This window comes from Vibrio sp. Vb0598 (genome assembly GCF_033338935.1).
Classification (GTDB): Bacteria; Pseudomonadota; Gammaproteobacteria; order Enterobacterales; family Vibrionaceae; genus Vibrio; species Vibrio alginolyticus.
Genome location: NZ_JAWOTP010000004.1, coordinates 1 through 57,318, shown reverse-complemented (window position 1 = coordinate 57,318; position 57,318 = coordinate 1). Strand labels below are relative to the sequence as shown.

Here is a 57,318-nt window from a genome sequence, read left to right as displayed (position 1 = left end):
AAAAACTATAAATATGAAATTATCATTAAAACAAAAGCTTATAGGCGCAAGCCTTTCTGCTGTTGTTGTGATGGCAACAGCACTTACTTGGTTGTCGGCTGGTCAATTATTTGATCAGACTCGTTCAGGTGTCTATTCACGTGCGCAAAGTCTTAGTACTACTGCGTCAGAGGGAATTTCTGATTGGGTCAATATCCGTAAAGATATTGCCACTGCGTTCAACGATTACTCGACCGAGCAAGACGTTGTTCCTTTCCTACAACAAGCTCGCAAGGCTGGTGGCTTCGATGACATCTTCCTTGGTACACCAAACGGTGATATGTACCGCTCTCATCCGGAGCGTAACCGTGCTGATTATGACCCTCGCACACGTCCTTGGTACAAGGATGCTGATGCCGCAGGTAAGCAAATCATCACAGCCGCATATCAAGACGCAATCACGAATGCACTACTTGTGACCATTGCTGAGCCAGTAATGAAAAATGGTCAGTTTGTTGGTGTTGTTGGTGCGGACGTACTGATCGATCAGCTTATCAGCGATGTGATTAACTTAGATGCAGGTGAAAACGCGCATGCGATGCTAATCGACATGAATGAAGGCACCTTCTTAGCGCATCCAGATAAAAGCTTGACGCTTAAGCCTATCACCAGTGTTCTAAAAGATTTTTCAGAAGAGGCAATTGAGCGCGCCGCCGATGAAGGTCGTATCGAAGATACGGTAATCAAAGGAAAAGAGAAGCTTTACTACTTCAATAAAGTTCCTGGTACGCATTGGATGTTTGCGATTGAAATGGATCGCGCAACAGAAGAAGCAGGTCATGCGGTATTGCTACGAGATCTATTGTTCACTGCTGTGGCGATCACGATTGTGGTTATTCTTGCAGTTTCTTGGCTAGTTGGTTTCTTGTTCCGTGACTTGAACCGCGTATCAAATGCACTGGAAGAAATTGCATCTGGCGAAGGTGACTTAACGCAACGCCTAGAACCACGCAGTGATGATGAAGTAGGTAAACTGGCGGAAAACTTCAACCGTTTTGTTGGCAACATGCACACAATGGTTACTAAGCTTAGCCACGTATCTTCTGCGCTTTCAGAGCAAGCACGCACGACAGCACAGCAAGCTGAGGAGCGTAGTCAGCGTATCTCTTACCAGCAAGATGAAATCAACATGGTGGCGACGGCTGTGAATGAAATGGCAGCAGCGACACAAGAAATTGCAGGTAATGCTGATAGCACGGCAAGTAACTCAGAAGAAGCGGTTCAAGCTTGTTCACACGGTTCAAGCCAAGTAACTCAAACGCAAGGTTCTATTCAGAACTTAGCGCAAGAAGTTCAAGTTGCTACTGATGTGATTCAAGAGCTAGAAGCGCACGGAAATAGCATCAATACGATTCTATCAACGATTCAAGGCATTGCAGAGCAAACGAACCTACTTGCACTTAACGCGGCGATCGAAGCGGCACGTGCAGGTGAGCAAGGCCGTGGTTTTGCTGTGGTTGCAGATGAAGTCCGCGTATTGAGCCAACGTACTCATGCTTCAACGCAAGAGATTCAAGAAACTATCGAGATGCTACAAGGCACAACAGCCAAGGCGGTCGGTATTATGGGTGACAGTCGTCGTCTAGCTGACACCAGTGTTGATGATGCCAATGCGGCTGCAGCGAGCTTGACGCAAATCCACACTGCTGTTGAGCGTATCAGTGATATGGCAACGCAGATTGCTTCAGCAGCAGAAGAGCAAGCATCGGTAACCACTGAGATCACTCGTAACACTGAAGGTATTCGTGATGTGTCTAACGAGCTGTCAGTCGAAGCTCATCAAGCAGCAGAACAAGCTGCTCACCTGTCTGAGCTATCACACGAACTTGAACAAGAGATTCAACGCTTTAAGCTGTAATCTTGTCTCAACCTAAGTAAAAAAGGAGCCATCTGGCTCCTTTTTTGATCGCTATTAAGCGTGAAGTATATTACAGCCAGAACTCACTGATGGGTTGCTCTTCACTGTAATGATGGGCGATTTGCGCTTGCAGTAGCTCTGCGGTAGCAATTGCATCGGTTAATGCATGGTGAGGCGTATAGTCTGGCAGCCCATAACGGCGTCGAGATTGCGCTAGCCGAACCGATTCTGGTTTTTTCCCTTTTAAACGCTCCCAGAGAGAGCCTGAACGTTTCTGTTGAATCGTTTCTTCAAGGTGCAGCGTATCTAAAACAGGAAACTCAATACCTTCCCCTAAACGGCTTTTGAGCGCTTTATCCAGAAACTCTCTCTCGATACGACGGTAATGAACAACAATGATTTTCCCGCTTAAGCATGGTAGCAGCTCGCTTAAGATATCGCCTAAGTCAGGCGCATCGATCAATTCGCTGTGAGTAATACCGTGTATAATGACTGAGTCTTCATCGAGTGCACGCTGTGGACGTACCTTCCAATGACGCGAGTTACGTAGGAAAATTCGCTTCAGGTTAAACGGCACTAAACCAATAGTAATGATGTCATGTTTTTCAGGATTCAAACCCGTCGTTTCGAAATCTAACGCCACGAACTCCACCTCAGATAACGGTGTTTCTGGAGCAGGCGGCTTGTTGCTATAAAACGCAATTAAATTCTCATCCTTCGCCATCTCCAGCTTTTGTTCAAACTTCGTTGGCCACTGAATGGTTGGCTTCTGAAAGAGCTTTTTAATCATGCTAAACCTCACTTAAAGCTCTTGTTCGCTTGGTAGCGGAACTTAAGGAAATTTTGACCATTGCTTAGGATCTGGAATGCATCCTTTAGGTTGCGACGTTCAAACTCAGAGAGGTTTTCTGGTTCGATATTGTTATCAGGATCAATGCCTAGTTCCACATCCGTCGCTTGGTGACGAATACGCACCATGGAAATAAACTCTAACGCGTCTTTTAAGTCTTGTGCTCGACCTTTTGGCAAAATGCCAGCGTCAATGATGTCGTCGAGACGCTCAAACGAGTTCTGTGCACGTGAGCCAACTGCCAGAGAGTGAACACGAATTAAGTCGACCAGAGGAGCAGTACCGCGACGTTTGAGGTTGATGGAGTTGTTGTGTCTGCCATCTTTTTCCATCACGAAGTCTTTAAAGAAGCCTAGAGGTGGTGTTCTGTTTAGTGCGTTACGAGCCAAACACGCTAAGAAGCGGTTGTTCTTTCGAGCGCGACGAACAATAAAGCTAGTTAACTGTTCTGCCCATTTTAAGCGGCCATAGACACCATCCAAGTCGAAAAAGATGGAGGCGTTGAGTAGTGCTTTCGGGTTCGGGTTATCAATCCAGTCAGCAAAACACTCTTCCCACTCTGAACGAGTCATGCGCCATAGTGGGTTGGTTGCCATAATATCACCTGTGCAATATTTGTAGCCACAGGCATCTAACCCATCGCTGACGTATTTTGCTAGGGCTTCGAAGTATTTACCATGTTTCTCTTCTTGATAGGTCTCATCTAGAATGATGGCGTTATCTTGGTCAGTCACCAACAGTTGCTCATCTCGCCCCATTGAGCCAAGTGCAAGGAAACAATAAGGAATTGGCGGTGGGCCAAGCTCTTCTTCTGCCATTTCTAGCAGACGCTGTTTGAAGCTTCGGCCAATGACCGACATCGCGCTACCCACCATGTGAGAGTTGGCATCTTCATTGACCAGACGCACGAAGCTGCTTTTCACTTCTTCGGCAACAACGGCTAAATCTTCGATAGTCTGTTGTTGGAAAATACTACTCACCAACAACAACGAATTCTGAGATTCATAACGAACAATGTCGGTTGTTTCGATAATACCGATTGGTAATTGGTTTTTTACCACTGGTAGGTGATGTACGTTGTAACGCAGCATCGTTAACATTGCTTCATAGATGTAAGCGTTGTGGTCAAGAGACATGACCTCCGTGGTCATCACACTGGACACATCGTCCTGTGGGGACAAACCTTCAGCTAACACACGGGTACACAAGTCACGGTCAGTAATGATACCAAGTACTGGGGACTGTGGATCGTCTTCGTCACGAACGAAATCTGGGTCGACGATAAGTAAAGCCGATACGTTGTCATTCGCCATTTGCTGCGCGGCTTGCTGGATTGTCTGACCACGATCAATCGTATGAGCATCGCCAGTCAGCAAGGTTTTCACTTTCGACGTCGTCAGGTCATTGGCGTCTTTGTTTTCTGAAATGGCTTGGCGTAAACGAGCGCTATTTTCAACTTCAACAAAATCCGCAAAGGAATCAAAGTTATCGTAAATTTCTTGGAAAATGTCACCAGGAATACAGTAGAGCAGGGTATCCTCAATGGCTTTTACCGGAAAGCGGACTTTGTTATTGGTGAGCATGCCCATCTGGCCAAATAGGTCACCTTCGTCAAGGCGGTTATACAGCTCACCTTTGCGTCGATAAACTTCAACAACACCGCTTCGCACCACGTATAAATCTTGGATATAGTCTCCAAAATGGATGATGGGGGTATCTTCTCGGTAGTACGAGATTTCGACACTCTCTGTCACCTTGTTTAGTGTTTCTTCAGGGAGTTCATTGAACGGGGGATACTTGGCGAGAAAGTTGTAAATCTCGAGAAGTTCTGCATCCATCGAAGGCGCCTTTTAGTTCGCAAATAATAAAGTAATCTTAACTTAGTTTTAAAACAGAGTCTTATCTGAACCGCGATTTTCGTGCTCAGTCATAAGATTCTGACATATCGCACGATAAGGGAGCTTCATTTTTACTACTATATGGTCACCTCAATTGAAAAAGACGTCGTCGATATGTTTTCTTCGTGATGACTGATTAGCTCTTTGGCTGTTTCAGATCGTTATCACGTCTTTAGATTAAGCTATTCTTCTTGAGCCAAGTAGCTCAGGCGATGGAATACAGTGTTTAGATAATTCTCATGAAAGGAAGTCGAATGGTGAGAAATTTATTGCTTGTTTCTTTAGCTGCTTTGCCGGCGATATCAAGCGCAGCGGTCATGGACCAAGCAGAAAAATTTGGGTACGAACACATTCATTTGGATGTTGGTGCCGGAACGACAAACGAAGAATGGTTAGATAACTCTAATGCGACCACAGTTGGACTCGGTGGTAACTATTTGTTTACTGAGAACTGGTTGTTTAATGTTGATTACTCAGCGCAGTTTTTCCATCCGGATGATTTTACTCTTCGCATTGACCGCCTTTTGTTTGGTGGTGGTTACCGTTATGGAGTTACAGAGCAATTCGATATCTACGGGCTATATGGAATAGGCGCAATCAAAGCGAAAGCGACGGACGACAAAACGGATAATACGTTGTCTTCCGATAGCGAATTGATTCAAGCTGTAACTGTTGGGGTGAATTACTTGCTCAGTGAAAAGCTTATTGCGACAGCTGAAGTGGAGTTGAACAGTAGTGATATCGTTGATGAGAACAATTTTAAGATCGGTCTTAACTACCAATGGCATAAAGTCATCGGCACTGGTCTTTTTTATCAGTTTAGAGATACTGATTACAGCGGTGAAAGCTCAGATTACGTCAATGAAGTTGGGCTGAGTTTGAAGTTTGTCTACTAGATCGGACGGGTTCGTTTTTGGCGTTAAGTTAAAACAAAAAAGGTCAGCTTATGCTGACCTTTCCTTTTAATGAAGTATGCGACAGTCGATTATAAAACCGCTGCAATGCCTTTACACAGAGGGCCCATATTTGACTTCGTCATACCAGCAACACTGATTCGGCCAGAACCGACAATGTAAATACCGAACTCTTCTTTAAGGCGGTTAACTTGCTCTTTAGAAAGACCAGAGAAAGAGAACATACCATTTTGACGTTCGATGAAACTAAAGTCTGCGTCCACACCCTCTGCTTTTAGTGTCGCTACAAACAGTTCACGCATTTCTTGAATACGGTCACGCATTTCTGCTACTTCAGCTTCCCATTCCGCACGCATTTCGGCGTTGCCAAGAATGTGAGTCACGACAGCGCTGCCGTGTGCAGGTGGGTTAGAGTAGATAGAGCGAATAATGGCTTTAACTTGAGAAAATGCGGTTGTTGCGACTTCTTCTGACTCTGCTACTAACGTGAAGGCACCTACGCGTTCATTGTATAGGCCAAAGTTTTTCGAGAAAGAGCTCGCGACTAGGATTTCTTTGTTGTACTTAGCAAAAGTACGAAGACCTGCAGCATCTTCTTCCACACCTTTAGCAAAGCCTTGGTAGGCGAAGTCGAACAGAGGAAGCAATTTCTTCTCTGCGATAAGTTTCGCCAATGTTTCCCACTCTTCAGCCGTAGGATCGATCCCTGTAGGGTTGTGACAGCAGCCGTGTAGAAGCACGATGTCGCCTTCAGATGCAGATTGCAGATCATTTAGCATCGCATCGAAGTCTTTGTCTTTTGTTTCAGCATTGTAGTAGCTGTATTGTGCCGTTTCGATACCAGCAGCAGTAAATACGCCGTTGTGGTTTGCCCATGTAGGGTTGCTGATCCAGATCTTTACATCGCCTAGTTGACGTTTAATGAACTCGCCGGCAACACGTAGTGCACCAGTACCACCCGGAGCTTGAGCTGTTTTAGCGCGTTTTTCGTTTACAATTTCTGCATCAGAGCCGAAAAGCAGTTTTTGCACTGCAATGCCGTACTCTGCTGTGCCTTCGATGGTTAGGTAAGATTTGGTTTTTTCAGTTTCAACAAGTGCTGCTTCAGCTTTCTTTACTGTCGCAAGAACGGGAGTTTCGCCTTGCTCGTTTTTGTAAATACCTACGCCAAGGTTAATTTTGTCTGCGCGAGCATCTTTTTTAAACTCTTCAGTAAGGCCAAGAATAGGGTCAGCCGGAGCGGCAACTACTTTTTCAAACATAATCTTCATCCATGTTAATCGAAGGGGTGTGCTAACATTTATACCTTTCAGCAATATTGGTTACAACCGTTACTGAAAAGAAAACCTAAAAAAGTTGCGATTTGAAACAGAATTCTAACATAACTAAAGTTTTTGCCATGAAAACGTTTGGTAGGCACAGAGTTTGAAGGGCATTTATGCCATGGTTGGAGAAGTTTTGCACACATCCCAATCGTTTCAATTCAGTGCTTTGCGTTAACGCGTTTATAGTTGTCTAGTGAGGATTTGTTGAGACAAAAACGCCCCACCAAAGGTGGAGCGTTTACTGTTAGAAGTATGGATATCGGTTGGGGTTATTTCTTCAGATTGATTTCCGACTCAACCGCATTGGTTTCGATGTCAGGGTTAGAAGAAAGCTTTTCAGTCGCCCAGTCATTCACATGCTTTAAGATCGCTTTTAACGCGTGCTTTTCGGTTGGTACTTCTGTCTTTTCAACTTCAAGTTTTTGCTTCGGGTGCGTACCCGTCGCATCTTCTGCAACGTGTAACCAATCTGGATGCCAGTAATAAGGTTGGCCGGAAGGAGAGCTCCAAGAATGTACGCCGTTGGATTCACCTTTGTATTTAATATCTTCTTCGTTGTATTTCGCCATTATTGTTTTCTCTCATAATCCATGAGTTGAGGTGTGCATCACCATTACTATTTAAATGTAACAGATGTAATGAAAATTAATGTGATAACAATCGACTTATTTTGCCCTTTGAACGCTATAGAAGATGCGTACTTCTCATTCAGAAGAATTTACTATTTGGCAGGTTTTAGCTTTATTTGTGTTTAAAGCATACAACGATGGATTCGCCTACCTAGTGCTATTCTTGAACGGTGATAGAGCCTAAACTACTCGTCATTCAAGTGTTTGAGAATCGCCGCTTTTGCATGCTCTTCTGTCGCTGTTCCTCCATCAGGGACTTCAAGGTCAGCCTTTTTGTGTTCACCCAAAGCATCTTCAGCGATATGCAGCCAATCAGGATGCCAATAATAAGGGGTGGTACTGCCAGGATGGTTCCAACTATGTACACCTTTATGTTTTCCGCGATACGAGAGATCGTCCATTGTAAAAACTTTCATCGCTTCCTCCTGATTTAAAGACCGTAGCTCGAAGTGAGTTTAACGAACTCAGTCCAACGTAAAACCTTGGCTTTTAGGTATTGCAAAGATGTGAGGCAATATGTGTGTAACGGTCAAAGTATGGGATATAAACGCTCACTTCGTGGCTGAAATATCTATTATAAGCTTGATAAATTACGTTGCTAAATTGAATACTCCCATATCAGAATGCTGGCGCGAAGTATGCTATGGTGCGGCTGTAAGTGAAATGAGGGAAACATGAACCGATACCGTCAACTGGCTGAGCTGTTCAAAACGCAGATTCAGCAAAATACTTGGAGAGCAGGGGAAAAGCTGCCATCAGTGCGTGTAACAAGCCGAAACCATTCTGTCAGCGCAGGTACGGTATTACAAGCTTATCAGCTGCTCGAAGCACAAGGTTGGGTCGCAGCGAAACCTCAGTCTGGATACTTTGTGACTGCGGAGTTGGACCGCTTCGAACCGAGTTCTCCAGCCACTTCCGTTTATCGCTCCAGCATCAACGATGAACTTTACGACTACCTCAAAAATCAGGCTTCATCGAATGCGGTGAAGTTTGGCTCCGCGTTTCCAGACCCAGCATTGTTCCCATTAGAGGCGCTAAACCGCAACCTAGCCAGCTCAGGCAGGAAGATGGGGGTAGAGACGTTATTGGATAACTTGCCGCCGGGCTGTGAGTCTCTACGCCGTTTGATTGCTCAACGGTACATCCAACAAGGTATGGTGTTTACCCATGATGATATTGTCGTTACTTCTGGCGCATTAGAAGCGTTGAATTTGAGCCTTCAGGCCGTGACCCAGCCTGGAGATACTGTTGTAGTTGAATCACCGACGTTTTATGGCGCACTTCAAGCGATTGAACGTTTAGGTCTAAAGGCGATAGAAATAACGGTGGATCCGTTAACTGGACATTCAGTGGATCAAATTGAAGCGACTTTTGCCGGCAATGATGTTCGCGCATGTTGGTTAATGACTAACTTTCACAATCCAACAGGAACTTTATTAAGTGACGGGCAGAAGCAACGTATCGTCGAACTGGCTGACAAATACGATGTGTACTTGATCGAAGATGATGTGTATTCAGAGCTTTATTTTTCTGAAAAAAAGCCAAGCTCACTTAAAGCTTTTGATACACAAGAGCGCGTGTTGCATTGTGGATCATTTTCAAAAAGCCTTTGCCCTGGCTATAGGCTGGGTTGGGTGGTAAACAAACGCTTCAATGAGCAACTTCAAAAGCTGCAACTTATCTCGACGTTGTCAGGCAGCGCGCCAATCCAGCAGGGTATCGCGCATTACTTGCAAAACGATAGTTATGATAGCCATCTTAGAAAACTGCGAAAGAATCTTGAGCAGCGGCAATTGGCGTTTATTGAACTGGTTGATAAGTACTTTCCCCAATCGATTCGTTACACGCAACCGGAAGGCGGCTATTTTCTTTGGATAGAACTGCCGAAAACAAAGTGCGGAAAAGCGATTTATCAGAAGTTATTGGAAGCGAACATCACTGTAGCATTTGGTCAGTTGTTTTCTGTCACTCCAAATTATGAGAACTACCTGAGGCTTAATACATCGTTACCTGTAAATGATGAATTAGAACAAGCCGTGAAGACGGTCGGAGAATTACTTCATTAGCCAACTGTTTACCTGTTTTTTGCTCAAACTGTATCAGTGGACGATACCGAAGCTGTGTTTCAATCATGGGCAGACAACCATTTAGGTTAGGAGCCGTAATGAAAAAGCAGTTGGTAAAGCATGAACTTAGGTTGATGGGTGTTGCTATTTTTAGCGCATTTTTGTTGGTGTTTGCACACTTGATATTGGCGAAATCTTTTTCTCATATGGTTTGGACGGAATACACTGCTGCCGTTATCCCATTTGTGATGTTTGGCTTGTGTGTGGTTGGAGTAAAATACGCAGCGCGAGCAGATGAGGATGACGACGAAAATAACAACTAGAGTGCATACACCGGTTGCTAGAAAATCATTCGTACAAATAAAAGACCTCCACATGGGAGGTCTTTTTAATTCAATATCACTAAAAAGTGATTAGAAGTTCGCAGAGCGAGGAGTACGTGGGAATGGGATCACGTCACGAACGTTGCCCATACCAGTTACGTAAGATACTAGGCGCTCGAAGCCTAGACCGAAGCCTGCGTGTGGCACTGTACCGTATTTACGTAGGTCGCGGTACCAGCTCATATGTTCAGGATCGATACCCACTTCACGCATACGTGCATCTAGAATGTCTAGGCGCTCTTCACGCTGAGAGCCACCGATGATTTCGCCGATGCCCGGTGCTAGAACGTCCATCGCTGCAACTGTTTTACCGTCATCGTTAGCACGCATGTAGAATGCTTTAATGTCTTTCGGGTAGTTCTTAACGATTACAGGTGCTTTGAAGTGTTCTTCAGCAAGGAAACGCTCGTGCTCAGAAGACATATCGATACCCCATTCAACTGGGAATTCGAACTCACGACCTGAATCAAGAAGGATCTGGATTGCGTCAGTGTAGTCAACTTGCGCGAAGTCAGAAGAAACGAACTGCTCTAGACGAGTGATTGCTTCTTTGTCGATGCGTTGAGCGAAGAACTCAAGGTCATCGCGACACTCTGCAAGCACTGCTTTAAACACGTACTTGAGCATGTCTTCAGCCAGTTTCGCTACATCATCCAGTTCTGCGAACGCAACTTCAGGCTCAACCATCCAGAATTCTGCTAGGTGGCGGCTTGTGTTTGAGTTTTCAGCACGGAAAGTAGGGCCGAAAGTGTAAACTTTGCTTAGCGCACAAGCGTAAGCTTCTGCGTTTAGCTGACCAGATACGGTTAGGAACGTCTCTTTACCGAAGAAGTCTTCGTTGTAGTCCACTTTACCAGCGTCAGTGCGAGGAAGGTTTTCCATGTCTAGCGTAGATACGCGGAACATTTCACCAGCGCCTTCAGCATCTGAAGCCGTGATCAACGGCGCAGATACCCAGAAGTAACCTTGCTCGTGGTAGAAGCGGTGGATTGCTTGAGATAGGCAGTTACGTACACGTGCTACTGCACCGATTACGTTTGTGCGCGGACGTAGGTGCGCAACTTCACGTAGGTACTCGATTGAGTGACGAGTTTTTGCCATTGGGTAAGTTTCAGCATCTTCAACCCAACCAACCACTTTAACGTCAGTGGCAGCAAGTTCGAAGTCTTGACCCTTTGCAGGAGATTCAACAATCTTACCAGTTACTTCAACAGAGCAGCCAGTCGTTAGCTTTAATACTTCGTCTTCGTAATTATTAAGATTATTTGGGACCACGGCCTGAATCGGGTCGAAACAAGAGCCGTCATATATGGCAAGGAAAGAGATTCCAGCTTTGGAATCACGACGTGAACGGATCCAGCCACGAACAGTCACTTCGCTGTCTACTGCTAGCTGACCTTTCAATACGTCTGATACAGGCGCGTAAGTCATGTTTTCAATATTCTCCATTGAGGTAAAAATTCAACTCAACGCTTACTTAAAGTACTTGTCTAATAACATTTTTGTTCAAAAAACAAGCTAAGAGCTGAGTTGGGTAGCATTTTACAGATTCAACGAGACATATTACCTGTCAATTCGCTCGCATCAACCTTTATATTCGTTTTGATGGGGAGAATCTCTCTATTTATTCACTCTTTTGTGCTCTGAAAGTGTGAATTGGTTTAGTAATTGCTCTAAACGTTCGGATAGATGCTCTAAATCAACACTAATATCACGCGTGTGCGATGCTGATTGCGATGTGTCGTTAGCATGCAGTGTGATCACATCTATTTTAGATTGAATATGCTGACTTACATCAGATGTGGTTTGCGTCTGGTTTTGGATATCTTCTGCATGTCTGAGCACTTGGCGCATTTCGTCAACAACGTTATGCATTGTGGCTGATAGTGCCTCGACATCGACAGAGCGTTGATGAGCAAACTGGCAGACGGTATCAACAGAAGTTAATGACTCTTCACTTCCTTGCTGGAATTGAGAAATGATATGTTCAATATTACCAGTGGCTTCAGCCGTCCTAGAAGCCAGGTTACGCACTTCTTCCGCGACGACCGCAAAACCGCGTCCTTGCTCTCCGGCTCGGGCGGCTTCAATAGCAGCATTCAACGCGAGCAGATTGGTTTGTTCTGCAATACCCTTAATAACCACAAGAATGGACGACACTTCTTCGGTTCTTTGGTTTAGAGAGCTGATTTTTTCCCGTACGGTATCAATGTTACTTACTAGTTGTTTGATGTCTTCACTTACATTGTGTGCTTGGCTTGCACTATGAGTGGCGACATCAACGGTGTGATTGACCAAAACAGTAGCGTTGTTAGTCGAGTCCTCAACCGCAGTTTGTTGCTGCAGCATATCGGTGATATTGCTTTGTACTTCGCTGGTCTCTAGCTGTTGGTTATTGGCCGCTTTATCTGTGGACTGCGCGACAGCAGTTAGTTTACTCGCGGAGTCGGCAAGTGAGTGAGAGGTGTCTTGCACACGTTCTAAGCTTTCGGAGACCGTGTCCATGAATGAATTGATGGCTGTAGAAAGTTGGCCCACTTCATCCTGTTGGTGATGCATCAGTCGTTGAGATAGATCTTTGCTATGGCTCACATTCGACATGAATTTCGCCGTTCTTTGAATTGGTCGTACAATGATTTTTTGAATCAAACTCATCGTTATGATGAAGCCCACAAATGCGATTACGGCCATTATTCCCATCGCAAACATTGCCTGTTTACTGATCATTGAATTGACATGATTCATGTTGTATTCCAAGCGAATCGCGCCCAACACTTCTCCTGCTGGTGCAACGTGGCAAGAAACGCAGTTGGTGCCACGGTAATTTTCGCTCGATTTCATTGGTAGCGCGACTACTAACCCTTTGCCCCAATCGGCTGAGATTGGTTCAATCACCAGTTCACCATTCAACGCTCGTTGATCAATATCATCGACAGGCTGCTGGTTTTGTTGCCCAGGTCCGTAAAGTTTGGTCACAGTATCAGCTCGCAACACGCGAACTGCTTCAATGCCTTCTTGGGCCAGGGCCTTTTGCCGTAAGGTTTCTTTTTGCGACATGGTGCCCGTAAGCATCATCATATTTAGGCTATCGAAATAATTACTAGCCTTATCATGGAGTTGTTCACTAAGAACATCATTGATTAAGGTTTTTTGTTGATGGTATTGGTAAGCCGTAGAGGCAGCTAGAACGCAGCTGAAGACAGCAATTAACGCCAGTAAGAGCTTAAAAGTGATAGTTGAGCGCATAAATTTATAAGTGTAATTGGAACGAACTGCACAATATTAATGTGCACAAATGCGCACTGCGAACAACGAAATGAATGATTGTGACCCCACACATGTTGGGGATATGTAATTGTGATGTGAGTGCTGTGTAATCAAATGTTTGGCGCGTGACAGAAATACGGCGCTTTGGTGTGAGTGATAGCAAAGAGGCCAGGAACCAGCGGAAGTTTTTGCTACGCTTGTATGGGGTAACGCTTGTCTCTTGGCAGCGAATTCCTTAGTATTGCCTGTCTTTTTAAAGCCTGAGAATCAAGATGAAAACAGAATTATACAAAGAGTTTATGTTCGAAGCAGCACACCATTTGCCACACGTACCAGAAGGTCACAAGTGTGGTCGTTTGCACGGACACTCTTTCCTTGTTCGTCTTTATGTAGAAGGTGAAGTTGATCCACATACAGGTTGGGTAGTGGATTTTGCAGAGATCAAAGCTGCATTTAAACCAATTTACAATCGCTTAGACCATTACTACCTAAACGACATTGAAGGGTTAGAGAACCCGACTAGCGAAGTGTTAGCAAAATGGATTTGGCAGCAGCTTAAGCCAAGCTTACCACTGCTAAGTAAAGTAGAAATCAAAGAAACGTGCACAGCTGGTTGTATTTACAAAGGCGAATAAGTCACTTTCTATTGAGCATTAAACAAAGGCAAGCGAGAAGCTTGCCTTTGTTGTATCTGAATGCCCCAATTTTGATTATGCTTCGCCTGCTAGCTTAATGGGTGTCGTAGAATCCATTCTTTTTCATTATCACCCAATGTTGTTTCCTCTGTATTAATGAATCCGCACGCATCAAGAAAACTTATAGCGTATTGCTGACTTTGTGGGACAGTGGCGCAAAGAGAGGTGCTTTTAGGGTTAATGGTATACGCATAAAGGAACAGTTTACGCAATGCCTCACTCCCAACCCTTTGACGTTGAAAACGTTGATCAATCATCAAGTATTTAAGCTCCAGTTCGTATCGTTTAGCAAACGGCGCATGTTGGGAGAAACCTTTATCGATAACAAGATAGCCTACTAATAGGTCATCAGAATAAATCGTAAAGAACGCCTCTGACTTACTACGTTTTTGATAAGCCATTTCAAACGGCGTAAAAAATCCTTTTTGCTCTTCTTGCACATCCAATTGCATCAAACTTGAAAAATCTTTCAGTTTGGTGGGTTTAATCGCAATCATCGCTCAATCACAAATTGGCGGCATACCTTTATGCCACCACGAGTTTTTATAGAGTATTAAATCTATTTTAAGTAACTAACCGAGTGAAGAAAAGCTAGCAATGAAGAGGGTAATAATAACCTTGGTGAATATAGGCGCCCAATGTTGTGAGTAAGTGAGCACTGTCTGCCGTTTCTACGCCTTCAACAATGACCGTGCAGCGATACGTATTGCCCATAGCAATTAACTGACGCAAGGTTTCTATCTTTTTATCATCAGATTTTAGGCCAATAACAAATTCTCGGTCGATTTTGAGGTAGTCCGGATTCAGCTTGCTGATAAGCGCCACATTATTATTGCCGGTGCCAAAGTCATCAATACTGATTTTACAATCCAGAGCTTTTAGTTTCGCGACATTGCCATAAATCTCAGAGGTATAGTACATCGATGCATTTTCTGTGATTTCGATTGTCAGCAAACGGCAATCCCGATTAGATAGCTCTCTATATAGGATTGAAAAGTTACGCCCTCGCAGCAAAGAAGGACAAACGTTAATGCTGATAGGGATGGGCAACGCTTTTTGTTTGGTGTAGATGGAATCAATCACCAGTAAGGTATGAGTTAGCAGCAATCCATTGCGGATCAGTGTTTCAATAAACCGTTGCGTATTTTTTACCTTAAACCGGGAGAGGGCTTCGTAGTGCACAATCTTTTGTGCCGAAGTGTTATAAATCGGTTCCAGTTTTATTTTGAATTGTCGAATTGCGCACAAGTAAGCCATAAAGGCTTGTAGGGAGCGGTGACGCAGTATAATGAGAAAAAGTAAGCTCAGTAGAATGATACTTTGAAACGGTCCAGAGATGTAATACACCTCTTTATAGCCACTATTCTTTACGTGATAATTGAAGAAGCGTTCATTGGTGTTACCAATCTCTAACGACGTTCCGGTATTCGTTGATAGCTTCATACCGGAAAGAAAAAAACGTGAAATATGATTTTCAACATTGTCGGATAAGTTAATGTTTTTAACACGAACCAAAACGGTTGCGTTATTTAAGTCAAATGATTGGGTCGTGTAATTGTTATTGTTACTCCACTCTTCAAAGGCTTTTTTGCTGACAGGGACAACGGTTTCTGGAGTGACTAAGCATCGAATATTGAAACGATCTAGCATCATGCTCGATTCCACCAACTTCACATTATCAAATAGTGACTTCAGTTCGCTTTCATTAGCAAAGCAACTCCTACGGGAAAGGTTCTCTGCAATTTCGAAGGCGTTATCCAGATAATTATGTTTAACGATGCTGTTTATCGCGTAGTAACAGATAGCAAAGAAAATGATCGCAGTGATCAACACAACCCACATTGCTTCTGAATAGATCTTTTTATTACGCAAGCAAATACGAAGCGCTTTGCGAAGACTATTGGTTGTGTATTGATTGATCTTCTGTTGATGTTCGATGCCATTCTGATGGTTGTTTTGCATAGTAAAAGGGATGAAGTATCCGGTCCGGTGAATGTTTTCGATAATGTTTTTGTTAGTGGTTAAATGTTCTTCCGTGAGCTTGCGAAATTTCTTTCTTAGAGCGGCCACCGCGTTTTTAAAGCCATTTTCAGGCAGTGTCATTTTGTATTGTTGAGTGATTTTGCTTTCTATTAACCGCTGACTAATCGGCGTATTTAAACTGCCGTATGTGGCGATAGTTGACAGAATGGCGTACTCATTTGGGTTGACAGGAATGGAGTGGTGGAGTGACTGATTGAGCTCTAGAGATATTTCGTTTTCGGACAAGCAAACGCAGATTTGGTTTCCAATTTCAAACCTAATCATGTGTTGATGTGCTCCAAGTTTAATTTTTGGCTACGTTATCAATAAAGCTTGGGAAGAGATGTGATTTTTTACTGAGATATCCATAATATTTGGATATATTCAACGTTTTAGGTTTTTTTTACTTGTCCTGATAACGCATTCTCCTGGGTTTTTGGGGTATAAAAAAACCCGAGCATAAACTCGGGTTTTGATTGGTATTCAGAAAGGCGTGTTAGCAAATCACTTTGATTGCTAGACCACCTTGAGATGTTTCGCGGTATTTCGCGTTCATGTCTTTACCTGTTTCTAGCATGGTTTCGATAACCTTATCTAGAGAAACAGTTGGAGCTGAAGAGCGACGTAGTGCCATACGAGTAGAGTTGATTGCTTTTACTGCCGCAATACCGTTACGCTCAATACATGGAACCTGAACCTGACCTGCAACTGGGTCACACGTTAGACCTAAGTTGTGCTCCATCGCGATTTCTGCTGCCATACATACTTGCTCTGGGCTACCACCCATAAGCTCAGCAAGGCCTGCTGCTGCCATAGAACATGCCACGCCAACTTCACCCTGACAGCCAACCTCTGCACCAGAGATAGACGCGTTACGCTTGTAAAGACCTCCGATTGCGCCAGAAGCCGCAAAGTAACGGATGTAATCTTTTTCAGTCACAGTTTGGATGAACTTATCGTAGTAAGCCAGTACCGCAGGGATGATGCCACACGCACCGTTAGTTGGTGCTGTGACAACGCGGCCACCTGCTGCGTTCTCTTCGTTTACTGCGAAAGCAAACATGTTTACCCAATCAACAACAGACATTGGGTCGTTTGTCGTCTTTTCTGAAGTAAGTAGCTGCTGGCGAAGTGCTGCTGCACGGCGAGGCACACGCAGTGGACCAGGCAAAATACCTTCTTCATTCATACCGCGATCCATACACTCGCGCATTGTGCGCCAGATGTTCGCGAAATAAGTACGAGTTTCTTCATCTGAATGAAGCGCATGCTCATTCTTCATGGTTAGTGCGCTGATGGACAATCCACTTTCGTGGCATTGGTTAACCAGTTCCTCTGCCGTTGTAAACGGGTAAGGTACTTTTACTGGGTTTTCAGCTTCTTTACCGAAATTTTCTTCATCAACGATGAAACCACCGCCGATAGAGTAGTAAGTTTTTGAGTACGCCTTTTCGTCATCAATCCAAGCGTGGATCTGCATGCCGTTTTCGTGTAGCTCTAGGTTTGTTTTGTGGAAGTTCATTCCACCTTCACGTGGGAACGATACTGTGTGACAGTGCATGCCAACAGGAAGGCGTTCAGTTTCTTCTACACGAGCGATAAAGCCCGGGATAGAATCGATATCAACTTTCTCAGGAGTGTTGCCTGCAAGACCCATGATGATAGCAATATCTGTGTGGTGACCTTTCCCTGTCAGTGATAGTGATCCATAAACGTCAACGGTGATTTTAGTGATGTCGCGCAGTTTTCCCATTGCACGAAGATCATCAATAAACTCTTTACCCGCTTTCATTGGGCCTACAGTGTGTGAGCTTGAAGGTCCAACACCGATTTTATAGATATCAAAAACACTAATCATATCGATTACCTCAGAAGAAAGCCTCCCAAGGGGAGTTGGGAGGCTTAATTTTATCGTTATATTTTTGGATTAATCATACTGCACTGGGCAGAGATGATTAAAGAGCGCCGTAGATTACAGAACTAATTGCAGCAAGACCACAGATTGCTGTGAAAATTTGCACAGGTGCTGAAGTTTTGTACTTAGCCATCGCAGGAACTTTTTGCATTGCGAAGATTGGCATCAAGAATAGGATTGCCGCAATCATCGGTGCACCCATTGTTTCAATCATACCTAGGATGCTTGGGTTAACGATAGCAACGATCCAAGTTGTGATTACAATGAAGATTAGAGACATCTTCTCGATCTTGCTTACTGGTGATTTTGAACGAGATTTCACTAGACCAACTAGACCTTCGTGCGCGCCTAAGAAGTGGCCAAAGTAGCTAGAGGTGATCGCTGCGAAAGCAACCAATGGACCCATGTAAGAGATCAGTGGAGATTCATGCACGTTTGCTAGGTAAGAAAGAACAGAGATGTTTTGCTCTTGCGCTGTTGCTAGTTGCTCTGGAGACAGAGAAAGTACAACAGAGAAAACGAAGAACATAACAAAGCCCATCAGCATCATTGCTGCGCCACCAGTGATAGCGTCAGTTTTCTTAACTGCGTCATCACCATATACACGACGTTGCTCTTTAGAGAACTGAGAAATGATTGGGCTGTGGTTGAAAGAGAACACAATAACAGGGATTGCTAGCCATACGATAGCAGGCATTGCACCCCAGTCAGGCGACACTTCCATCATTGAAGTGTTCCAACCAGGAATTAGGTATACAGACAGTGCTAGTAGGATGAACACGAGAGGGTAAACCATTGCTGAAGTTGCTTTCAGCATAAGCTCTTTACCGAATACTACGCCTGCTGTCATTGCAGCAATAAGTGCACCAGAAAGTAGCCAGCGAGGAATAGATTCCATGCCCATTTGGTTAACTAGGAAAGAGTCAACTGTGTTTGTGATACCAACACCGTAGATAAGTACGATTGGGTAGATAGCGAAGAAGTAAGCGAACGTAATAAGGTTTGCGCCAGTCTTACCAAAGTGCTCTTCTACTGTGTCGGTGATGTCCGCTTCAGGGTTTTTCGCAGAAAGAACGAAACGAGCTAAAGATTTGTGTGCGAACCAAGTCATTGGTGCTGCGATTAGGGCTAGGATTACTAATGGCCAGAAGCCACCTGCACCTGCTTTAATAGGAAGGAACAGTACACCTGCACCTACTGCCGTACCAAAAAGGGACAGACACCAGGTAAAGTCTTTGTAAGAAAACTTACTAGACGATTGTGCGGTAGAAACCGCAGAAGTAGTTGTATTCATTTTTTAGTTACTCATTTTGGGAACAGGAAATAAGTCGGGAGTAATTTTGCAAGATTTTACACTAGGAAAATTAGATCTAAATCATTTATTGCTTACGCTTATTGAATGATATGTCAAAAACCTGCTTTTTATCACGAAAATGATGTGCTACTCGTGATTTCTGCTAATGAGTGAAATTAGAAAAACTTATCAATAGGGCTGTTTGTATAAATTTATTTCACCGCAAGCGTTTGCGGTGAAAATGGAAAATTAATCTAATGTGAATGAATGTTTATGAAGCAACGTTTTATTAATATTGATGCGCATAATGATCGCGCCTATAAAAGCACCGATATCAACAACTGTTTAATGTGAAATAATATGTTTTTGCATTGATTCGATAATTTGTGCCGTCATGCCCCAGATGAAATGCTGTCTATATGGGATAGCAAATACACGATGACTGCTTCTTTTTAGGTCAAATTTGGTGCTATACAATTTTTTGGGGTTCAGAATATGGTTGGCAGGAACCTCAAAAACTGACTCTACTTCATTTGGGTCAATATGCGTTTTATATTCCGGAGAAACAAAAGCCAAAAAAGGTGTCACATTAAATTGACTAATCGTTGGTAGTGTAGGCAGTTGACCAAACACATGAATATGCTCATCTTCTATCCCAACTTCTTCTTTGGTTTCCCTTAAAGCTGTATTCACGAGCTGAATATCTTCCTGCTCATATTTGCCACCGGGAAAGCTGATTTGTCCCGGATGATGGCGTAAGTGGGCTGCACGCTTAGTCAGAATGACTTGTAACCCGTCATCGCGTTCCACAAAACCGATTAAGACTGCCGCATCTCTCAGGGACTTTTCTTTCATCCATTTCAGTCGTGCAAGGGACTCTTTGTGGTAGCCCGTTGGAAGCCGAAATTGAAAGTTCTGTAGTAAATGAGTTTTGTCGATAACCAAACTGAGTCCTTATTTATCGTGCCTAACCATTATCTATTATACTCAAAGACGGCAAAGCGTATGGCGTTATCGTTACTGGTTACCAAATAAAGCATTCGCATTAAAACACTCGCCAGCACTTTCCCTCTTTGTGTTGTGTGTCTCACTCTGCTTGAACATATTAATTTGAAACTTATAAGGTTATACACCATTCTTTATTTTAGGACGTCACTATAGGGCAAGTATTGGCCAATGAAAGGGATTATTTTCACCGAGTTCATGGAGTTAGTGGAAGAGAAATTCGGTCTTGATGTGTTAGACCAAGTTCTCGACCTTTCTAACGATGAAGGTGTTTACACCGCTGTTGGTAGTTACGATCACAAAGACTTGGTTAAGTTGATCGTGAATCTCAGTAAAGTATCTGGTGTTCCCCCCGAGCAACTGCAAGAGGTGTTTGGAGAGTGCGTTTTTTTGAATTTACTTCGCTCTATTCCTAGTCACGCCAGTTTGCAACAGTGTGAAACGACGTTTCAATTTGTTCGCCATGTTGAAGACTTTATTCATGTCGAAGTTAAGAAGCTCTATCCTGATGCTAACCCTCCGCAATTTGATTTCATTAGTGAAAACCAATCCCAATTGGTATTTGACTACCACAGCGCAAGATGTATGTCTCACGTATGCTTAGGATTGATAAAAGGTTGTGCTGCACATTTTGGTGAGGTAGTTCATATCAAACATCAAAACCAGTCAGAAGATGGCAGCAAAGTACGTTTTTGGTTAGAGGCTCAATAAGAACGATATGACGGGAAGTTCCTCATTAGAAAGGAAACTCAAACGAGAAGTTGCATCAAGAAAAGCAGCTGAGCAGCTGTTGGAACAGAAAAGCTTAGAGTTATATGAATCCAACCAGCAACTCAGTGTTGCATTGAAAAAGCTAGAGCTGAAATCTAAAAAGGATCTTCGTAAGTTTGAGTTTGAAGAGCAAATTGATGCCACGTTGATTAAGTTCGGTCGTACTTTTTTATCGAGCACGTTCGATGAAGCAATGATAGCGAGCTTTATTGAGCAGCTCACTTCTAACTCGATCATTTCTGCGGCTTACTTGTTTCTTGACGCTACAAAGCTGAGCTCATTGCGTCGTCATCACTTTGGTCACTTACAGCTTCGTCATAACAACGAGATTTTCACCACTCCTAATTGGCAGGGAGAGAATTTGCATTTGCCAGTTATCATTGATGGGGAAACGGTTGGGGAGTTGATTTTCTCTGTGTTGCAAGATCAAATCGATCAGTCTTTTATTTCCAAACAGATGGAGCTCGTGTCTGACTTAGTTCATGGTGTTATTGGTCGACACTTAAGTTTAGAGCGAGAGGTCGAGCTGAGAAAGCGGGCTGAGGAATCAGAAAAAGCGACGAAGGAGTTTGTCGCCATGATTAACCATGAGCTGCGAACTCCTCTCAATGGCGTATTGGGTAGTGCGGAGTTATTGAGTCGAACCCAATTAGAAGAAGAGCAGCGTCAATACTTGAGCAATCTGACTCAATCAGGGGACTTATTGAGAGTTATCATTAATGATCTTCTTGATTTCAGTAAGATGAATGCCGGTATGATGGAAATCATACATAAAGTCTTTGCCTGGGAGGAACTTGAAAAAGCCATCATGGGTGTATTTGCAGCTAAGGCTGCGGAAAAACGCATCCATTTCTCTATCGACAAAAAGCTGGGGATCCCGGAATTTTTAGTCGGTGACTTAGAGCGCATTACACAAATTTTGGTTAACTTGGTGGGAAACGCGATTAAGTTTACTCACTTGGGTGGCGTCGTGTTACGGGTGGAATGGCTTAACGGCACGGCTTATTTTGAGGTTGAAGACACTGGTATTGGCATCCCAATAAAAGCACAGCCGTCACTCTTTGATCCATTTGTCCAAGTTGATCGCTCAGCGAAACGCAGCTTTGAAGGCTCAGGTTTAGGTCTCGCGATTTGTAAAAATCTCGTGGATTTGATGCAAGGTCAAATTAGCTTTGAGAGTGAAGAGCGCAAAGGGACAACTTTTAAAGTTGCTATTCCTCTTGATGAAGGGCAAGCACAAGGCACAGCAGAGGGGGAATTGGTCACCATAGAGCGAAGCGATTTAGCAGGACGCTCAATATTAGTGGTTGATGACATCAGAATGAATCAAGTCATTGTTACTCAAATGCTGAAAAAACTCGACATTACACCTGATTTAAAAGCCAACGGCAAAGAAGCATTAGAAGCGGTGAAAAGTAAAGACTACGAACTGATATTCATGGACTGCCGAATGCCAGAAATGGATGGTTATGAGGCGACGATGTATCTGAGAGAGCGTGGCTTTACTCATCCTATTATTGCATTAACCGCTGGCACTACCATCGAAGAGCGTCAAAAGTGCATTGATTCAGGCATGGACGACATCCTCACTAAGCCGTACACCGCAACCGATATCGAACAGATTATGTGTAAGTGGCTTGAGCAGTAGACGCTGCCTCTTAAAAAGTATGTTTGTTAGCCAACGGCTAAAAGCTAAAGTACATGCAAATAAAACACACAAAAAAACGCACCACACTGGATAATGCCGATCATTTAACGATGTTTTTTGGGTCATTCTAGCGAGCCTTGGCGAGACTGAGAATCTAGTAGCAGCACGATGAGCGGGTAATGAAACAAATTTGACCACAAAGTGCTCGAATAGAAGAACCTGTATCACGCTCTTTCGTCGCTGTGCAGGGTGATGAGATACAGAAATATGCCACTCGCTGTTAAACGAGCGGCATTATCCGTTCTGGAGGCATTTTAGATTGTTTTCGTCAATAGCATTAAAGCGACGTTGTCCGCGGTTGAAATCTACGATTGCAGCGCTGGTAAAATCTTTGAAAGCTTGTCCAACGTTTCTTGATACTCAGAGGCGCAATCGCTATCTGCCACGACGCCGCCGCCAGCCCAAGCGTAAAGTTTGTTTTGTTCCGCTACAAGAGTTCGGATAGTAATGCTGGTGTCCATACGACCATGGCGTGAAATGTAGCCAATACTGCCGCAATACGCGCTGCGTCGATGCGGCTCCAGTTCTTCAATGATCTGCATTGCGCGAACTTTAGGTGCGCCCGTAATTGAACCGCCTGGAAAACACGCTCGCAGCAAATCCGCAGGAGCGTATTGTTCATCCAAATTTGCACGAATGGTGCTCACCAAATGATGCACGGCAGGGAAGCTTTCAATATCGAACAGCTTTGGAACGTGAACGCTACCCGGTGATGCAACTCGACCAATATCATTACGCAGCAAATCGACAATCATCATGTTTTCTGCCTGATCTTTTTCCGCTGTCTGCAAGTCATGGGCATTAGCGTTATCTTTCGTTGGATCTTCGCTGCGTGGGCGAGTACCTTTGATTGGTTTTGTTTCAATGACGCGATCTTTGAGCTCTAAAAAGCGCTCTGGAGAGATACTCAAAATCGAAGACTCAGGCATACGGATAAACGCTGAGAATGGCGCTTGGTTTGCGGACTCCAATTTCAGATACGCTTGCCACTCACTGCCTTGATACGGTGCGTTAAAGCGCTGCGCCAAATTGATCTGATAACAGTCACCGCTCAACAAGTATTCTTGCACCTGGTCAAAGCGAGTGGCGTAGCTCTCTTTCGTCATGTTTGACTGCCAATCACCAGACAATGCGAAGTCAACGGTTTGTTCTGCTTTTTGCTCGTTTAACCACTGCCAAGCTTGCTCGATGTTCTGACCGACTAAGCATGCTTTTTTTAGCTGGTGGTCAACAACAACGGCCCATTCATACAGACCTACCGCCATATCCGGCGTGTTGAGGTCCTTTTCTGCCACTTCTGGCATCGTTTCTACGCGGCGACCTAAATCGTAACTGAAGTAACCGAGCGCACCGCCGACAAAAGGCAAATCCAATTCTTTATTTAACTCTACGTGAGGAAGCCACTGTTCTTGCAACTGATGAAGCAGCGCAAATGGGTCATCTTGAGTTGAATAGGCATTCGATGGTGTTTCAACTTGTGTGTTGTCGGCAGTGGTTTCTAACGTTGCAATTGGGTTGGCGACCAACACATCGAAGCGGCTATCGATATGCGTTTTTGATGCAGAACGCAGCAACATCGCCCAAGGTAGGTGTTGAATGCGAGAAAAAAGGTGAAGAGCAAACTCTGGTGCGTATTCCAGCGCTTTAAAATCAATGAATTGATTGTCCATGTTGTTCATTTGTGTAATTTGTGACAAAGAGATCGTTCACTGCATGGCATGTCATGGGCAGCAAGAGTATCATATTCCTCTGTATAGCCAAACTCCCTCTATTCATAGGGTTTTGAGATGGTTTACAAGTAGGCAACTTCAGCATTTCGTGTGTCGATATCAGCCGTTCGACAATTGTTTATAAAAAACGAAGCTCAAAAGAGCAATAAGCTCAACAAACACGATTGAAGCCAAGCCAATAATGGAAGCATAACTATAACGAGGCATGTAATGACGGTAATACGCAAGCAGGATGTGATCAGCAGTGTCGCTGATGCGCTACAGTATATTTCTTACTACCACCCGCTAGACTTTGTTCAAGCTCTTGAAAAAGCCTATCACCGCGAAGAGAGCCAAGCCGCTAAAGACGCGATTGCTCAGATCTTAATTAACTCCCGAATGTCCGCAGAAGGTCACCGTCCAATTTGTCAGGATACTGGTATTGTGACGTGTTTCGTCAACATCGGTATGGGCGTGCAATGGGATTCGACCGACATGACGGTTCAGCAGATGGTAGATGAAGGTGTTCGACAAGCGTACACGAACCCTGATAACCCGTTGCGTGCGTCAGTACTTATGGACCCTGCTGGTAAACGTATTAATACCAAAGACAACACGCCTGCCGTCGTACATATCAACATGGTTCCGGGCGATAAAGTTGAAATTCAGATCGCTGCGAAGGGCGGCGGTAGCGAAAACAAAACTAAGATGGTGATGCTAAACCCATCTGACGATATTGCTGAGTGGGTAGAAAAAACGCTACCAACAATGGGGGCGGGCTGGTGTCCTCCTGGCATGCTTGGCATTGGTATCGGCGGTACGGCTGAAAAAGCAGCGGTATTGGCAAAAGAATCTCTAATGGAACACATCGATATTCAAGAGCTTATTGACCGTGGCCCACAAAACGCAGAAGAAGAGCTTCGTTTGGATATCTTCAATCGCGTGAACAAACTTGGTATCGGTGCGCAAGGTCTTGGCGGTTTGACGACTGTTGTCGACGTTAAAATCAAAACTGCGCCAACGCACGCGGCTTCTAAGCCTGTTTGTTTGATCCCGAACTGTGCGGCGACTCGTCACGTACACTTCACGCTTGATGGTAGCGGCCCAGCAGAGCTAACACCACCTAAACTAGAAGATTGGCCAGATATCACTTGGGAAGCGGGCGAAAATACGCGTCGCGTAAACTTAGACACAATTACTAAAGAAGAAGTACAAGAGTGGAAGACAGGCGAAACGGTTCTTCTATCAGGTAAAATTCTGACTGGTCGTGATGCTGCGCATAAACGTATTCAAGGCATGCTAGATAACGGCGAAGGTCTACCTGAAGGCGTAGATCTAAACGGTAAGTTCATTTACTACGTAGGCCCTGTCGATGCAGTTGGTGATGAAGTCGTTGGTCCTGCTGGCCCAACAACATCTACGCGTATGGATAAATTCACCGACATGATGCTAGAAAAGACCGGCATCATGGGCATGATCGGTAAAGCTGAGCGTGGCCCTGCAACGGTTGAATCTATCAAGAATCACAAAGCGGTTTACCTAATGGCTGTCGGTGGCGCTGCGTACTTGGTGGCGAAAGCGATCAAGAAAGCTCGCGTTGTCGCATTTGAAGATTTAGGTATGGAAGCGATTTACGAATTTGAAGTTGAAGATATGCCAGTAACAGTGGCTGTCGACTCAAATGGTGTTAACGCGCACCAAATCGGTCCAGACACTTGGAAAGTGAAAATTCAAGAGATGGAAGCATAAGGCAAAGGGCAATCTTGCTGCGTCTCAGTAGAGAGAATGTGACAAGGTGCTGATTTACCTAGCAAACAATTGACAAAAGTGCAGCGAAACCTGCACTTTTTGTCTATATAATTAAGGATATAAACCTTTAGGCATAGCAATCAAACGTTATGCGAACAATAATTAGGAGACGGCATGCCTCGTTTTATTCAGATTCTACAAATTATTCTTGCTGTAGTGATAGGTGGCTTTGTTGGCTATGACTTGATTCTTCACGGTATCAGCATCTTTGATGAAAAGTACGTGACCATCACATGTGTGTTATGGCTGATTTTAGAAATCGCTCTATTTGTTATCTATAAGTTAATCGAAGACGACTAGGCTTAAAGAAAGCGGGTTCCTGTTTAACATAGTAATCAGCACATATAGAGTTACTAATGCTGTAGATTAAGTAAGCCTCTGAACCACTCAGGGGCTTTTCTTTTTTAACACAGCATTAAGCCGGATGTTTTGTTCATCTTTTATTAAGGTATATAAAGTTAAACTCATAGAATTCGGGATAGAACAGTATTCATAGATCGAAATTCGAAGTCGCTGACAACGTTGTTTTAAAGTGGAGTAAGATAAAGAAGCGTAATGAAGAGAATAAAGAAAGAAGTTAATGACTTTATCAACAGAGGTATGGACTCTAATGTTCGAATTGCTGTCACCGGACTTTCTCGTGCCGGTAAGACGGCATTCATCACGTCATTAGTGAATCAGCTTCTTCATACTGCAACCCATGACAATTTGCCTCTTTTGACTGCGGCTAGAGATAAGCGCCTTATTGGGGCGAAGCGTGAGCCTCAATCGAATATGATGGTGCCACGCTTTGCTTACGATGAGGCGATGAGCCAAATTCATGCCACTCCACCTCAGTGGCCAGTACCGACACGTGATGTGAGTGAGATTCGCTTAGCGCTCAAGTACAAACCAAATAAAACTACGAAAAAGCTGTTGAGTAAAACCGCAATTTTAAATGTTGATATTATCGACTATCCAGGAGAGTGGTTGCTCGACCTGCCTTTATTGGACATGGACTTTGCAACGTGGTCGCAAACTCAGTTTGATGCACTTAAAGGCCAGCGTGGCGATTTAGCCAAAGCTTGGCTTTCTGAACTGGAGAAAGTGGATCTCTTTGCAGAAGTGAATGAGAAACTACTTGAGAAAGTTGCACACACATACACAGAGTACCTTCATTCTTGTAAAGACGCTGGCCTTCATTGGGTTCAGCCTGGCCGCTTTGTATTACCTGGTGAGCTAGCAGGCGCGCCGGTGCTACAGTTTTTTCCGTGTCGTGCTGATTCGGAAAGCAAAGCGCCCAAGGGCAGTAACTTAGCGATGCTAGAAGCCCGTTTTCAGGAATACCAACAGAAAGTAGTGAAAGCGTTTTATAAGCATCATTTTGCGACCTTCGATCGCCAGATTGTACTGGTGGATTGTTTGCAGCCTCTCAATGCCGGTGATGAAGCGTTTTACGACATGCGCCAAGCGCTAGAACAGATCACGCATAGCTTCCGCTATGGTCGTAGTAGCTTTTTGCGTCGTTTGTTCTCACCAAAAATCGACAAAGTGTTGTTTGCTGCTACAAAAGCGGATCATATCACGCCCGATCAGCACCCAAATTTGGTGTCTCTGCTCCAACAACTGGTGCATCCAGCATGGCAAACGGCAGCCTACGAGAATATTGAGATGAGCTGCATGAGTATCGCTTCCATCCAAGCAACCACGACGGGGTTTATTTCCTCTGGAGATAAGACCATCCCGGCGTTACAAGGAACAACATTGGGTGGTGAGCCGATGACTATGTTTCCCGGAGAGGTGCCGAAAAAGCTACCAAATGCAGCTTATTGGCAAAACAACGGGTTTGATTTTACGTCGTTTCGTCCGATGCCCTCACCGAATGATGAGCCAGTGAAGCACATACGCTTAGACAAAGCACTGGATTACCTGATTGGAGATAAATTGAAATGAGTGAGTTGAAGCAAAAACAAGTTTTCTCTGAAAAAGTAATGGAAAAAGATCAGCAATCGAATCAACCGGAGTTGACGGCGCAGCAAACATTCGGCGAAAAAGAAACATTTGTACCTGTTGAAGTTAAAGAAGCGCACCAAGAGACCGAACAGGAATTGCAACTCGAGCATGTCATTCGTCCAAAATCGGGCAGAAAATGGCTCGCGACTGGCGCATTTGCAACTTTTGCTGGTTTGGTTGGCTGGCAAGCGGTGGACTCGGTTATAACCGCAATTCAGGCTTCTGATTGGCTGGCCTTAAGCTGGACGGGGTTTATTGCTGCGATCGCTTCGCTTGGTTTAGGAGCTATGGGTAAAGAGCTTTGGAAACTGCGAAAACTACGAAATCATTTTAGTGTTCAAGAAGAAGCAGAAGCACTTGTTAATAGTGAGAGCGTTGGGAAAGGGAAAGACTTTTGCGAAACCGTAGCAGAACAAAGTGGTGTGATGGCAGAGAATCCGGGCTTTGATCGTTGGCAGAACAGTATTAACCCTGCTCATAGTGACGCTGAAATTCTTGATATGTATGACTCGATGGTGGTGAGCCAACAAGACAAGTTGGCAACGAAAATCGTATCACAGCACGCAACCGAGTGTGCGGCCCTAGTCGCCGTGAGCCCTCTGGCTGCCGCTGATATGTTGCTGGTGGCTTGGCGAAATTTCAAAATGATCGACAACCTCTCCAAGGTATATGGGGTAGAGCTAGGTTATGCCTCTCGCATCAAGTTACTAAGATCGGTATTTGTCAATATGGCGGCGGCTGGTGCCAGTGAGCTCGCTATTGATGCCAGTATGGATTTGATGTCGATGGATCTTGCTGGCAAAGTTTCTGCTCGTGCGGGGCAGGGACTAGGTGTTGGTATTCTAACGGCACGTTTGGGCTTGAAAGCGATGACCTTATTGCGTCCACTACCCTGGTATCCTGACCGTCAGGTTAAGTTGGGCACCATACGCAAGGCAGTGGCGGCGAAAGTTGCATCAATTACGATGAAACCGTAACGAATATCAACTTTGATGTATAGGATTGCTTGACGCCATTCCAAGCATGATAGAAACTACTGTCAACTTTTCCTGACAGTTGTGAATTGGGATATTTTAAGTGCGTCTTGAAGTCTTATGTGAAGATCGACTCGGCTTGACCCGAGAACTGCTCGATATTTTAGCGTCTAAAAGCATCGACTTGCGTGGTATCGAAATCGATATTAGCGGTATTATCTATTTGAATTGCCCGGATATTGATTTTGATACGTTTAGTGAGCTGATGGCTGAAATCCGCCGTATTCCGGGGGTGAAAGACGTACGTAAAATCCAGTTTATGCCGATGGAGCGCCACAATACGGAGCTGCTCTCGTTAGTTGATAACTTGCCCGATCCGGTTTTTGCCATTGATCTTAAAGGTGCCGTAGACATGGCAAACATGTCTGCACTTTCATTGCTTGGCCTTCACAAGCAAGAAGTGATTGGTACTCAAATCGGTGCTTTGTTACCAAGTGTTCGTTTCTCTCGTTGGTCTGAAGGTGTTAATGGTCGAACGCGGGAAAACCTTGTGATTGATGGCTTGGACTATGTTCTAGAGTTGATGCCCGTTTATATCCGAGACGAAGCGCAAAACTCGACTCTAGCGAGTACTCTAATGACGATTCGCTCTAGTCAGCAAGTTGCCAGAATTGAAGAAGCGCTACCGCTGCATAATCCTCTGGGTTTTGAGCACTTTGTTGGTATATCGAACCGTCATAAAGCACTAATGAACCAAGCTAAGAAGCTGTCTGTGCTTGACCAACCATTGTTGATTGAGGGCGAAACGGGGACCGGTAAAGAAATGCTTGCTAAAGCTTGCCACAGCCGTTCTAGCCGTGCGAGCAAGCCATTCCTAGTTTTGAGTTGTGCTTCGATGCCTGACGATGTAGCAGAAACCGAACTTTTTGGTCATGCGCCGGGTTCATTTAATCATGAACAAGGCCACAAAGGCATCTTTGAGCAAGCAAATGGCGGGACGGTATTTCTTGATGAAATCGGTGAAATGAGTTCGCACCTTCAAATCAAGCTGTTACGTTTTCTACAGGATGGTAATTTCCGTCGTGTCGGTGCAGAAGATGAGATGCATGTCGATGTTCGTATCATCGCTTCAACAAAACATAACCTTGCCGAGCTTTCTGAAGCAGGAATGTTCCGTGAAGATTTGTATTATCGTCTCAACGTACTTACGCTCAGCATTCCTCCGTTACGTAAGCGCTCAAACGACGTTGCACCATTGCTTGAGTTGTTTGTGGCTAAACATGCTCAACAGCTTGGGATTGATAAGCCAGAGTTTGATGATGGTCTAGTTGATGCCCTTGCAAATTATCAGTGGCCAGGAAACATGCGCCAGCTGGATAACATGGTTCTTCGAGCGCTCACGGAAATGGATGGTGATATACTAAACGCGGATCACTTCAATTTACCTCAGCCTCAGTCAGTCGGCGCTGGTAGTGCAACGCTTAACATCGACGGTTCTTTGGATGAGATCATGCGTGATTATGAATCTCAAGTTCTGGAACGTTTGTATCAGTCATTCCCATCAAGCCGCAAGCTTGCTAAGCGCTTAAATGTATCGCATACCTCAATCGCTAATAAACTGCGTGATTACGGTATACGTAAGAATTAATCGAATTGAACGAAAAGACGGAATTAATCATTTGTAATGGAAGATAACAGCTCATCTATCGCCGTTCATAAGTTGGACGGTGACTTGCTTCTTCGTACCGCTGAAATCGGTGACGCAGATATGATTGCCGAATATTTTCAAGCGAACCGAGAATACCTGAAACCGTTTGAACCGAAACGTGAAGAGGCTTTTTTCTCAGTGAACGGTTGGTTGCAAAAGCTTATCAAGCTCAATGAGCTGCATCGAATGGGATTGGGGTATTATTGCCTTTTAGTCAGAGTCTCTTCGGGTGAAATGCTAGGTACGATATCCTTTAGTAGTTTGAGTCGTTTTCCTTTTTATTCTTGTAACGTCGGATATTCTCTCGCTGAAAAAGCGCAAGGGCATGGTTATATGCGTCGTGGATTAACCATGGCTTGCGACTACATGTTTAACGTTCAGAAACTGCATCGTATTCAAGCTGGCTACATGCCTCACAATAAACGCAGTGAATCTGTGCTAGAGCATGTAGGTTTCAATCGAGAAGGGTATGCAAAAGATTACCTTTTGATTAATGGTGAGTGGCAAGACCACGTTCTAACGTCGCTTATTAATCCGAATTGGCAGCCAGAAGGGCGATAGTATGGAACGATTGGAAAAGCAGTTAGCACTTGTAATCGAGCTCGATAAACTCAAAAGCATTTTGCGCCGAACTCGAGTTAAAAGTGCTGAAGGGCGCCTCGAAAATAGTGGTGAGCATAGTTGGCATGTCGCACTGATGGCAATATTGATGGAAGAGCATGCGAATGCACCTGTTGATATTTGCCGAGTGATGAAAATGTTATTGATACATGACGTAGTAGAGATCGACGCGGGCGATACCTTTGTTTATGATACTGCTGCGTCTCAAGAGCAAGCAGAAAAAGAAATTAGAGCCGCAGAGCGCTTGTTTGGTATGTTACCCAGCGATCAGGAGCAAGAGCTATTGGCGCTTTGGCATGAATTTGAAGCCGCGCAGACCGATGATGCTAAGTATGCAAAAGCACTCGATCGGTTAATTCCAATGCTCTTGAACTACCATAATAATGGTCAGAGTTGGAAGGAACATGGTGTCTCACGCGAACAAGCACTTACCATTAATAAACGAATTGAATTTGGCTCTGTTACCTTATGGGACAAAGCGAAAGAGTTGATTGAAGAAGCCACAGAGAAAGGTTGGCTGAAATCGTAATAAAGGAGACTGAATGTCTTATTTGCCTTTGGACGAATACCAAAGAAAATGGATTTTTACGCATCAGTCGATGCCTGTGCCAGAAGAAGATTTGGCTTTTATTAAGCCGATGAGCCAAGCCCGCTCAGCACAATTTTGGAAAGAAAATATCAGTGCTCAAAGCCCTGATATGGATAGACTAAGTTCCCAAGACTGGCCAATGAACGAGGCGAATTGGTCTGAAACTGTGGATTGGATGGCTGCGTGGGAGTCGGATGATCCTGACATGCCAGCGGAAGCTGAGGCACATATCGATTGGCAAGACGATGTAACCGTTTACTTTTGCTACGAGAAGTACAATGTCATCGAAACGAAATGGTCTATTTTTAAAAAGCACTGGAAGAACTTTCTCTTTTATGACGATGGTCCGATACTAATAGGACGTCGCCGTTCGCAAGCACTTTGGTTTGATTCAAAAGGCAATGTGAAACTCGGTGTTCGTCAATAACGAGTTATAAAGCAAAGCCACCTTTCGAGGTGGCTTTGTTTTTCTAAAGGCTGGATAATGGACTCAACACGCCGCCAGCCCCGCGCTCGATAACGTGAGTATAGATTTGCGTGGTTTTTACATCAGTATGCCCTAATTGTTCCTGAACAGTTCTAATGTCTGCGCCAGATTCCAATAAGTGCGTGGCAAAACTGTGTCTTAGTGTGTGGCAAGTTACAGTTTTCTCAATGCTTGCGTCGCTTGCCGCGCGCTTTACCGCTCTTTGTATTGCGCTTTCATTGATATGATGCCTTCTGAGTTCACCAGTGTCTCGATCTGCGCTTAACTTTGTTGATGGAAACAAAAAGTGCCAGTTAAAATCTAGCTCCGCTTTTGGGTATTTACGTCGTAAACCTTCAGAGATGTATACGCCCGCATAACCAGGCATGTGCCTATCTTTAAAGTAATAGTTTCTTGCTAAATTAACTTGAGCTTTGAGTGGTTCATGCAGTTCTTTGGCTAATGTGACTGTACGATTTTTACCTCCTTTTCCTTGCCAAACGCGAACTGCACCATAATCATAATCGATATCTTGAACTCTTAAGCGTAAACATTCCATAACTCGAAGCCCGGAGCCGTAAAGCAGCTGAATATGGAGTCTATACCTCGGGTCGATATGCTGAACGAATCTTCGGATCTCCTCCCTGGTTAACACAACGGGAAGTTTCTTTTCGGTCAAGGATTTCTGAAATCTCATATCAAGTGATAGTGGGGTTTTGAAATAATCACGATATAAAAATGATATTGAGTTCAGCGCCAAAGCTTGCGTTTTTACCGCAACTTTTTCTTCTACCGCTAAGTAACTCAGAAATTGAATGACATCATCTTCTGCTAGTGTTGATGGGTGAGCAAGCTGGTGAAAAGTGATAAAGCGTTTTATCCAAAATAGATAACTTTCGATAGTTTTATTCGCATAATGACGAGTAAGCATGTGCTCTTTTACATTAAGTAAAAACTGACTTTTCATGATAAATTAACCTGTTTATTTATACAGCTCCGTTAATGTATCACCACTTTTTAAATTAGCGTGCTGTGCGCCGCCTAATTGCGCGCGCTACCACACATATTCATACTGTTTTTCTATTTTTTTCATAAATATAAGTGCTACGATTGATAGCGCTTTTGATAAGAAAGAAGGCGGTAGCCTGCCAGAAAAACGGCAAATCGCCGTATAGAAAGCGTTAGAATTAAAAGGATATTTCGTGGAAGAAAAGATAGCTAGGATTTGCTGGAATGATAATGATTGGAAAAAGCCATCTGGAACACGCGGTAAAAGTCAAACTGAAGGGCTGTTTGAGTTTGACAATGGATTTGGGTTTGAAGAATGGTTGTTTGACTTCGAAACCTTAGTGGATGGCTATAAGTATGCTTTTCTTCAACCGGTAAATACAACGAATCACGCACATGCAGGGTGTAGATACGCTATTCATCTATATGTTTATGATAAGTTCAAAGCAAAAAATATATCTATTGCAAAAATCGCTAGCGTAGAGTGCCTGACTGAAAAAGAGGCTAAAGCGGCTTACGATAAACTGCATCAAAGCTCTGTGATAGAGTCGATGGTTAAAGATGTCGAGGTTGTCGGAGGCAATACAAGTCCGTTGACGACGCTACCACCAATAAATTGTTTTAACATTCGTTTTAAGCCGCAAGACGTTAAGTTTATATCTATAGATGACTTTCATTCTTTCCACGAACTAACTCGCTATAATCTTTACGAGAATAAGCACAGTTCAAAGCAGCTATTTGTTGGTTTTGATTCAGAAGATCAGTTACTAGATGATGTTACTGAAATTATGAATTCTGACGTTTCAGAAACTGAACGAGAAACTCTGATGAAAGCTCGAGTTGGACAAGGGAAATATCGAAAAAATGTAATTCGCGTTTGGGGAAATGAAGCTTGTGCTGTAACTCTTAACTCTGTTCGAGAGGTCCTAATCGCTTCCCATATAAAGGCATGGAAAGACTGTTCTGATTCTACCGAAAGACTCGATGGTGCTAATGGCATATTGTTGGAAGCTACGTTAGACAAGCTATTTGACTCACATTTAATGTCTCTGTTTTATAAGAAAAAAAATGAGTTTGAAATCAGGTTTTCCCACTCAATTCTGCGTAAGCTTCCCAAGTATTATAAGGATTTAGCTGGTTTTACCGTAAACATTGATTGTATGTCTCATGACGAAGCCGCTAGGTTTTCTAGTTATATGAAACATCATAATGCGTTATTTCAAAGCAAGTGTGAAAAATAATTCTAACAATCTGTTTAAGAGGGATTCGCAACGCGTGGCATTTTCATTATGCTTTGGTTTTAGTGTTTAAGGTGGTATGCGGCGGCTTTGGTATTGCGTTGCTCACCCCTTAACAGAGCGTTAGGCAATTTCATGTAATTGTATCAAGTAAGGATTAAGAATGAGTGATTGGGAACATCTATATGATATGCACGCTCAAGGTTATAGTGCAGAGCAAATAGCTGACGCGGCAGCTTGCGGATACAATCCATATGAAACTACCTTGGAAGAACTAGGCTTTTCTTCCGAAGAGTGGGAGCCCTTGGACAACACTCTCGATAGTGAGGCTTTTGAAGTTAACCCTGAACTTGTAGCAATTTTTATGACGTTGGTTGAAAGTGCTAAATCATTTTATTTGCATACAAATCGCTATCTACAGATCTGGGGAGAGCTAGGTGAGCTATATGCTGAAATTGAGTATGGGATCAGACGGCATAAGCCATGTACAAAAGGTTCAGATGGAAAGTTAGGCAACGATTTTATCGAAATTAAAACAATTTCTCCCGAAAAGAGGAAAGATGAAGTTAAGGTGAAACGAGCCGGAAACTTCAATAAGCTTCTTATTGTAAAGATATCCGCGGATTTTAAGTTTGAAGGGCAATTAATTGCTCGGAAGGATCTACCTAAAGGTGAAGGTAAGCATGCAAGAGCTCAATGGACAGATAATCAAAAGCGCGCTCATCGGAATTATCAGCAAACTGTAATCACTAAAGCAATGACGAGTTCGCCTTCAGCTAAAATCTATGTAGCTTTAAAGTATCCAACCGCTCTAGATCTGGATCTTCAAAACAAGCTTGGTCTATCAGAGGCTGAATTTTCTAAGGCTGTTCATGAACTTTCTAGTTCCCAAAAGATTGTACGTTCCCAAGAAGACAGGAATAAGTGGGTGCGCAATATAAATTAGCCTAACAAACTGTTTAAGAGTGATTCGCAACGCGTGGCATTTTTACTATGCGTTAGTTTTAGTGGTTAAGGTGGTATGCGGCGGCATCGGTATTGCGTTGCTCACACCTTAACAGGGCGTTAGTTGAATAGGGAAAATTCGTGAATATTTTTGAAGCATTTCTTAATGTGCTTGCGCAAGTCTGGTATCTAGTGCCTTTATTGCTCATTGTTAGCGTTTTCAAAAGTGGGTGGCTAAAAGGTGTATTCGGTGAGTTTCTCGTGAACCGCCTTTTGTCCAATTTACCAGTGTCTGATTACACACTAATAAAAGACGTAACGTTGCCGACTAATGATGGTACAACTCAAGTCGACCATATTGTGGTTTCTAGATATGGCATCTTCGTCGTTGAAACTAAGAATATGAAAGGTTGGATATTTGGTTCAGCTCGCCAGAAACAGTGGACACAAAAGATTTACCGTCATTCCTCTAAATTTCAGAACCCACTGCATCAGAATTACAAGCACATAAAAGCTCTGGAAACATTGCTAGGTTGCAGTGAAGAGCACTTGCATTCAGTTATTGTTTTCATCGGCGATAGCACCTTTAAAACCGAAATGCCTCCAAACGTTACCTATGCTCGAGGAAGTATTCGATACATTCAGCAATTTAACGAGGTAGTGTTCTCTGACAAGGATTACGCTCGGTTAACTGAGTCTATAAACCAGATAAAGTTAAAGTGCAGAGTTATTAAGGATTTAAAGCATCGTAAACATGTCAAAGAAGTTGTCGTATCCAAAGCTAGCTCAAATCAGTCCCCCGTTGCGGCTCTGAAATGGTGTTGCGTGAAACCAAGCGTGGTGAAAATATAGGTAAACAGTTTTGGGGTTGTTCAACTTTTCCCAAGTGTAGAGCGGTGAAACAATTCAACTAACAAACTGTTTAAGAGTGATTCGCAACGCGTGGCATTTTTACTGTGCGTTGCTTTTAGTGTTTAAGGTGGCATGCGGAAGCATCGGTATTGCGTTGCTCACACCTTAACAGGGCGTTAGCATTTCCTTGGTGGAATAATGGAAAATTATAAATATATAGTAGATGCTTTAAGCTCTACGGCAGCTTTTATCGCAATACTGACTGTATTAATTAGTTGGTATAAAAATGCACAGCCTGCATTGAGGATTGAGCGTGTAGTCGTCCATAAAAGACAATCACATAGTGACTACATTATTGTTGTCCGAAATCGAAAACCTTATCCAGTAACCATCAATTCAATATCATGTTATAAAAAGTTATCGTTCATGGTAGAAAAAGAGAATGGTCAACCACCTGAATACCGGGAAGCATTATCGGAATCTGATCGAGTATTCTCGAAAAATGAAGTGTTGGAGTTTGCCGCTAACGGGCATACAGACATTCGGATTAAAGGTGGTGTTATTACCGAAGGTATATCCAAACTTTTGTTTTCTGCTCAAACTTCTCATGGATATCACAGGCAAGTATGCAAAGATATTTTGACTGTGAACATGACAGGAAAAACTAAAGTAATGGGTATGGAGGTCATGTTCAATACTGAGTCGAAACTAAAAGCAAAGGTAAAGTATGCATGGCTTAGTTTACGTAGCATGTGTGCACGGAAAAGCTAACAAACTGTTTAAGAGTGATTCGCAACGCGTGGCATTTTTACTATCCGTTGGTTTAAGTGATTAAGGTGGTGTGCGGAGGCTTTGGTATTGCGTTGCTCACACCTTAACAGGGCGTTATGCTTATTTTTAGGAGTTGAATTTATGGTTGTACCATTAATTGATATATACCCTATGCAAGAAAGGGCTTACACAAATCAAGAAATTTCCTTGCATCAACGAGCTATGGAAAGCGGTTTTGAAACTAGACCTTTAAGAGAAAAATATCTAATAGACACACCGGATAAGCATGTTGAAGTTGCATACAAGAGCTTTGGTACTACTATTTTAACTCATCTGATTCAAAAAAAATTGAGCTGTAATTCTTCATATGCTTTAGCGTGTCAAGGCATGCCCTACTTAAAAGATGTTCCTGCTTTGAGTAAGTATAGAAAAACCCCTAGTAAGTCTGACTGGATCGAAGTGGAGCGGGAAATTGGGACGTTTGGTAAGCCATTGTCCTCTGGGCAAGTATTATTTCATGGTGGGGTTTATCCCCGAGATGAGAATGGTGTTCCTTGTTCTGAGTTTAGTGCCAATAGACCACTGTCTACGACGTTATGTGCTCAAGTTGCTGCCATTCATGCTGGTTATCATCAACCGAATGAAATCTGGATTATTACTGTATCCGCTAACTCAAAAACTAACGCATTTGTATACCGTAATAGTAGTAGACAAACGCACGGTCATGAGACTGAATTTTTATTAAGTTCTAATGCATTTTTTACGTTGATCGCAATAGAAAAGTTTTTAAATCATACGGTCTATAAGGTTCGATTAGCCTGAGGACTTATAAGCATAACAAACTGTTTAAGAGTGATTCGCAACGCGTGGCATTTTCACTATGCGTCGCGTTTGGTGTTTAAGGCGGTATGCGGCGGCTTTGGTATTGCGTTGCTCACACCTTAACAGGGCGTTAGGTGCTTGGAGAAAATCATGAACTCAAAGGAAGTCGTCCTAGCTTTTTGGGATGCGATGAAAACAAACGACTTTGCTAAAGCAAGCGAGTGGCTTAGCCCTGACTTTGAGGGTTTCTGGCCGCAGTCTGGTGAACTCATTATTGGCCGAGACAACTTTACGGCTATCAATTCCTATTACCCAGCGAATGGTATTTGGGAGTTTACAATTCACTCTGTAGTTTGCGACGGTGAAACAGTTGTCACTGATGTATCAATTACAGATAGCGTCCAAAAAGCACGAGCCATAACTTTTCATACCGTTGAAAAAGGCTTAATAAGTAAGCAAAAAGAGTTCTGGCCAGACCCAATGGAAGCACAGGCATGGCGGGCAAAATGGGTCAGATTAGTGCAAGATTAAACTACGCACCTAACAAACAATTTAAGAGTGATTCGGCACGCGTGGCATTTTTAGTATGCACTGGCTTTAATGGTTAAGGTGTTATGCGGCAACATCGGTATTGCGTGCCTCACACCTTAATTGGGCGTTAGGCGACGGGCAGGAAAGTTCTTTGTTCTCATTTTCTTAGGTCTCTTTGAGCATTCGTTGTTTCTAAGTCGGCAATTCAAGATTGTCTGTTCAAATTCTTGAATCTTTCTGGCCGTAAAACATGTCAAGGTTTGCGAGTTGCCTCATTGGTTTTCATAGCCGGTTGGTTGTGAGTTTCACTGGCTCAAAGTGTGGAAAGGGCAAGTTAATTGAGGCTTTTGTTCTCGCTTTAAGTTTGTAGCTTTACGTTTCGTTTCCTCAAAAGCAACTTGATCGCTGAAAGTCTGCATTTCGTGGTTGTTGAAACCTTGGCTGAAACATAGTGGCTTTTATGGTTCTTGAATCACAAAAAGTCAGTAGGTGTTTGGTTGCTTATTTGGTTTCGGGTAATCTGCTTGCAAACATCCTTGAACACTGGTGTGAAACTTCGCCTAACAAGGCGTTTAAGACGGATTCACAACGCTTGGCGATTTCAGTTCAAGTTAGCTTAAGTGTTTAAGGTGCAATGGTTTAGGTTGGGTGGCTGGCGTTGTTCACCACTTAACGCGGCGTTATGTGCTTATGAGGAAAATTGACATGGAAGTGGTAGAGGCCAACCCTGATTTGGCGCCAATATTAGCGAGTTATGCGAAAGAATGCCTAGAATCGGGTATTCCAAAATATTCGGGTGTGGAGCAAGATCCTACAGCTTATTTGTCAGGTTTGGTCGAACGCTCAAAGGCAATCTCCGAGTTACCAAAGGGATATTTACCTAGCACAACTTACTACTGTGTATCGAACTCCGAAATTTTAGGTGCAATCCGAGTTCGCAAAGGTACTAACGCCAACGTAGAAAATGTCATTGGTCATATTGGCTACGAAACTAGACCGACAGCTCGTGGTAAGGGTGTAGCCTCATTTCTGCTTGCTTGGGTGCGAGACCATGTTGTCACTGATTCAGTTATTGTTACTTGCTCAATTGACAATCCCGCGTCTCAAAAGGTCATAGAAAACTGTGGTGGTGAATACCTCGGTAACTACACAGATGACAGAGAGGGTACGGTAAGGCGCTACCGTTTAGCACGCACATAACAAAGCATTCAAGAGTGATTCGCAACGCTTGGCAGTTTCGCTTCGCTCAAGTATAGCCAAGCGCCGCTCACACCTTAATGCGGCGTTAGGCATATAAGCGGCAATTAACTGAATGGGAGTTCCTTCTCCCAATCTTTTAGAGTTTAACCTTTAGAGCTTTTTGGGTCGTTTCCGTAACTATGTTTATCTCGGATTTTGTTGTTGTCACCTCTATGTATAGATACTTCAGATTGCGCTTTTTTCGCTAGCTCACGAGTTTTCTCAAATACTTCTTTTTGAGTTTTGCCTGTAATGCTTGCTCGACTTGCATCCTGACGCTTGCCACGCCAAGTTCCATCTGAACCTTGATAAACGTTGTAGTCATTCTTTGCCATAAAATTTACCTCAAATGAATAAGTTATAGGATCACCAGTGTGTGCAACCACACAAATGATACATGGGTATTTGTACAGGTTAATTTAAGTGGTATATTCAAGAATATGCCTAACAAATTGTTCAAGAGGGATTCGCAACGCGTGGCATTTTTACTATGCGTTGGGTTTAGTGTTTAAGGTGGTATGCAGCGGTTTAGGTATTGCGTTGCTCACCCCTTAACAAGGCGTTATGTTTACCGAGGAAATATGCTAGTACACGTTGAAGTAGAGCTTAAATCAAGCCTAGGAGCTGATTGGATTTTATCCAAATTACAAGAGTTTACGGACACAGACACTTCATGGACGTTTGATTCAGCTAAAAGTGAAAGGTTAGTGGATGGCACGCCAGAAGGCAAAGCGGTTGTCCTAACTAAAGTTCATGAGCTTATTCAGGTTGCGTTGTGCATATCTGGAAGTTCTTCTAAGTGTCTAAAAGTCAGCAACATTGTGCCTCAAAGTGATGAGCTTTCGGTTGAAACGTATAACCAGCTCGCTACGAGCTTCGCCAACGAGTTTAAGGCATTTGCGAAAGGGGAAAATATCCGGGTTCTTATTTCTAATTCTAACCCTAGCATCAAAGATATAATTTCTGCGAATGTGCCAAGAAAAGCGTTTGAAGCCTACTTAAGTCATTATCCTTTGAGCTTTCATCCTTTTGATGTGGCTAGGTTAGATAGTTTTATATGTGCATTCGCACGATACTCAAGGAAGCCAATGGATAGTGTTTTACTGGGTGCGTACCTTCAGGAACAATATGGCTGGACATCAGAGCAAGCAAATTGGTTGGTTAACCGGATAGATATCGGGTTGGAAGTCATCAAGGCTTATAGGAATTACTACTAGTCAGTAAACATAACAAAGCGTTTAAGACGGATTCACAACGCTTGGCACTTTCAGTTTTAATCGGTTTTAGTGTTTACGGCACAATAGTTTAGGTTTGGTGGTCGCGTTGTTCACCACTTAACGCGGCGTTAGAACTATCTTGGGATTATGAGTAAAGAAATAGAAAAAGTATCTTCACCTAAACAGGTGTTCGAGCACGTGAAGCTTGACTATACGAATATCAGTGTAGGGGCTCATGACAATATTAATTTTGGCTTTAAATTTCAGGTGATGCCTTTTGATTATCTAAGTTATGCTCAAAAAGACATGTCCGAAATAAGTCCTAAAGGTTTAATTAATGCGTTATCCAATGCGAAGCGAAGTATCGATTGTCTAATTGAAGTCGTTTTGAGAAGTTTATCTATAGATCCAAATAATATAGAGAAGAGTGCTTTGGATTTCTGTGCTCACGTACTATCCGAAAAAGAACAAGACATCAAACCTATGAGTCTTAGGTTGTTCTGTGCTTTAGGCTTTGCACCAAGCTTCATGATTTCTGAGGTTAGAAACCTCCGAAATAAAGTTGAGCACGAATTCCATATTCCGGAAGAGTTGGAGGTAGTTAGAGCTCTTGAGGTATCTGAACTACTAATAAACAACGTTAAAGCTAAAGAAATTTTTTCATCAACTATTGATATAAGCGATGTTAAACGGCACGAAAAGGCTGGTGAGGGCTATATTACTGGAGTGTACTTTGAACAAGACTACAAAACTGGTGGTTTCAAATTATCGGGAACCGGAAAATGTGGACTAGAAGTAGAGTATGAGTTCAATGCTAACGAAACAGAGTACTTCTACTTACTTCGAGCAATGTTTGTTGCTGATCATGATAGAGAAAAACTGGTCACTACGATCTATAAGCTATTGGACGTGTTGGACATTGCAACACCTAGCGAATTTAGAAAGGTACGAAGCGTCCATCGGTGATAAATAGTTCTAACAAGCAATTTAAGAGGGATTCACAACGCTTGGCACTTTTGCTTCTACTTCAGTTTTAGTGTTTATGGCACAATGCCTTAGGTTTAGGTGGAGGCGTTGTTCACCCCTTAATTGGGCGTTATGTGCTTTTGAGGAAAATTGACATGGAAGTAGTAGAAGCGAGTCCAGATTTAGCTCCAATATTAGCGAGTTACGCGAAAGAATGTTTGGAGTCTGGTATCCCTAAGTATTTCGGCGTTGATCAAGATCCTGAAGCTTATTTATCAAGTTTGGCTGAACGTTCTAAGGCAACTTCTGAATTACCAAACGGTTATTTACCCAGCACAACTTATTATTGCGTATCTGGCTCTGAAATCTTAGGTGCTATTCGAATTCGTAAAGGTACTAATGCCAACGTAGAAAATGTCATTGGGCATGTTGGCTACGAAACTAGACCGTCAGCTCGTGGTAAAGGTGTAGCCTCATTTCTCCTCGCTTGGGTGCGAGACCATGTTGTCACTGACTCAGTTATTGTTACTTGTTCAATTGACAATCCTGCATCCCAAAAGGTTATCGAAAACTGCGGCGGTGAGTATCTTGGTAACTACACAAGTGAAAACGAGGGCACTGTAAGGCGCTACCGTTTAGCACGCACATAACAAAGCGTTCAAGAGGGATTCTCAACGCTTGGCAGTTTTGGTTCAAAGTTTAGCTTTTGTGATTATGGCACAATGGTTTAGGTAAGGTGGTGGCGTTGTTCACCCCTTAACGCGGCGTTATGTGCTAGGAAGGTCAAATGAATATCGAAGAAACGGAAATTTCAGATTTAGGCTTAGTCGTTGACCTTGTCACAAGAGTATCGAGCGCAAACATCCTGCCGCATTTTAATGAACAAGGCCAGGTTACTTTTGCTTCAAAAATTCTTCCCGATGTTGAAACAGCTTTCGACAAAACACGCTTTCTGAGTTTAAAAGCAACGAAAGACAATGAACTTGTTGGTTTTGGTGCGATACGCGACAAAGAGTATATTACTCATTTGTTTGTCGACGTACACTATCAAGGAAGTGGCTTGGGTAAATTGCTAATGAAACACATGTTGGCATTATCAACTGGACGCGAAGTGCGTTTAAGAGCCTCGGTTAACGCAGTAAACTTTTATAAATCTCAGGGCTTTGTTGCCACAGGCTCAGAGTTAGAAGTTAGTGGTATAAGGTTTGTGCCAATGGTTTGGGTTCGCACATAACAAAGCGTTCAAGAGGGATTTGGCACGCGTGGCATTTTTAGTATGCGTTGGGTTCGGTGTATACGGTGCTATGCAGAGGCTTATGTATTGCGTGCCGGCACCCCTTAACGCAGCGTTATATACCTAGGGAGAATAAAGGTGAAAAATAAAATAAAGTTAGTTTACTCATTGTTATTGCTAGTAGCTCTTACAGGCTGTGCATCTACGTTGAAACCGCAAGATCTTAAGGAAGTTGAAACCGTCGGGGTAGTTAACGAGTTTCCTGAATATCCTAACTTTGTAACGACTGGTACAACGATATTTAACAACGATTATGATGCAGTTAAAGATAGTTCTTTCTCTGATTTACTTGTTAAAACGGTCAAAGACTATGTCGAGGCAAAAGGGATGGCGGTTAAGCTTATCTCGGAGTCAGAAATCGGTGATGTTGATATGGCTATAAAGCTTGTACCTAGAGATATTTATGGTGTATCGAATACTTTCGGCTACGGTGTCCATCAACAATCAATCTTTGGTAAACGAATGGGTGCGATAACATATGTATCGTTAAATGTTGTTCCATATATTGATGGCGACAGTAAATGCAGTACGTGTTACTTAAAAGGGGTTAAGGTTCTCGACATCGAAGAGCTTCCCGCGCAGTTCTCACTTTTATCTCAAGATGAACAAGCGCATGTAAAAGATAGTCTTGATGACAATATCCAAGAAACACTGACTAAAATTTTAATCGATAGCGGTATATAACAAACTGTTTAAGAGTGATTCGCAACGCGTGGCATTTTTACTATGCGTTGCGTTTAGTGTTTAAGGTGTTATGCGGTGGCTTTGGTATTGCGCTGCTCACACCTTAACAGGGCGTTATACGATTAAGGAGAAAAATGAAGCCTGATTTACACGGAAGTAGGGTTGTTTTAAGGTCAATTCAAATGGATGATTCTGATGACTTGTTTGAAATTTATGGAGATATTCAAACAATGGAATTTGCCTCAGAGCCGTTTTTTCCATCGAAAGATACGATATTTCAGATGCTAGAAAGCGTCGTCCAATTAGAAAAGTCGGGTGAATCGTTGGAATGGGCAGTCTTAGAACAATCAACCAACAAAGTTATCGGAACTTGCGGTTTACATAGTTTTAGTGATTGCGGTCATTCGTGCGAGGTTGGATGCTTACTTAATTCATCATATTGGCGACAAGGTTATATGTTTGAAGCTCTCAGTTTATTATTTTCTCATGCAAAATCTGTGGGCATTGAAAAATTGTATGCAGACATTGATGAAGGTAACTTTCGGTCTAAAGCTCTGTTTGAAAAATTAGGTTTCAAAGCTCAAAATGGTCAGTTTGAGCGCTCGTTGTGAGAAATCGTATAACAAAGCGTTTAAGGCAGATTCGCAACGCGTGGCATTTTGGGTTTTATTCAGCTTTAGTGTTTACGGCGCAATAATTTAGGTTCAGTGGTAGTGTTGCTCACTACTTAACGCGGCGTTATACCCTTCCCGTGAAAATGGGCCAAGTCAGTTGAACAAATACCTTCTTAGTGTAGGGTAGCTTAGTTAACAATGGACTATTCTGCTTAGCTCAAAGGAAATTACCATGTCTCAAATAGCTCAGACCCCTCAGCCACCATATTATGCTGTTATCTTCACTTCGGTCCGAACTGAAGGTGACAACGGATACGGAGAAATGGCAGCTAAAATGCTTCGTTTAGCGGAGCTTGAGGAAGGTTTTCTAGGCGTTGAGTCAGCACGAGAAGAAGTGGGGATAACCGTCTCATATTGGACAGACTTGGCTTCCATTAGAAAGTGGAAACAAAATACGGAACACTTAGAAGCTCAAAAAATCGGGCGGAATTCATGGTACGAGTCATTCAAAGTACGTATCTCGCTAGTTGAACGCGATTATGGTATCTAGGCACTAAAAAACACGGGTATAACAAGGCGTTCAAGAGGGACAGTCAACGCGTGGCGACTTTGGCTTAAGTCTTGGTATTTGTGTTTATGGTGGTAAATTGAAGTTTGGTGGTAGCGCGTTGCTGCCCCTTAACGCGGCGTTAGTTGCCAACGAGGGAAAATGTACTTAAAGCAGAATGTTTAGGGCTAATGTCCATGTATTTTTGGCTGGGCTTTCGAATTTCAATTTCTAGTTATTTGGGTTGTGAACATCGATCGTTGGTTTCTTTTGTGGTTGGATTTTCTATTTCAGAAACCGATTTATTTGTTGAAAGTTAGCTGTGTAACATTGTCTGTCCAAAGGTTCTTTTGGGTGTTGTTAGCCCGTTTTCTAAGGCGTTGTATGTTCCAAGTGGTTTCAGCGACAGGCGCTTTGAAACTGCGCTTGATTTGAGTTTCTTAAAGCACGTAAATTTCGTGTTGGAAAAGCGGTAATTGACTTCAAATGAAAGTGTTAGGTTTGGCAACTAACAAAGCATTCAAGAGGGACAGTCAACGCGTGGCGAGTTTGGTTTAAATCTTGGCATCTGCGTTTACGGTGGTAAATTGGAGTTTGGTGGTAGCGCGTTGCTGCCCCTTAATGCGGCGTTAGCTCTCAGGGAGAATATATGAAGCTTGAAAAAACAGATGTGGCGGCGATTCTTGGAAAGGGGCTAGCTGGTGCTATACCAATAGTCGGCCCTCTAGCCGCTGAGGTTATAGGTGCAGTGATTCCTAATCAACGAATGGAACGAATCGAATCACTCTTAGAAAGTTTGGAAGCAAAAGTTAAGGAAGCCGAAATACATAATATTGAGGCAAAATTTTCTCAGCCTGAGTTTGTTGATCTGCTTGAGGATGGATTCATTCAAGCGTCGAAAGCTTTAAGTGTAGAACGTCGAGAGTACATCTCATCACTTCTAAAGAACAGTCTCACCGAAGAACAAGTAAAGTATCAAGAATACAAAAAACTGTTAGTTCTACTTAATGACTTGAACGACATTGAAATATTGCTTTTAAAATCCTACACGCTTTATCAAGGTGACGACGAATATGATGAGTTCTGGGGAGTACACGAAGACATACTAACACCTCCTATGGTCTATATCGGGGCTTCAGACGAAGACCTTGATAAAGAAGCAATTTTTTCCACTTACAAAACAAGGTTGGTTACTCTTGGTTTACTTCGTGTTACTTATCGAAAACCTAAAAAAGGTGATATCCCAGAATTTGACGAAAAAACTGGTATGGTAAAAGCAAGTGGAAACAGTATTACTCATTTGGGTCGTTTGCTTCTGCGAAGTATAGATTTAGCAACGGCGGACTAAAGAGCTAACAAACAATTTAAGAGTGATTCAGCACGCTTGGCATTTTTGGCTTGGGTCTAGTTTAGTGTTTACGGTGTTCTAGTTGAGTGTCGTGGTCGCGTGCTTCACACCTTAATTGGGCGTTATGTGTTCCGTACGGAGAGAGGAAATAATGACAAAGAGAACACTGGTTTTGCTCTATCCGGGGGCTATTTCCTATGAAGTAATGTACGCGATAGAGTGTTTAGGAGCGTATGGGAGAATTGATATCGCCACCCCAGAGAACCACAATCATACCGATTCCTCAGGTCTAAGCATTTGCCCCACTGTTAACTTTGAGGACATATGTATTACGGACTATCAAGCTCTTTTGATCCCTGGAGGAAATCCCGATTCAATAATGGGAAGCGACCAAATTGCTACTTTCATCCAGAAAGCTCATGAATCATCACTAGTTATTGGTGGCATATGTGCGGGAGTATTAGTCTTAGCAAGAGCTGGCATCCTAAAGGGGGTCAAAATCACCCATAATTATACGGAAAAATACGCCCCAGAATCTTCGGTACAGCTCACTCGACCATATTGGGAGGGGGCTATCTATGAAGAGTCTTTAGTTCAGGTCGACAAGCGTATAGTGACAGCGATGCCCAATGGGTACGTTGATTTTGGGCTAGCGGTGGCTGAAGCCCTAGAGTTGCTAGATCGTAAGCAAAAACAGTTTATTCTGAGCTATCACAAGCAAGGTGCTCATTAAACACATAACAAATTGTTCAAGAGTGATTCGGCACGCGTGGCATTTTTACTATGCGTTAGCTTTAGTGGTTAAGGTGGTATGCGGAGGCTTAGGTATTGCGTGCCTCACACCTTAACAAGGCGTTAGTTTGCAAGAGGAAAAACGCAGCTATATCGCAAGACCTAGTGGTAAAAGCTCAAAGTTTAAGTTGTCGTATTGGCTTTCAATTTCAGTGTTAACCAGCGTGGTGAAAATTCAAAATTGGCATCGTTTCAACGGTTGATTTGTTTCTTGGTGCGGCGACTTTTGGTTTACCTGAGTCGAACTTTTTTGCTGAAACTCTGCTCGTTGAGTTTGTCGGTACAAAAGCCGTACTACTCGATGAAATAGCGTTTTCTCTGGTGTGGTAAGTTCATGTGGTTTCAGTGGCTTTGTTGAAAGTCCGCATTGTGAGATTGGTTTTCCAAAAGCGCTTTTTGGTGTTGTTAGTTCGTTTTTTGCGGCGTTGTTTGTTCCACGTGGTTTCATTGAGTAGCCGCTTTGAGACTACGCCTGACTTAAGTGCATCAAAACACATAAAGTTTGTTGTTTGCAAAGTTTAAAATAACGTAAAATCAACGCCTTGGGTTTGCAAACTAACAAACTGCTCAAGAGGGATTCGCAACGCGTGGCATTTTCACTATGCGTTTAATTTAGTGATTAAGGTGGTTTGCGGCGGCTTTGGTATTGCGTTGCTCACCCCTTAGCAGGGCGTTATGCCACTTTTACTTTACTTCTCATGGATGAGGATAGAATTAGATGCAATATGGGATTCAGCATCACATAGAAGTTACGGCAAAAGCTGCCGGAGCTGTGATTTTTAATCAGCACAACGAAGTGTTATTGGTTCAAGAGCTAACCGGCTCAAAGAAAGGTCTATGGCATATACCGTCAGGTAGTGTTGAATCTACAGAGTTTCCTCAAGAGGCAGCAGTCAGAGAAATTGCAGAAGAAACGGGTTTAGAAGTTGCTTTAGAGAATTACTTAAATACCTATGCAGGACGTTTTGATGATGGTGAATTAGTATTACGTCATGTCTGGGTTACAGAAGTTAAAGACCAAGTCATATTGCCGAAATTCAATGATGAAATAGGTCGAGCAAAGTTCTTCTCGTTAGCTGAAGTGCGGGGTTTGTATGCTCAATCGAAATTGCGAATGCACCATACATTTTTAATGATCAATGATGCTTATGCACAGCGGGAAAAATTGGCATAACAAACTGTTCAAGAGGGATTCGCAACGCGTGGTATTTTCATCATGCGTTGGTTTTAGTGTTTAAGGCGGTCTGCGGCGACTTCGGTATTGCGTTGCTCACCCCTTAACAGGGCGTTAGACGAATGGAGTTCAAGTGACAAAAGAAACGAAATTATACATCGAGAGTTACCTTTCAAAGAAAGATGCGGGAATAGTCGAGTACACAATAGACTTTCGGTCAATTGATGAAGCTCAAGCTTTATTTTTACTAATCAACCCAGATATTGAATATTCGCCATTTAAGTTTTATAAAATAATCGCGCCTTATCATGGAAAGAATAGGATGTTTTCGGGGTCTTGGTACTCTCTACCAAATAGATACTTTGAAAATGCGAGCTACGAAGCGATTAGCGATGACTCTGAGGGAAGTGCGGTATATTCGGGGGTTATTCGAGTTAAAAACTTTATCGATGATTTTCCACAGTTTTTGACACATGTTGATGGGAATGATTATCCATCTGTTCAGAGTGTTGACATTGACTTCAATGACCAACTAGAAGAGCTAAGAGTGGTTAACTGTGGTCAAGGAAATTGGAATGAAATACACACAAAATCAGAGACGTTAGTTTATGACTTAGGGGCATCTTCAAACTTCAATCAGTTTCAAGTTCAGTCTTTGGTTGATCGAAGGTTCGCTTCCTTTTCTAACAGAAAAATTGACATTGTGATTAGCCATTGGGATATGGACCATTTTCAAGCTTTGAAATACTTAAGTGTAAGTCAGTTATCAAAGGTAAATGCTGTGTATGGGCCAGATAATTTGCCTCCTTCGAATGTTTACAGTGACGCAATGGATAACTTATCCAAAAATAATGTTAATTGTTATTTTGTTGCTCCGACGACTGTGCGGGTGGGAAATCGGATTGATTTAAACTTATTATCATCAAGTCAGACAGTAGATGTATTTCGCGCTGTGAAAGGTAGTTCTAGGAACCAAACTGGTATAGTACTAGCGGTTAAAGGTCAGAATAAAACGGCACTCTTAACAGGGGATCATCACTATCCCAAGATACTTAATGCTATTCACAATCGTTATTTGGGAAAAAGTGCAATCCTCGTTGCTCCTCATCATGGGGGGGTAGCAGGTAACCTTTCTGTGTCGTGCTGGAAGAAAGAATTTGCAAGCGTAACCTGCTGCATATCAGTGGGGGAAAACTCATATGGGCACCCAAGCCAAAACCTGAGTAAGTTGAATAAGTTACAAAACTCTCCCTCAGATCAAACGGATATCAAAGGTGATATCAATTACACGCTGTAATTCGTCTAACAAACTGTTCAAGAGGGATTCGCAACGCGTGGCATTTTTACTATGCGTTGAATTTAGTGATTAAGGTGGTATGCGGCGGCTTTTGTATTGCGTTGCTCACCCCTTAACATGGCGTTAGCTGCTTGGAGAATATTTATGGTTCGTGTAGCCCAAATCAAAGATTTAGATGTGTTGGTTAGCCTTTTCATTGCTGAGAACGAGCACAACTCAGACTTAGCCCCAGATGTTGTTCGCAAAACTGAAAATGTACTAAATGAGACTGAGCTTCAAGACATTCTATCTGATGAAAATCAGTTGCTTATTGTTAGCGAGCACGATGGAAAGGTAGTCGGAGCTTTATTGGGGAATCTCACTGACGTTAAAGAGCGTCGTTGGACGCAATCACGAACGTATGGATATATTGAAGAGTTAATCGTTTCTAGAGAAGCTCGAAAGCTGGGTGTAGCGACAGGGCTAGTTTCTTACTTTTCTAAGTGGGCTAGTGCTCTTGGCGCTAGTTCAGTTGACCTGCATGTTTGGTCAAATAACACAGGAGCTATCGGTTTTTATACTAGCGCCGGATTCGAATCAAAACAGAACCTGCTCTCCAAAAAGCTACGCAGCTAACAAAGCGTTTAAGACGGATTCCCAACGCTTGGCATTTTCGGTTTGCTTTGAATTTAGTGTTTACAGCACAATGGTTTAGGTAGGGTGGTAGCGTTGCTCACCACTTAACGCGGCGTTAGGCATCAAGGAGGATTAATGAATCGTCGAGAGAACAAGTTTCTCATAGCATCTTCAGCGTGTTGCTTTTTGGCAGCATTAGCTCACTTGGGATGTATTGTGTTTGGAGCTGACTGGTATCGAATGTTCGGGGCTGGAGAAGCGATGGCACAAATGGCGGAGCAAGGGCTTTGGTACCCTACATTGGTAACGCTTACAATTACAGCTGTTTTGTGTATCTGGGGTACTTTTGCGTTGGCGGGGGCGGGCGTAATAACGAAACTTCCATTTACGCGTTCTATTTTAGTAGTGATAACAAGTGTTTTTCTCCTGAGAGCATTTTCATTCCCAGCACTAATGCCAAGCTTTGCAGGTAATTCCTTAACTTTTTGGCTGGTAAGTTCAGGTATTTGTTTGTTAATAGGTATTTTGTTTGCAGTCGGTACAAAGCAAGAGTGGTCGAGGCTAACTCAGGCAAATGCCTAACAAACTGCTCAAGAGGGATTCGCAACGCGTGGCATTTTCACTATGCGTTGAATTTAGTGATTTAGGTGGTTTTCGGCGGCTTTTGTATTGCGTTGCTCACCCCTTAGCAGGGCGTTAGCAATATGGAGAAACAATTGGAATCTAATTATATGTTGCAGGTGAGTGATGAAATTGGGCTTGTAAAAGACAATCCGCGCTTACTAATCATAGTATCCCACTCATTTGTAGAAATGATCGTCAAAACATTATGTGATTACTATATTCCTGACGTAAAACTGGTAAATCATAATCAAAGGCTTGAAAAGCTGAGAAAAGAAAAAGTCCTAGATGAATTCCAGTTTAAACTCTACAACTGGTTTCGCGATCTACGAAATCAAGCTGCTCACACTCCGGTTTTTCGTTTGGAGGCATCAAATTTTGAAGAGCTTAGTGGGGTGGTGAATAAAGATTTGCTTGAAGTACAGTCATTCCACTTATTCTCAATCAAATTGATTACTGAGTTGTGGAATAAGCACCTAGATATACTTGTTCCTGTTTACTGGGAGTAATATTGCTAACAAGGCGTTCAAGGTGGATTCACAACGCTTGGCGATTTCAGTTCTAGTCGGGTTAAGTGTTTAAGGTACAATGGTTTAGGTTTGGTGGTTTGCGTTGTTCACCACTTAACGCGGCGTTAGCTATCAATCGGAAATTGTGAGTGTCTATGAAGAATGAATATTATTGGTGGGATTTGGAAGATTCTCGCTTCAAAGGGGTCTTATATGATTCGATAAATTGTTATTTTCTCCATGACTTGCCTTACCAAAATTGGCGAGAGTTTTCTGATGCTGACCCACACATGGCTTACGCACATTTAACTTATGTTCGGTTTAATATGCTTGAGCAGCAGTTCATCGATTTACGGGTAATCCCTCAAATGCTTGGAGTTGAGACTGTTCCAGTGAAATCTAGTGTTCAAGATATAAACAGATACGACTGGCTTAAATCTATCATAGACTTGACGCTATTTCGTTTTTCCAGTCTGCGAGATATAGCTTTCCACTTTGTGAATGAAGTCTTGGAGCTTGGTCTTTCCGACTTTCAGTTGAATATAAAGCAGCTGAAAAAGGCGCTTAAAACTCAGCATCCAGAAATTCTTGAAGACTTAATAATCTTAGATAAAACTGGTGAAGAACTGAGAGCCGATCGTAATGACCGAGCTCATAAAGGTTTTAGTGAGCTTTATACAGGTGACGACCAGATGTTCAAAAACATGTCATGGATGGAGGGCAAAGTCATCGACAATACTGGTTATGATTTAGTCGGTATTTATGAAAGTTCCCGTGACAAAATTTGTGAACTAGTTGTGCAAGAGGTACAGGTTGCACTAAAAGCTACAATCGACTTAGTTGATAATTGCTATGCCCATTATCGTGATACACACCTTAGATTATCACGTGGCTCTGCAATGGGAGTGTCGCAACATTTTCCTCTGCACTGCGAAAAAGATAGCTAACAAAGCATTTAAGAGTGATTCCCAACGCATGGCATTTTTCATTCCATCGTTGGGTTTAGTGTTTACGGTGGTCTGGTTAAGTTTTGTGGTAGCGTTGCTCACACCTTAATGCGGCGTTATGCTGCTCATAGAATCATAGAATCATAGAATCATAGAATCATAGAATCATAGAATCATAGAATCATAGAATCATAGAATCATAGAATGATAGGAGTACCAGTGGGCTTTTTTTCAAAATCTGAAAGTGTGGGAACCCTAAAATGGGAACGTATTGACAACGAAGGTGGGCCTCGTGATGCTTGGAGGGCAAAAGTTCATGGTGGTTGGTTGTTTATCACTTGCTGGGGAGCGAATTATGACGGCAGCGGTGCCACGTTCATTCCAGATCCAAACCATCAATGGAGCCTCAATCCAAACGAGCACCAATCTAAGCAAAGAACTCAACAGCAGTCCTCAAATGACTTTGTTCAGCATCATTGTGTTAAGTGCAATGCTCCGACTTTTAATCAGATAAATGGTCAATATAAGTGCGGTTGGTGTGAGTAACTCTTAAACGGCTGGCAATCAGCATAACAAACTGTTTAAGAGTGATTCGCAACGCATGGCACTTTAACTATGTGTTGCGTTTAGTGTTTAAGGTGGTTTACGGCAACAACGGTATTGCGTTGCTCACCCCTTAACAGGGCGTTAGTTGCCAACGAGGAAAACGCAGCTAAAGCAGAATGTTTAGGGCTTATGTCCATGTGTTTTTGGCTAGGTTTTTCGCATTTCAATTTCTAGTTATTTGGGTTTGTGAAAGTCGTGCTTTGGTTTCTTGTGCGGTTTGGGTTTTCTGTTTCAGAAGAAGATTAGTTTGTTGAAAGTCTGCTCTGTTGCATTGTCGTTCCAAAAGGTTTATTGGGTGTTCAAAGCCCGTTTTCTACGGCGTTGTAAATTCCAAGTGGTTTCAGTGACAGGCGCTTTGAAACTGCGCCTGAACTGAGTTTTTCAAAGCACATAAAACTAGTGTTGGCAAAACGGCAATCGACTTCAAATCTAAGCTTTAGATTTGGCAACTAACAAAGCATTCAAGAGGGATTCACAACGCTTGGCAGTTTTGGTTTGAATTGGCTTTAGTGTTTACGGCACAATGCCTTAGGCCGGGTGGTTTGCGTTGTTCACCCCTTAATGCGGCGTTATGGCGCAGGGACAGAATCGGCTGAAGGAGCAATATGAGCAAGAAAGTAAAAGTAGCCTTAAATTGGCTCAAAGATCTTTTGGAATCGGAGAATATCGAGTATCAAATAGTCGGTGGCTTGGCGGCTACAATTCATGGTGGCAATCGTGAAGTTGCAGACATCGATCTCTATATCGAAAATTCTGATGCAAACAAAATATTAGCTCTAGCTTCGCAGTACGTGTCTAAACCACTAACTCATTATTCGGAATATGGCTGGGACTTAGAGTATTTTCAGCTAATTTACCGAGACCAAAAAATTGAAATAGGCTTGGCTCAGCATACCAAGATCCAATCTTCAGTGGATGGTTCGTGGCATCAGCTTGAAATCGACTTCTCAAAGTCAGTAACCAAGACCTACCAAGGCATTGAATTACAGGTTATTCCTATTCACACGTTAGTAGCATATAAGCGAATATTGTGCAGGGAAGTTGACCTAATTGACGTTCAGCAATTAACTTCAAGTTCAGCGCCATAACAAAGCATTTAAGAGTGATTCTCAACGCTTGGTACTTTTGGTTCTACTTCCAATTTTGTGTTTATGGCACAATGCTTTAAGTTAGGTGTTCGCGTTGTTCACACCTTAATGCGGCGTTATATGCCATGAGGACAAATTAAATGTTCGAAAGCGTGTTTTTGAACGAGATTTTAAAGTCAGAACTGACTAATAGAAATGTCATTTTAGAGAAAGCGGAATGGCCGCCTAAGTGTCGCAGGCTTATCATATTGAAGTACCGATTCTCTCAGCAATATAGTCTTGCGACTTTCCGTGAGGTGAATGACCCACATTATTGGTTCTCTGAGTACGTCGATGGGGATGAATGTTTAGCTTGTAAGTTTGAAGCCCTGAATTAACAGGCCTGTTGATAACATCATCCATTGAAACCTGTGATTAGGCATATAACAAATTGTTTAAGAGTGATTCGGCACGCGTAGCACTTTTACCATGCGTTGGTTTAGTGGTTAAGGTGGTATGCGGAAGCTTCGGTATTGCGTGCCTCACACCTTAACAAGGCGTTATACCACAAGGAGTAAAACGTGATTGTAGTAGCAAGGTTTTCTTTTCCTCATGAAGCTCATATTGCGAAAGCGAGCCTAGATAGTGCTGGAATAGAAAGTTACATCGCTGACGAGCACACGGTGAATACTCAGTGGCTTTATTCAAACGCCATGGGCGGTGTTCGTCTGATGGTGGCCGAGAGTGATGCAGAGGAAGCGAAACAAATACTTAGTAGTGACTTCTCAGAATCATTGGAAAATGAAGTTGCCGTTGATGAAGCAAAAGATGTTTGCCCAAACTGTGGTAGTACAGAGCTATTTGCATTTACAAAAGGTAAGCGTCCAGCTTTCTTAGTATTTATTTTACTGGGTTTTCCACTGTTCTTTTACAAGCATGGCTACAAGTGTAAGCAGTGTGGGGAGTTCAGTGAAAAGCTTTGAGTAGTGGTATAACAAAGCGTTCAAGAGGGATTCTCAACGCTTGGAAGTTTTGGTTCAATGTTTGGCTTTTGTGTTTAAGGCACAATGGCTTAGGTTGGGTGGTTTGCGTTGTTCACCCCTTAACGCGGCGTTAGAACAATTGTCAGGCATATGAGATGAGGTACTTATGATTAAAGGAAGAGCTTTAGACAAGCTTAGTTATGATAATGATGGTGAAGAAGCTCTGACTTCAATTATTGAATACTTCGGAATAGATTACTTAGAGTCAAACTCTAACCATACATTACCAAAATTATGGAATCGACCGGATCGCTTGGCAACGGTAGAACTTTATACTTTAGGTAAGTGTTTACAGCGATTTAGTGAAGAAAACCAAAAGTGGCTGAAATCTACAATACGGAAAATAAAAAAAGAGAACCCTAGAAACACACTTGGTTTTTTTACTGAAATATTTTTCTTTGGTGTTTTTAGTCTATTTGAGTCAAAAATTCAACCGGCCCCTGGTAAGAATCCAGGGTATGATTTTTCCATAGATCTTGTTAATGGGAACAGCCAAGTTGTTTCCATTAAAAATATCGATGCTTCAGATTCCTATGCTTTTTTTAAGTCACAAAGTGACTTAGTGAGAAGTACATTTGTTAAAGCGCTAGCCCGTAAAGGGTATGGGCTAAGCTTACAGATAATATCAGATAAAACCTTAACCAAATCAGATTTTGATAAAATCATTAAATTTCTTAGCAAAGGTCGTTTTCAATTAAATCAGGCTTATCAACTAGATAAATCTATCTTACTTAACTTTGCATCTCTTCCATCAACGGAATATGCCTATTCAAGGCAAAAAGTGTCCCATACTATTCAAATTATGAGTATGCCAGCGAAAAGTGAAAAATTGAGATATGTAAAGAAAATAAGGCAAGCTGTAAATAATTTAAATAAAAACGTAGAAACTAAAAATGATCAAGTGAAAGTTGTATTTATGCGTATGCATGAAGGGGCTAACTATAAGCATATGGAGCAACCAATAAAGGAACTAATAGATTCAGAAGAAATAGATTGTGTAATTTGTTATCAACCAACATACGTTCGCAATGAACACAATCAATCGCATCTAAATCATTGTATAAAAATTGAAGCTAATGCTAAGTATGCGCTTAATTTAGGAGGAGCCGATTGGTTCCAACTAAAAATACCAATTGGCTCATACTCAACTGAACAAGCACCTCTAAAACTGGTGGATTCAATAACTTATAAACAAACTTCAATGCCAGATGATAGCTATGTTTATCAAAGAGGTGACTTGTTTACCGTGGCTGGAGCAGATAAAGAGGGGATCATTTCTCATAATGAAATTGGTTTATTAGCACCTGGTATTGTAAGACATGCAGTGATATTGATGAATGGGAGCGAATTCTATATTGATCCTAAAATTAGCCCTAAACATGAAGAATTATCCATCATTTAATTGTTCTAACAAAGCATTTAAGAGTGATTCCCAACGCTTGGCATTTTTCATTCCATCGTTGGGTTTCGTGTTTACGGTGGTATGGTTAAGTTTCGTGGTAGCGTTGCTCACACCTTAATGCGGCGTTATGCCTATAAGAGGGAATATGGATAGTAAATGGGAGTGCTTTGGGTGCTGGCATAGCAATGAACACTCATCATTAAAGTGTGAACAGTGCGGGTCTTTAGGCAAAGAGCTTGCAAACAAGCAGATGGCAAACCACCTGTTAGGGAATGACAAAGTGAAATCGAAGTTTGAATACTGCTGTGATAAATGTGGTTCAGAGTCATATGAGGTTGGTGAGTTAAGAGCCAGTGGTGGATTTTGGAGTACATTTTTCAATTACAACAAACACCGTTTTTATTTCTTATCATGCAGTAGCTGCGGTCACACTGAGTTTTACAAACGAGGTCTAGGTACTGGACAAAAAATACTAGATTTTCTAGGTGGTTAGCATAGGCATAACAAACTGTTTAAGAGTGATTCGCAACGCGTGGCATTTTTACTATGCGTTGGTTTTAGTGTTTAAGGTGGTATGCGGCAGCTTCGGTATTGCGTTGCTCACACCTTAACAGGGCGTTATGCGCTCGCAGAAATGGAGATAATCAATCATGGAAGATTTA

At 42.7% G+C, this 57,318-nt stretch carries 57 protein-coding genes and 1 pseudogene; 43 read left to right on the top strand and 15 right to left on the bottom strand.

Going from position 1 to position 57,318, the window contains the following annotated elements:
- Positions 1-13: 13 nt before the first annotated feature.
- The gene (locus R7Q38_RS05890) at positions 14-1,897 is read left to right on the top strand and encodes a methyl-accepting chemotaxis protein (protein WP_005376880.1); all 1,884 of its coding nucleotides are present in this window, start codon (positions 14-16) and stop codon (positions 1,895-1,897) included.
- A gap of 70 nt (positions 1,898-1,967) precedes the next feature.
- On the opposite strand, the gene R7Q38_RS05885 is transcribed toward R7Q38_RS05890, so the two are convergent.
- Together R7Q38_RS05885 and R7Q38_RS05880 are read right to left on the bottom strand one after the other, a co-directional pair.
- The gene (locus R7Q38_RS05885; RefSeq protein WP_005376881.1) at positions 1,968-2,687 is read right to left on the bottom strand and encodes a 3'-5' exonuclease; all 720 of its coding nucleotides are present in this window, start codon (positions 2,685-2,687) and stop codon (positions 1,968-1,970) included.
- 8 nt (positions 2,688-2,695) lie between these two features.
- Entirely contained in the window at positions 2,696-4,585 is a 1,890-nt protein-coding gene (locus tag R7Q38_RS05880) for a DUF294 nucleotidyltransferase-like domain-containing protein (protein ID WP_017636107.1), read from the bottom strand.
- Between the two features lie 314 nt (positions 4,586-4,899).
- Here R7Q38_RS05880 and R7Q38_RS05875 point away from each other — a divergent pair, with 314 nt between their 5' ends.
- Entirely contained in the window at positions 4,900-5,541 is a 642-nt protein-coding gene (locus R7Q38_RS05875) for an outer membrane beta-barrel protein (RefSeq protein ID WP_064368581.1), read from the top strand.
- A gap of 89 nt (positions 5,542-5,630) precedes the next feature.
- Here R7Q38_RS05875 and R7Q38_RS05870 read toward each other — a convergent pair whose 3' ends face one another.
- The 3 genes from R7Q38_RS05870 to R7Q38_RS05860 all read right to left on the bottom strand — a co-directional run bounded on the left by R7Q38_RS05870 (position 5,631) and on the right by R7Q38_RS05860 (position 7,929).
- Positions 5,631-6,821, bottom strand: coding sequence for an amino acid aminotransferase (locus R7Q38_RS05870; protein ID WP_042522780.1), 1,191 nt, complete (start codon positions 6,819-6,821; stop codon positions 5,631-5,633).
- 332 nt (positions 6,822-7,153) lie between these two features.
- Positions 7,154-7,453 carry a hypothetical protein gene (locus tag R7Q38_RS05865; RefSeq protein WP_104975446.1) on the bottom strand — a complete coding sequence of 100 codons (300 nt, stop codon included), beginning with the start codon at positions 7,451-7,453 and terminating at the stop codon, positions 7,154-7,156.
- 245 nt (positions 7,454-7,698) lie between these two features.
- Positions 7,699-7,929 carry a hypothetical protein gene (locus R7Q38_RS05860; RefSeq protein WP_276439344.1) on the bottom strand — a complete coding sequence of 77 codons (231 nt, stop codon included), beginning with the start codon at positions 7,927-7,929 and terminating at the stop codon, positions 7,699-7,701.
- A gap of 258 nt (positions 7,930-8,187) precedes the next feature.
- On the opposite strand from R7Q38_RS05860, the gene R7Q38_RS05855 reads away from it, so the two are divergent.
- Together R7Q38_RS05855 and R7Q38_RS05850 are read left to right on the top strand one after the other, a co-directional pair.
- The gene (locus R7Q38_RS05855; protein WP_238969967.1) at positions 8,188-9,579 is read left to right on the top strand and encodes a PLP-dependent aminotransferase family protein; all 1,392 of its coding nucleotides are present in this window, start codon (positions 8,188-8,190) and stop codon (positions 9,577-9,579) included.
- 98 nt (positions 9,580-9,677) lie between these two features.
- Positions 9,678-9,902 carry a hypothetical protein gene (locus tag R7Q38_RS05850; protein WP_017636102.1) on the top strand — a complete coding sequence of 75 codons (225 nt, stop codon included), beginning with the start codon at positions 9,678-9,680 and terminating at the stop codon, positions 9,900-9,902.
- Between the two features lie 90 nt (positions 9,903-9,992).
- Here the strand turns inward: R7Q38_RS05850 and asnS are convergent, their stop codons facing one another.
- Entirely contained in the window at positions 9,993-11,393 is a 1,401-nt protein-coding gene (asnS, locus tag R7Q38_RS05845) for an asparagine--tRNA ligase (RefSeq protein ID WP_017636101.1), read from the bottom strand.
- Between the two features lie 189 nt (positions 11,394-11,582).
- A complete protein-coding gene (locus R7Q38_RS05840) occupies positions 11,583-13,208 on the bottom strand; it encodes a methyl-accepting chemotaxis protein (protein WP_262671882.1) in 1,626 nt (541 codons plus the stop codon).
- A 293-nt stretch (positions 13,209-13,501) separates the two neighbouring features.
- Between R7Q38_RS05840 and queD the strand changes: the two genes are divergently transcribed.
- Complete coding sequence (queD, locus tag R7Q38_RS05835) at positions 13,502-13,864, top strand: 6-carboxytetrahydropterin synthase QueD (RefSeq protein WP_005376896.1); 363 nt, start codon at positions 13,502-13,504, stop codon at positions 13,862-13,864.
- 89 nt (positions 13,865-13,953) lie between these two features.
- Here queD and R7Q38_RS05830 read toward each other — a convergent pair whose 3' ends face one another.
- The 5 genes from R7Q38_RS05830 to R7Q38_RS05810 all read right to left on the bottom strand — a co-directional run bounded on the left by R7Q38_RS05830 (position 13,954) and on the right by R7Q38_RS05810 (position 20,100).
- Complete coding sequence (locus tag R7Q38_RS05830; RefSeq protein ID WP_025767296.1) at positions 13,954-14,421, bottom strand: GNAT family N-acetyltransferase; 468 nt, start codon at positions 14,419-14,421, stop codon at positions 13,954-13,956.
- Positions 14,422-14,515: 94 nt separating this feature from the next.
- A complete protein-coding gene (locus R7Q38_RS05825) occupies positions 14,516-16,231 on the bottom strand; it encodes an EAL domain-containing protein (RefSeq protein WP_017820447.1) in 1,716 nt (571 codons plus the stop codon).
- Positions 16,232-16,442: 211 nt separating this feature from the next.
- Positions 16,443-17,804, bottom strand: coding sequence for an L-serine ammonia-lyase (locus tag R7Q38_RS05820; protein ID WP_005376899.1), 1,362 nt, complete (start codon positions 17,802-17,804; stop codon positions 16,443-16,445).
- A 97-nt stretch (positions 17,805-17,901) separates the two neighbouring features.
- Entirely contained in the window at positions 17,902-19,155 is a 1,254-nt protein-coding gene (locus R7Q38_RS05815; protein WP_005388284.1) for an aromatic amino acid transport family protein, read from the bottom strand.
- A 345-nt stretch (positions 19,156-19,500) separates the two neighbouring features.
- The gene (locus tag R7Q38_RS05810; RefSeq protein WP_005376901.1) at positions 19,501-20,100 is read right to left on the bottom strand and encodes a CoA pyrophosphatase; all 600 of its coding nucleotides are present in this window, start codon (positions 20,098-20,100) and stop codon (positions 19,501-19,503) included.
- A 231-nt stretch (positions 20,101-20,331) separates the two neighbouring features.
- Between R7Q38_RS05810 and R7Q38_RS05805 the strand changes: the two genes are divergently transcribed.
- Both R7Q38_RS05805 and R7Q38_RS05800 read left to right on the top strand, forming a co-directional pair.
- On the top strand, positions 20,332-20,871 hold the full coding sequence (locus R7Q38_RS05805) for a heme NO-binding domain-containing protein (RefSeq protein WP_005388282.1): 540 nt from the start codon (positions 20,332-20,334) through the stop codon (positions 20,869-20,871).
- 7 nt (positions 20,872-20,878) lie between these two features.
- Positions 20,879-22,579, top strand: a complete 1,701-nt coding sequence (locus R7Q38_RS05800) for an ATP-binding protein (RefSeq protein WP_213876432.1) — start codon at positions 20,879-20,881, stop codon at positions 22,577-22,579.
- A 365-nt stretch (positions 22,580-22,944) separates the two neighbouring features.
- Here R7Q38_RS05800 and pabB read toward each other — a convergent pair whose 3' ends face one another.
- A complete protein-coding gene (pabB, locus tag R7Q38_RS05795; RefSeq protein WP_318114159.1) occupies positions 22,945-24,309 on the bottom strand; it encodes an aminodeoxychorismate synthase component 1 in 1,365 nt (454 codons plus the stop codon).
- Between the two features lie 270 nt (positions 24,310-24,579).
- Here pabB and R7Q38_RS05790 point away from each other — a divergent pair, with 270 nt between their 5' ends.
- The 8 genes from R7Q38_RS05790 to R7Q38_RS05755 all read left to right on the top strand — a co-directional run bounded on the left by R7Q38_RS05790 (position 24,580) and on the right by R7Q38_RS05755 (position 32,468).
- Positions 24,580-26,097, top strand: a complete 1,518-nt coding sequence (locus tag R7Q38_RS05790) for a fumarate hydratase (RefSeq protein WP_005376905.1) — start codon at positions 24,580-24,582, stop codon at positions 26,095-26,097.
- A 174-nt stretch (positions 26,098-26,271) separates the two neighbouring features.
- Complete coding sequence (locus tag R7Q38_RS05785; protein WP_005376906.1) at positions 26,272-26,457, top strand: hypothetical protein; 186 nt, start codon at positions 26,272-26,274, stop codon at positions 26,455-26,457.
- Positions 26,458-26,712: 255 nt separating this feature from the next.
- Complete coding sequence (locus R7Q38_RS05780; protein ID WP_318114158.1) at positions 26,713-28,089, top strand: YcjX family protein; 1,377 nt, start codon at positions 26,713-26,715, stop codon at positions 28,087-28,089.
- Complete coding sequence (locus R7Q38_RS05775; protein ID WP_318114157.1) at positions 28,086-29,126, top strand: TIGR01620 family protein; 1,041 nt, start codon at positions 28,086-28,088, stop codon at positions 29,124-29,126. Before R7Q38_RS05780 ends, R7Q38_RS05775 begins: the two co-directional genes overlap by 4 nt.
- A 100-nt stretch (positions 29,127-29,226) precedes the next feature.
- Positions 29,227-30,771, top strand: coding sequence for a transcriptional regulator TyrR (tyrR, locus tag R7Q38_RS05770; RefSeq protein WP_017820442.1), 1,545 nt, complete (start codon positions 29,227-29,229; stop codon positions 30,769-30,771).
- A 36-nt stretch (positions 30,772-30,807) separates the two neighbouring features.
- Complete coding sequence (rimJ, locus tag R7Q38_RS05765) at positions 30,808-31,392, top strand: ribosomal protein S5-alanine N-acetyltransferase (protein ID WP_213876434.1); 585 nt, start codon at positions 30,808-30,810, stop codon at positions 31,390-31,392.
- 1 nt (position 31,393) lies between these two features.
- A complete protein-coding gene (locus R7Q38_RS05760; RefSeq protein WP_005376917.1) occupies positions 31,394-31,981 on the top strand; it encodes an HD domain-containing protein in 588 nt (195 codons plus the stop codon).
- Positions 31,982-31,994: 13 nt separating this feature from the next.
- Positions 31,995-32,468, top strand: coding sequence for a DUF2947 domain-containing protein (locus tag R7Q38_RS05755; protein WP_017636094.1), 474 nt, complete (start codon positions 31,995-31,997; stop codon positions 32,466-32,468).
- Between the two features lie 43 nt (positions 32,469-32,511).
- Here the strand turns inward: R7Q38_RS05755 and R7Q38_RS05750 are convergent, their stop codons facing one another.
- Positions 32,512-33,474 carry an integron integrase gene (locus R7Q38_RS05750; protein WP_213868138.1) on the bottom strand — a complete coding sequence of 321 codons (963 nt, stop codon included), beginning with the start codon at positions 33,472-33,474 and terminating at the stop codon, positions 32,512-32,514.
- A 235-nt stretch (positions 33,475-33,709) separates the two neighbouring features.
- On the opposite strand from R7Q38_RS05750, the gene R7Q38_RS05745 reads away from it, so the two are divergent.
- The 7 genes and pseudogenes from R7Q38_RS05745 to R7Q38_RS05715 all read left to right on the top strand — a co-directional run bounded on the left by R7Q38_RS05745 (position 33,710) and on the right by R7Q38_RS05715 (position 39,874).
- Complete coding sequence (locus R7Q38_RS05745; RefSeq protein WP_256950038.1) at positions 33,710-34,756, top strand: HNH endonuclease; 1,047 nt, start codon at positions 33,710-33,712, stop codon at positions 34,754-34,756.
- A 160-nt stretch (positions 34,757-34,916) separates the two neighbouring features.
- Complete coding sequence (locus tag R7Q38_RS05740; protein ID WP_025590512.1) at positions 34,917-35,699, top strand: hypothetical protein; 783 nt, start codon at positions 34,917-34,919, stop codon at positions 35,697-35,699.
- 140 nt (positions 35,700-35,839) lie between these two features.
- Positions 35,840-36,612, top strand: a pseudogene (locus R7Q38_RS05735) (NERD domain-containing protein).
- Between the two features lie 136 nt (positions 36,613-36,748).
- Complete coding sequence (locus R7Q38_RS05730; protein ID WP_172563625.1) at positions 36,749-37,321, top strand: hypothetical protein; 573 nt, start codon at positions 36,749-36,751, stop codon at positions 37,319-37,321.
- Positions 37,322-37,462: 141 nt separating this feature from the next.
- A complete protein-coding gene (locus R7Q38_RS05725; protein ID WP_213969126.1) occupies positions 37,463-38,143 on the top strand; it encodes a hypothetical protein in 681 nt (226 codons plus the stop codon).
- Positions 38,144-38,293: 150 nt separating this feature from the next.
- On the top strand, positions 38,294-38,674 hold the full coding sequence (locus R7Q38_RS05720) for a nuclear transport factor 2 family protein (protein WP_318114156.1): 381 nt from the start codon (positions 38,294-38,296) through the stop codon (positions 38,672-38,674).
- A 705-nt stretch (positions 38,675-39,379) separates the two neighbouring features.
- Entirely contained in the window at positions 39,380-39,874 is a 495-nt protein-coding gene (locus R7Q38_RS05715; protein ID WP_213969129.1) for a GNAT family N-acetyltransferase, read from the top strand.
- A 143-nt stretch (positions 39,875-40,017) separates the two neighbouring features.
- Here the strand turns inward: R7Q38_RS05715 and R7Q38_RS05710 are convergent, their stop codons facing one another.
- Positions 40,018-40,248 carry a DUF2188 domain-containing protein gene (locus tag R7Q38_RS05710; RefSeq protein ID WP_015296894.1) on the bottom strand — a complete coding sequence of 77 codons (231 nt, stop codon included), beginning with the start codon at positions 40,246-40,248 and terminating at the stop codon, positions 40,018-40,020.
- 246 nt (positions 40,249-40,494) lie between these two features.
- Here R7Q38_RS05710 and R7Q38_RS05700 point away from each other — a divergent pair, with 246 nt between their 5' ends.
- The 21 genes from R7Q38_RS05700 to R7Q38_RS05600 all read left to right on the top strand — a co-directional run bounded on the left by R7Q38_RS05700 (position 40,495) and on the right by R7Q38_RS05600 (position 57,149).
- Positions 40,495-41,130, top strand: a complete 636-nt coding sequence (locus R7Q38_RS05700) for a hypothetical protein (protein ID WP_318114155.1) — start codon at positions 40,495-40,497, stop codon at positions 41,128-41,130.
- 147 nt (positions 41,131-41,277) lie between these two features.
- Positions 41,278-42,096 carry a hypothetical protein gene (locus R7Q38_RS05695; RefSeq protein WP_118893645.1) on the top strand — a complete coding sequence of 273 codons (819 nt, stop codon included), beginning with the start codon at positions 41,278-41,280 and terminating at the stop codon, positions 42,094-42,096.
- 155 nt (positions 42,097-42,251) lie between these two features.
- Positions 42,252-42,746 (top strand): GNAT family N-acetyltransferase, encoded by a 495-nt coding sequence (locus R7Q38_RS05690; RefSeq protein ID WP_140283229.1) that lies wholly within the window; start codon positions 42,252-42,254, stop codon positions 42,744-42,746.
- Between the two features lie 137 nt (positions 42,747-42,883).
- Entirely contained in the window at positions 42,884-43,330 is a 447-nt protein-coding gene (locus R7Q38_RS05685; RefSeq protein WP_029817077.1) for a GNAT family N-acetyltransferase, read from the top strand.
- A gap of 138 nt (positions 43,331-43,468) precedes the next feature.
- A complete protein-coding gene (locus R7Q38_RS05680) occupies positions 43,469-44,074 on the top strand; it encodes a hypothetical protein (RefSeq protein ID WP_038880385.1) in 606 nt (201 codons plus the stop codon).
- A 134-nt stretch (positions 44,075-44,208) separates the two neighbouring features.
- Positions 44,209-44,685: a GNAT family N-acetyltransferase gene (locus tag R7Q38_RS05675; protein WP_239939021.1), complete on the top strand. Its 477-nt coding sequence runs from the start codon at positions 44,209-44,211 to the stop codon at positions 44,683-44,685.
- A gap of 235 nt (positions 44,686-44,920) precedes the next feature.
- Positions 44,921-45,238 carry an antibiotic biosynthesis monooxygenase gene (locus R7Q38_RS05670; RefSeq protein WP_318114154.1) on the top strand — a complete coding sequence of 106 codons (318 nt, stop codon included), beginning with the start codon at positions 44,921-44,923 and terminating at the stop codon, positions 45,236-45,238.
- A 646-nt stretch (positions 45,239-45,884) separates the two neighbouring features.
- Positions 45,885-46,583, top strand: a complete 699-nt coding sequence (locus tag R7Q38_RS05665; protein WP_069490550.1) for a hypothetical protein — start codon at positions 45,885-45,887, stop codon at positions 46,581-46,583.
- 151 nt (positions 46,584-46,734) lie between these two features.
- Complete coding sequence (locus tag R7Q38_RS05660; RefSeq protein WP_318114153.1) at positions 46,735-47,316, top strand: DJ-1/PfpI family protein; 582 nt, start codon at positions 46,735-46,737, stop codon at positions 47,314-47,316.
- Positions 47,317-48,093: 777 nt separating this feature from the next.
- Positions 48,094-48,549: an NUDIX domain-containing protein gene (locus tag R7Q38_RS05655; protein ID WP_230238838.1), complete on the top strand. Its 456-nt coding sequence runs from the start codon at positions 48,094-48,096 to the stop codon at positions 48,547-48,549.
- Positions 48,550-48,682: 133 nt separating this feature from the next.
- Complete coding sequence (locus tag R7Q38_RS05650) at positions 48,683-49,846, top strand: hypothetical protein (RefSeq protein ID WP_318114152.1); 1,164 nt, start codon at positions 48,683-48,685, stop codon at positions 49,844-49,846.
- Positions 49,847-49,990: 144 nt separating this feature from the next.
- Positions 49,991-50,461, top strand: a complete 471-nt coding sequence (locus tag R7Q38_RS05645) for a GNAT family N-acetyltransferase (RefSeq protein WP_318114151.1) — start codon at positions 49,991-49,993, stop codon at positions 50,459-50,461.
- Between the two features lie 186 nt (positions 50,462-50,647).
- Positions 50,648-51,043, top strand: a complete 396-nt coding sequence (locus R7Q38_RS05640; protein ID WP_318114150.1) for a hypothetical protein — start codon at positions 50,648-50,650, stop codon at positions 51,041-51,043.
- A 122-nt stretch (positions 51,044-51,165) separates the two neighbouring features.
- Positions 51,166-51,591 carry a hypothetical protein gene (locus tag R7Q38_RS05635; protein ID WP_239939221.1) on the top strand — a complete coding sequence of 142 codons (426 nt, stop codon included), beginning with the start codon at positions 51,166-51,168 and terminating at the stop codon, positions 51,589-51,591.
- Between the two features lie 155 nt (positions 51,592-51,746).
- The gene (locus R7Q38_RS05630) at positions 51,747-52,538 is read left to right on the top strand and encodes a Cthe_2314 family HEPN domain-containing protein (protein ID WP_239939222.1); all 792 of its coding nucleotides are present in this window, start codon (positions 51,747-51,749) and stop codon (positions 52,536-52,538) included.
- Positions 52,539-52,757: 219 nt separating this feature from the next.
- Entirely contained in the window at positions 52,758-53,084 is a 327-nt protein-coding gene (locus R7Q38_RS05625) for a hypothetical protein (protein ID WP_191116286.1), read from the top strand.
- Between the two features lie 665 nt (positions 53,085-53,749).
- Positions 53,750-54,232, top strand: a complete 483-nt coding sequence (locus tag R7Q38_RS05620; protein ID WP_025627933.1) for a nucleotidyltransferase domain-containing protein — start codon at positions 53,750-53,752, stop codon at positions 54,230-54,232.
- Between the two features lie 140 nt (positions 54,233-54,372).
- Complete coding sequence (locus R7Q38_RS05615; RefSeq protein ID WP_239939224.1) at positions 54,373-54,609, top strand: hypothetical protein; 237 nt, start codon at positions 54,373-54,375, stop codon at positions 54,607-54,609.
- 183 nt (positions 54,610-54,792) lie between these two features.
- Complete coding sequence (locus R7Q38_RS05610; protein WP_025527235.1) at positions 54,793-55,194, top strand: DUF2007 domain-containing protein; 402 nt, start codon at positions 54,793-54,795, stop codon at positions 55,192-55,194.
- Positions 55,195-55,360: 166 nt separating this feature from the next.
- Positions 55,361-56,656 carry a hypothetical protein gene (locus R7Q38_RS05605; RefSeq protein ID WP_053320425.1) on the top strand — a complete coding sequence of 432 codons (1,296 nt, stop codon included), beginning with the start codon at positions 55,361-55,363 and terminating at the stop codon, positions 56,654-56,656.
- Between the two features lie 127 nt (positions 56,657-56,783).
- On the top strand, positions 56,784-57,149 hold the full coding sequence (locus tag R7Q38_RS05600; RefSeq protein WP_318114149.1) for a zinc ribbon domain-containing protein: 366 nt from the start codon (positions 56,784-56,786) through the stop codon (positions 57,147-57,149).
- The last annotated feature ends 169 nt before the right edge of the window (positions 57,150-57,318 follow it).

Excerpts from the sequence above, each read along its gene's own strand:
- R7Q38_RS05890 (WP_005376880.1), top strand. The coding sequence starts at position 14 with ATGAAATTATCATTAAAACAAAAGCTTATAGGCGCAAGCCTTTCTGCT.
- R7Q38_RS05885 (WP_005376881.1), bottom strand. The coding sequence starts at position 2,687 with ATGATTAAAAAGCTCTTTCAGAAGCCAACCATTCAGTGGCCAACGAAG.
- R7Q38_RS05880 (WP_017636107.1), bottom strand. The coding sequence starts at position 4,585 with ATGGATGCAGAACTTCTCGAGATTTACAACTTTCTCGCCAAGTATCCC.
- R7Q38_RS05875 (WP_064368581.1), top strand. The coding sequence starts at position 4,900 with ATGGTGAGAAATTTATTGCTTGTTTCTTTAGCTGCTTTGCCGGCGATA.
- R7Q38_RS05870 (WP_042522780.1), bottom strand. The coding sequence starts at position 6,821 with ATGTTTGAAAAAGTAGTTGCCGCTCCGGCTGACCCTATTCTTGGCCTT.
- R7Q38_RS05865 (WP_104975446.1), bottom strand. The coding sequence starts at position 7,453 with ATGGCGAAATACAACGAAGAAGATATTAAATACAAAGGTGAATCCAAC.
- R7Q38_RS05860 (WP_276439344.1), bottom strand. The coding sequence starts at position 7,929 with ATGAAAGTTTTTACAATGGACGATCTCTCGTATCGCGGAAAACATAAA.
- R7Q38_RS05855 (WP_238969967.1), top strand. The coding sequence starts at position 8,188 with ATGAACCGATACCGTCAACTGGCTGAGCTGTTCAAAACGCAGATTCAG.
- R7Q38_RS05850 (WP_017636102.1), top strand. The coding sequence starts at position 9,678 with ATGAAAAAGCAGTTGGTAAAGCATGAACTTAGGTTGATGGGTGTTGCT.
- asnS (WP_017636101.1), bottom strand. The coding sequence starts at position 11,393 with ATGACTTACGCGCCTGTATCAGACGTATTGAAAGGTCAGCTAGCAGTA.
- R7Q38_RS05840 (WP_262671882.1), bottom strand. The coding sequence starts at position 13,208 with ATGCGCTCAACTATCACTTTTAAGCTCTTACTGGCGTTAATTGCTGTC.
- queD (WP_005376896.1), top strand. The coding sequence starts at position 13,502 with ATGAAAACAGAATTATACAAAGAGTTTATGTTCGAAGCAGCACACCAT.
- R7Q38_RS05830 (WP_025767296.1), bottom strand. The coding sequence starts at position 14,421 with ATGATTGCGATTAAACCCACCAAACTGAAAGATTTTTCAAGTTTGATG.
- R7Q38_RS05825 (WP_017820447.1), bottom strand. The coding sequence starts at position 16,231 with ATGATTAGGTTTGAAATTGGAAACCAAATCTGCGTTTGCTTGTCCGAA.
- R7Q38_RS05820 (WP_005376899.1), bottom strand. The coding sequence starts at position 17,804 with ATGATTAGTGTTTTTGATATCTATAAAATCGGTGTTGGACCTTCAAGC.
- R7Q38_RS05815 (WP_005388284.1), bottom strand. The coding sequence starts at position 19,155 with ATGAATACAACTACTTCTGCGGTTTCTACCGCACAATCGTCTAGTAAG.
- R7Q38_RS05805 (WP_005388282.1), top strand. The coding sequence starts at position 20,332 with ATGAAAGGGATTATTTTCACCGAGTTCATGGAGTTAGTGGAAGAGAAA.
- R7Q38_RS05800 (WP_213876432.1), top strand. The coding sequence starts at position 20,879 with ATGACGGGAAGTTCCTCATTAGAAAGGAAACTCAAACGAGAAGTTGCA.
- pabB (WP_318114159.1), bottom strand. The coding sequence starts at position 24,309 with ATGGACAATCAATTCATTGATTTTAAAGCGCTGGAATACGCACCAGAG.
- R7Q38_RS05790 (WP_005376905.1), top strand. The coding sequence starts at position 24,580 with ATGACGGTAATACGCAAGCAGGATGTGATCAGCAGTGTCGCTGATGCG.
- R7Q38_RS05785 (WP_005376906.1), top strand. The coding sequence starts at position 26,272 with ATGCCTCGTTTTATTCAGATTCTACAAATTATTCTTGCTGTAGTGATA.
- R7Q38_RS05780 (WP_318114158.1), top strand. The coding sequence starts at position 26,713 with ATGAAGAGAATAAAGAAAGAAGTTAATGACTTTATCAACAGAGGTATG.
- R7Q38_RS05775 (WP_318114157.1), top strand. The coding sequence starts at position 28,086 with ATGAGTGAGTTGAAGCAAAAACAAGTTTTCTCTGAAAAAGTAATGGAA.
- rimJ (WP_213876434.1), top strand. The coding sequence starts at position 30,808 with ATGGAAGATAACAGCTCATCTATCGCCGTTCATAAGTTGGACGGTGAC.
- R7Q38_RS05760 (WP_005376917.1), top strand. The coding sequence starts at position 31,394 with ATGGAACGATTGGAAAAGCAGTTAGCACTTGTAATCGAGCTCGATAAA.
- R7Q38_RS05755 (WP_017636094.1), top strand. The coding sequence starts at position 31,995 with ATGTCTTATTTGCCTTTGGACGAATACCAAAGAAAATGGATTTTTACG.
- R7Q38_RS05750 (WP_213868138.1), bottom strand. The coding sequence starts at position 33,474 with ATGAAAAGTCAGTTTTTACTTAATGTAAAAGAGCACATGCTTACTCGT.
- R7Q38_RS05740 (WP_025590512.1), top strand. The coding sequence starts at position 34,917 with ATGAGTGATTGGGAACATCTATATGATATGCACGCTCAAGGTTATAGT.
- R7Q38_RS05730 (WP_172563625.1), top strand. The coding sequence starts at position 36,749 with ATGGAAAATTATAAATATATAGTAGATGCTTTAAGCTCTACGGCAGCT.
- R7Q38_RS05725 (WP_213969126.1), top strand. The coding sequence starts at position 37,463 with ATGGTTGTACCATTAATTGATATATACCCTATGCAAGAAAGGGCTTAC.
- R7Q38_RS05720 (WP_318114156.1), top strand. The coding sequence starts at position 38,294 with ATGAACTCAAAGGAAGTCGTCCTAGCTTTTTGGGATGCGATGAAAACA.
- R7Q38_RS05715 (WP_213969129.1), top strand. The coding sequence starts at position 39,380 with ATGGAAGTGGTAGAGGCCAACCCTGATTTGGCGCCAATATTAGCGAGT.
- R7Q38_RS05710 (WP_015296894.1), bottom strand. The coding sequence starts at position 40,248 with ATGGCAAAGAATGACTACAACGTTTATCAAGGTTCAGATGGAACTTGG.
- R7Q38_RS05700 (WP_318114155.1), top strand. The coding sequence starts at position 40,495 with ATGCTAGTACACGTTGAAGTAGAGCTTAAATCAAGCCTAGGAGCTGAT.
- R7Q38_RS05695 (WP_118893645.1), top strand. The coding sequence starts at position 41,278 with ATGAGTAAAGAAATAGAAAAAGTATCTTCACCTAAACAGGTGTTCGAG.
- R7Q38_RS05690 (WP_140283229.1), top strand. The coding sequence starts at position 42,252 with ATGGAAGTAGTAGAAGCGAGTCCAGATTTAGCTCCAATATTAGCGAGT.
- R7Q38_RS05685 (WP_029817077.1), top strand. The coding sequence starts at position 42,884 with ATGAATATCGAAGAAACGGAAATTTCAGATTTAGGCTTAGTCGTTGAC.
- R7Q38_RS05675 (WP_239939021.1), top strand. The coding sequence starts at position 44,209 with ATGAAGCCTGATTTACACGGAAGTAGGGTTGTTTTAAGGTCAATTCAA.
- R7Q38_RS05670 (WP_318114154.1), top strand. The coding sequence starts at position 44,921 with ATGTCTCAAATAGCTCAGACCCCTCAGCCACCATATTATGCTGTTATC.
- R7Q38_RS05665 (WP_069490550.1), top strand. The coding sequence starts at position 45,885 with ATGAAGCTTGAAAAAACAGATGTGGCGGCGATTCTTGGAAAGGGGCTA.
- R7Q38_RS05660 (WP_318114153.1), top strand. The coding sequence starts at position 46,735 with ATGACAAAGAGAACACTGGTTTTGCTCTATCCGGGGGCTATTTCCTAT.
- R7Q38_RS05655 (WP_230238838.1), top strand. The coding sequence starts at position 48,094 with ATGCAATATGGGATTCAGCATCACATAGAAGTTACGGCAAAAGCTGCC.
- R7Q38_RS05645 (WP_318114151.1), top strand. The coding sequence starts at position 49,991 with ATGGTTCGTGTAGCCCAAATCAAAGATTTAGATGTGTTGGTTAGCCTT.
- R7Q38_RS05635 (WP_239939221.1), top strand. The coding sequence starts at position 51,166 with ATGGAGAAACAATTGGAATCTAATTATATGTTGCAGGTGAGTGATGAA.
- R7Q38_RS05630 (WP_239939222.1), top strand. The coding sequence starts at position 51,747 with ATGAAGAATGAATATTATTGGTGGGATTTGGAAGATTCTCGCTTCAAA.
- R7Q38_RS05620 (WP_025627933.1), top strand. The coding sequence starts at position 53,750 with ATGAGCAAGAAAGTAAAAGTAGCCTTAAATTGGCTCAAAGATCTTTTG.
- R7Q38_RS05615 (WP_239939224.1), top strand. The coding sequence starts at position 54,373 with ATGTTCGAAAGCGTGTTTTTGAACGAGATTTTAAAGTCAGAACTGACT.
- R7Q38_RS05605 (WP_053320425.1), top strand. The coding sequence starts at position 55,361 with ATGATTAAAGGAAGAGCTTTAGACAAGCTTAGTTATGATAATGATGGT.
- R7Q38_RS05600 (WP_318114149.1), top strand. The coding sequence starts at position 56,784 with ATGCCTATAAGAGGGAATATGGATAGTAAATGGGAGTGCTTTGGGTGC.